56 protein-coding genes and 1 pseudogene (1 of these 57 only partly in view) are annotated in these 55,233 nt (G+C 66.4%); 30 read left to right on the forward strand and 27 right to left on the reverse strand.

The window, feature by feature from the left end; genetic code table 11:
* Window positions 1–979: the 3' portion of a M23 family metallopeptidase gene (locus QZM67_RS17130; protein ID WP_301805084.1), read on the forward strand. 386 nt of this gene lie to the left of the window's left edge; only the last 979 of its 1,365 coding nucleotides appear in the window; its start codon lies off the left edge, out of view; the stop codon is at window positions 977–979.
* 57 nt (window positions 980–1,036) lie between these two features.
* Here the strand turns inward: QZM67_RS17130 and QZM67_RS17135 are convergent, their stop codons facing one another.
* The 4 genes from QZM67_RS17135 to QZM67_RS17150 all read right to left on the reverse strand — a co-directional run bounded on the left by QZM67_RS17135 (window position 1,037) and on the right by QZM67_RS17150 (window position 4,300).
* Window positions 1,037–1,876 (reverse strand): AraC family transcriptional regulator, encoded by an 840-nt coding sequence (locus QZM67_RS17135; protein ID WP_301805087.1) that lies wholly within the window; start codon window positions 1,874–1,876, stop codon window positions 1,037–1,039.
* A gap of 145 nt (window positions 1,877–2,021) precedes the next feature.
* Window positions 2,022–2,762, reverse strand: a complete 741-nt coding sequence (locus QZM67_RS17140; protein WP_301805090.1) for a fucose-binding lectin II — start codon at window positions 2,760–2,762, stop codon at window positions 2,022–2,024.
* Between the two features lie 191 nt (window positions 2,763–2,953).
* Entirely contained in the window at window positions 2,954–3,787 is an 834-nt protein-coding gene (locus QZM67_RS17145) for a fucose-binding lectin II (RefSeq protein WP_301805093.1), read from the reverse strand.
* A gap of 123 nt (window positions 3,788–3,910) precedes the next feature.
* A complete protein-coding gene (locus QZM67_RS17150; RefSeq protein ID WP_043178912.1) occupies window positions 3,911–4,300 on the reverse strand; it encodes a fucose-binding lectin II in 390 nt (129 codons plus the stop codon).
* Window positions 4,301–5,258: 958 nt separating this feature from the next.
* Between QZM67_RS17150 and leuA the strand changes: the two genes are divergently transcribed.
* Window positions 5,259–6,968, forward strand: coding sequence for a 2-isopropylmalate synthase (gene leuA / locus QZM67_RS17155; protein WP_301805354.1), 1,710 nt, complete (start codon window positions 5,259–5,261; stop codon window positions 6,966–6,968).
* On the opposite strand, the gene QZM67_RS17160 is transcribed toward leuA, so the two are convergent.
* Together QZM67_RS17160 and QZM67_RS17165 are read right to left on the reverse strand one after the other, a co-directional pair.
* Window positions 6,886–7,941, reverse strand: coding sequence for a LysR family transcriptional regulator (locus tag QZM67_RS17160; RefSeq protein WP_301805095.1), 1,056 nt, complete (start codon window positions 7,939–7,941; stop codon window positions 6,886–6,888). The two genes, leuA and QZM67_RS17160, sit on opposite strands and share 83 nt — an antisense overlap.
* Before the next feature lie 113 nt (window positions 7,942–8,054).
* Window positions 8,055–8,828, reverse strand: a complete 774-nt coding sequence (locus QZM67_RS17165; RefSeq protein ID WP_301805099.1) for a helix-turn-helix domain-containing protein — start codon at window positions 8,826–8,828, stop codon at window positions 8,055–8,057.
* 134 nt (window positions 8,829–8,962) lie between these two features.
* On the opposite strand from QZM67_RS17165, the gene QZM67_RS17170 reads away from it, so the two are divergent.
* The 4 genes from QZM67_RS17170 to QZM67_RS17185 all read left to right on the forward strand — a co-directional run bounded on the left by QZM67_RS17170 (window position 8,963) and on the right by QZM67_RS17185 (window position 13,665).
* On the forward strand, window positions 8,963–10,381 hold the full coding sequence (locus QZM67_RS17170; RefSeq protein WP_301805101.1) for an efflux transporter outer membrane subunit: 1,419 nt from the start codon (window positions 8,963–8,965) through the stop codon (window positions 10,379–10,381).
* A gap of 47 nt (window positions 10,382–10,428) precedes the next feature.
* Complete coding sequence (locus QZM67_RS17175; RefSeq protein WP_301805104.1) at window positions 10,429–11,547, forward strand: HlyD family secretion protein; 1,119 nt, start codon at window positions 10,429–10,431, stop codon at window positions 11,545–11,547.
* Window positions 11,544–13,136 carry a DHA2 family efflux MFS transporter permease subunit gene (locus QZM67_RS17180; RefSeq protein ID WP_301805107.1) on the forward strand — a complete coding sequence of 531 codons (1,593 nt, stop codon included), beginning with the start codon at window positions 11,544–11,546 and terminating at the stop codon, window positions 13,134–13,136. The genes QZM67_RS17175 and QZM67_RS17180 overlap by 4 nt, the downstream gene beginning before the upstream one ends.
* A 124-nt stretch (window positions 13,137–13,260) precedes the next feature.
* The gene (locus QZM67_RS17185) at window positions 13,261–13,665 is read left to right on the forward strand and encodes a hypothetical protein (RefSeq protein ID WP_043179268.1); all 405 of its coding nucleotides are present in this window, start codon (window positions 13,261–13,263) and stop codon (window positions 13,663–13,665) included.
* Between the two features lie 172 nt (window positions 13,666–13,837).
* Here QZM67_RS17185 and QZM67_RS17190 read toward each other — a convergent pair whose 3' ends face one another.
* Window positions 13,838–14,158 (reverse strand): helix-turn-helix domain-containing protein, encoded by a 321-nt coding sequence (locus tag QZM67_RS17190; protein WP_205824401.1) that lies wholly within the window; start codon window positions 14,156–14,158, stop codon window positions 13,838–13,840.
* Window positions 14,155–14,484 carry a SymE family type I addiction module toxin gene (locus QZM67_RS17195; RefSeq protein WP_301805112.1) on the reverse strand — a complete coding sequence of 110 codons (330 nt, stop codon included), beginning with the start codon at window positions 14,482–14,484 and terminating at the stop codon, window positions 14,155–14,157. Before QZM67_RS17195 ends, QZM67_RS17190 begins: the two co-directional genes overlap by 4 nt.
* Window positions 14,485–14,684: 200 nt before the next feature.
* Between QZM67_RS17195 and QZM67_RS17200 the strand changes: the two genes are divergently transcribed.
* Window positions 14,685–15,059, forward strand: a complete 375-nt coding sequence (locus QZM67_RS17200) for a LysR substrate-binding domain-containing protein (protein ID WP_301805115.1) — start codon at window positions 14,685–14,687, stop codon at window positions 15,057–15,059.
* Between the two features lie 37 nt (window positions 15,060–15,096).
* Here QZM67_RS17200 and QZM67_RS17205 read toward each other — a convergent pair whose 3' ends face one another.
* Window positions 15,097–15,906, reverse strand: coding sequence for a TlpA disulfide reductase family protein (locus QZM67_RS17205; RefSeq protein WP_301805117.1), 810 nt, complete (start codon window positions 15,904–15,906; stop codon window positions 15,097–15,099).
* 134 nt (window positions 15,907–16,040) lie between these two features.
* Here QZM67_RS17205 and QZM67_RS39950 point away from each other — a divergent pair, with 134 nt between their 5' ends.
* Window positions 16,041–16,340, forward strand: a complete 300-nt coding sequence (locus QZM67_RS39950; RefSeq protein WP_367620448.1) for a hypothetical protein — start codon at window positions 16,041–16,043, stop codon at window positions 16,338–16,340.
* Between the two features lie 226 nt (window positions 16,341–16,566).
* Here the strand turns inward: QZM67_RS39950 and QZM67_RS17215 are convergent, their stop codons facing one another.
* Complete coding sequence (locus QZM67_RS17215) at window positions 16,567–17,160, reverse strand: DUF4410 domain-containing protein (protein ID WP_301805356.1); 594 nt, start codon at window positions 17,158–17,160, stop codon at window positions 16,567–16,569.
* 261 nt (window positions 17,161–17,421) lie between these two features.
* Entirely contained in the window at window positions 17,422–18,423 is a 1,002-nt protein-coding gene (locus QZM67_RS17220; protein ID WP_301805119.1) for a hypothetical protein, read from the reverse strand.
* Window positions 18,424–18,616: 193 nt separating this feature from the next.
* On the opposite strand from QZM67_RS17220, the gene QZM67_RS17225 reads away from it, so the two are divergent.
* Window positions 18,617–19,381 carry a bifunctional 2-polyprenyl-6-hydroxyphenol methylase/3-demethylubiquinol 3-O-methyltransferase UbiG gene (locus tag QZM67_RS17225; protein ID WP_301805121.1) on the forward strand — a complete coding sequence of 255 codons (765 nt, stop codon included), beginning with the start codon at window positions 18,617–18,619 and terminating at the stop codon, window positions 19,379–19,381.
* Window positions 19,382–19,498: 117 nt separating this feature from the next.
* On the opposite strand, the gene QZM67_RS17230 is transcribed toward QZM67_RS17225, so the two are convergent.
* Entirely contained in the window at window positions 19,499–19,975 is a 477-nt protein-coding gene (locus tag QZM67_RS17230) for a GNAT family N-acetyltransferase (RefSeq protein ID WP_301805123.1), read from the reverse strand.
* 257 nt (window positions 19,976–20,232) lie between these two features.
* Between QZM67_RS17230 and QZM67_RS17235 the strand changes: the two genes are divergently transcribed.
* Entirely contained in the window at window positions 20,233–21,897 is a 1,665-nt protein-coding gene (locus QZM67_RS17235) for an ABC transporter ATP-binding protein (protein ID WP_301805125.1), read from the forward strand.
* Between the two features lie 41 nt (window positions 21,898–21,938).
* On the opposite strand, the gene QZM67_RS17240 is transcribed toward QZM67_RS17235, so the two are convergent.
* Window positions 21,939–22,976 (reverse strand): aldo/keto reductase, encoded by a 1,038-nt coding sequence (locus QZM67_RS17240; protein WP_175022718.1) that lies wholly within the window; start codon window positions 22,974–22,976, stop codon window positions 21,939–21,941.
* A 129-nt stretch (window positions 22,977–23,105) separates the two neighbouring features.
* On the opposite strand from QZM67_RS17240, the gene QZM67_RS17245 reads away from it, so the two are divergent.
* The gene (locus tag QZM67_RS17245; RefSeq protein ID WP_301805127.1) at window positions 23,106–23,990 is read left to right on the forward strand and encodes a LysR family transcriptional regulator; all 885 of its coding nucleotides are present in this window, start codon (window positions 23,106–23,108) and stop codon (window positions 23,988–23,990) included.
* 13 nt (window positions 23,991–24,003) lie between these two features.
* Here the strand turns inward: QZM67_RS17245 and QZM67_RS17250 are convergent, their stop codons facing one another.
* Window positions 24,004–25,122, reverse strand: coding sequence for a hypothetical protein (locus QZM67_RS17250; RefSeq protein ID WP_301805129.1), 1,119 nt, complete (start codon window positions 25,120–25,122; stop codon window positions 24,004–24,006).
* Between the two features lie 131 nt (window positions 25,123–25,253).
* Here QZM67_RS17250 and QZM67_RS17255 point away from each other — a divergent pair, with 131 nt between their 5' ends.
* From QZM67_RS17255 to QZM67_RS17265, 3 genes are all read left to right on the forward strand, one after another.
* Window positions 25,254–25,553: a helix-turn-helix transcriptional regulator gene (locus QZM67_RS17255; RefSeq protein WP_043178878.1), complete on the forward strand. Its 300-nt coding sequence runs from the start codon at window positions 25,254–25,256 to the stop codon at window positions 25,551–25,553.
* A gap of 20 nt (window positions 25,554–25,573) precedes the next feature.
* Entirely contained in the window at window positions 25,574–26,926 is a 1,353-nt protein-coding gene (locus QZM67_RS17260) for a pyridoxal-dependent decarboxylase (RefSeq protein WP_301805131.1), read from the forward strand.
* Between the two features lie 572 nt (window positions 26,927–27,498).
* Window positions 27,499–28,461: a hypothetical protein gene (locus tag QZM67_RS17265; protein WP_301805132.1), complete on the forward strand. Its 963-nt coding sequence runs from the start codon at window positions 27,499–27,501 to the stop codon at window positions 28,459–28,461.
* A gap of 332 nt (window positions 28,462–28,793) precedes the next feature.
* On the opposite strand, the gene QZM67_RS17270 is transcribed toward QZM67_RS17265, so the two are convergent.
* On the reverse strand, window positions 28,794–29,426 hold the full coding sequence (locus QZM67_RS17270) for a TetR/AcrR family transcriptional regulator (RefSeq protein WP_301805134.1): 633 nt from the start codon (window positions 29,424–29,426) through the stop codon (window positions 28,794–28,796).
* Window positions 29,427–29,487: 61 nt separating this feature from the next.
* Between QZM67_RS17270 and QZM67_RS17275 the strand changes: the two genes are divergently transcribed.
* From QZM67_RS17275 to QZM67_RS17295, 5 genes and pseudogenes are all read left to right on the forward strand, one after another.
* On the forward strand, window positions 29,488–30,165 hold the full coding sequence (locus tag QZM67_RS17275; RefSeq protein ID WP_301805135.1) for a DUF4336 domain-containing protein: 678 nt from the start codon (window positions 29,488–29,490) through the stop codon (window positions 30,163–30,165).
* A 37-nt stretch (window positions 30,166–30,202) separates the two neighbouring features.
* Window positions 30,203–31,837 (forward strand): DUF2306 domain-containing protein, encoded by a 1,635-nt coding sequence (locus QZM67_RS17280; RefSeq protein WP_301805137.1) that lies wholly within the window; start codon window positions 30,203–30,205, stop codon window positions 31,835–31,837.
* Window positions 31,838–32,038: 201 nt separating this feature from the next.
* Complete coding sequence (locus QZM67_RS17285; protein ID WP_301805140.1) at window positions 32,039–32,506, forward strand: cupin domain-containing protein; 468 nt, start codon at window positions 32,039–32,041, stop codon at window positions 32,504–32,506.
* Between the two features lie 328 nt (window positions 32,507–32,834).
* Window positions 32,835–35,306, forward strand: coding sequence for a GH92 family glycosyl hydrolase (locus tag QZM67_RS17290; protein ID WP_301805143.1), 2,472 nt, complete (start codon window positions 32,835–32,837; stop codon window positions 35,304–35,306).
* A 288-nt stretch (window positions 35,307–35,594) separates the two neighbouring features.
* Window positions 35,595–36,245 (forward strand): annotated as a pseudogene (locus QZM67_RS17295) (glycoside hydrolase domain-containing protein); the annotation flags it as partial.
* Between the two features lie 37 nt (window positions 36,246–36,282).
* Here QZM67_RS17295 and QZM67_RS17300 read toward each other — a convergent pair.
* Window positions 36,283–36,957 carry a metalloregulator ArsR/SmtB family transcription factor gene (locus QZM67_RS17300; protein ID WP_301805148.1) on the reverse strand — a complete coding sequence of 225 codons (675 nt, stop codon included), beginning with the start codon at window positions 36,955–36,957 and terminating at the stop codon, window positions 36,283–36,285.
* A gap of 72 nt (window positions 36,958–37,029) precedes the next feature.
* On the opposite strand from QZM67_RS17300, the gene QZM67_RS17305 reads away from it, so the two are divergent.
* The 3 genes from QZM67_RS17305 to QZM67_RS17315 are packed head-to-tail and all read left to right on the forward strand — an operon-like array spanning window position 37,030 to window position 39,853.
* Entirely contained in the window at window positions 37,030–37,770 is a 741-nt protein-coding gene (locus QZM67_RS17305; protein ID WP_301805151.1) for an MBL fold metallo-hydrolase, read from the forward strand.
* Window positions 37,771–37,789: 19 nt separating this feature from the next.
* Window positions 37,790–39,016: an MFS transporter gene (locus tag QZM67_RS17310; RefSeq protein ID WP_301805358.1), complete on the forward strand. Its 1,227-nt coding sequence runs from the start codon at window positions 37,790–37,792 to the stop codon at window positions 39,014–39,016.
* Between the two features lie 15 nt (window positions 39,017–39,031).
* Window positions 39,032–39,853, forward strand: coding sequence for an SDR family NAD(P)-dependent oxidoreductase (locus QZM67_RS17315; protein WP_301805154.1), 822 nt, complete (start codon window positions 39,032–39,034; stop codon window positions 39,851–39,853).
* Between the two features lie 183 nt (window positions 39,854–40,036).
* On the opposite strand, the gene surE is transcribed toward QZM67_RS17315, so the two are convergent.
* The 3 genes from surE to QZM67_RS17330 all read right to left on the reverse strand — a co-directional run bounded on the left by surE (window position 40,037) and on the right by QZM67_RS17330 (window position 42,029).
* On the reverse strand, window positions 40,037–40,816 hold the full coding sequence (gene surE / locus QZM67_RS17320) for a 5'/3'-nucleotidase SurE (protein ID WP_301805156.1): 780 nt from the start codon (window positions 40,814–40,816) through the stop codon (window positions 40,037–40,039).
* Between the two features lie 177 nt (window positions 40,817–40,993).
* Complete coding sequence (locus QZM67_RS17325; RefSeq protein WP_175022733.1) at window positions 40,994–41,302, reverse strand: AzlD family protein; 309 nt, start codon at window positions 41,300–41,302, stop codon at window positions 40,994–40,996.
* Complete coding sequence (locus QZM67_RS17330; protein WP_175022734.1) at window positions 41,295–42,029, reverse strand: AzlC family ABC transporter permease; 735 nt, start codon at window positions 42,027–42,029, stop codon at window positions 41,295–41,297. The genes QZM67_RS17325 and QZM67_RS17330 overlap by 8 nt, the downstream gene beginning before the upstream one ends.
* 124 nt (window positions 42,030–42,153) lie before the next feature.
* Between QZM67_RS17330 and QZM67_RS17335 the strand changes: the two genes are divergently transcribed.
* The 3 genes from QZM67_RS17335 to QZM67_RS17345 all read left to right on the forward strand — a co-directional run bounded on the left by QZM67_RS17335 (window position 42,154) and on the right by QZM67_RS17345 (window position 44,222).
* Entirely contained in the window at window positions 42,154–42,612 is a 459-nt protein-coding gene (locus QZM67_RS17335; protein WP_006486309.1) for an Lrp/AsnC family transcriptional regulator, read from the forward strand.
* A gap of 223 nt (window positions 42,613–42,835) precedes the next feature.
* The gene (locus QZM67_RS17340) at window positions 42,836–43,405 is read left to right on the forward strand and encodes a hypothetical protein (RefSeq protein WP_175029974.1); all 570 of its coding nucleotides are present in this window, start codon (window positions 42,836–42,838) and stop codon (window positions 43,403–43,405) included.
* Window positions 43,406–43,541: 136 nt separating this feature from the next.
* Window positions 43,542–44,222, forward strand: coding sequence for a YebB family permuted papain-like enzyme (locus QZM67_RS17345; RefSeq protein ID WP_301805161.1), 681 nt, complete (start codon window positions 43,542–43,544; stop codon window positions 44,220–44,222).
* 62 nt (window positions 44,223–44,284) lie between these two features.
* Here the strand turns inward: QZM67_RS17345 and QZM67_RS17350 are convergent, their stop codons facing one another.
* The 5 genes from QZM67_RS17350 to QZM67_RS17370 all read right to left on the reverse strand — a co-directional run bounded on the left by QZM67_RS17350 (window position 44,285) and on the right by QZM67_RS17370 (window position 47,909).
* Window positions 44,285–44,917, reverse strand: coding sequence for a LysE family translocator (locus QZM67_RS17350; RefSeq protein ID WP_301805163.1), 633 nt, complete (start codon window positions 44,915–44,917; stop codon window positions 44,285–44,287).
* 209 nt (window positions 44,918–45,126) lie between these two features.
* On the reverse strand, window positions 45,127–45,996 hold the full coding sequence (locus QZM67_RS17355) for a PASTA domain-containing protein (RefSeq protein WP_301805166.1): 870 nt from the start codon (window positions 45,994–45,996) through the stop codon (window positions 45,127–45,129).
* Between the two features lie 122 nt (window positions 45,997–46,118).
* Entirely contained in the window at window positions 46,119–46,631 is a 513-nt protein-coding gene (locus QZM67_RS17360; protein WP_301805169.1) for a DUF2199 domain-containing protein, read from the reverse strand.
* Window positions 46,632–46,812: 181 nt separating this feature from the next.
* Entirely contained in the window at window positions 46,813–47,145 is a 333-nt protein-coding gene (locus tag QZM67_RS17365; protein ID WP_043178853.1) for a DUF2322 family protein, read from the reverse strand.
* A gap of 53 nt (window positions 47,146–47,198) precedes the next feature.
* Window positions 47,199–47,909, reverse strand: a complete 711-nt coding sequence (locus QZM67_RS17370) for a flavin reductase family protein (RefSeq protein ID WP_301805172.1) — start codon at window positions 47,907–47,909, stop codon at window positions 47,199–47,201.
* Window positions 47,910–48,137: 228 nt separating this feature from the next.
* Here QZM67_RS17370 and QZM67_RS17375 point away from each other — a divergent pair, with 228 nt between their 5' ends.
* Together QZM67_RS17375 and QZM67_RS17380 are read left to right on the forward strand one after the other, a co-directional pair.
* Window positions 48,138–48,464 (forward strand): thioredoxin family protein, encoded by a 327-nt coding sequence (locus QZM67_RS17375; protein ID WP_175002417.1) that lies wholly within the window; start codon window positions 48,138–48,140, stop codon window positions 48,462–48,464.
* Window positions 48,465–48,474: 10 nt separating this feature from the next.
* Window positions 48,475–48,894: a secondary thiamine-phosphate synthase enzyme YjbQ gene (locus tag QZM67_RS17380; RefSeq protein ID WP_175022740.1), complete on the forward strand. Its 420-nt coding sequence runs from the start codon at window positions 48,475–48,477 to the stop codon at window positions 48,892–48,894.
* Between the two features lie 33 nt (window positions 48,895–48,927).
* Here QZM67_RS17380 and atsR read toward each other — a convergent pair whose 3' ends face one another.
* Genes atsR through QZM67_RS17395 form a run of 3 tightly spaced genes read right to left on the reverse strand, consistent with a single transcriptional unit; the run spans window position 48,928 to window position 52,163 of the window.
* A complete protein-coding gene (gene atsR, locus QZM67_RS17385) occupies window positions 48,928–50,748 on the reverse strand; it encodes a hybrid sensor histidine kinase/response regulator AtsR (RefSeq protein WP_301805183.1) in 1,821 nt (606 codons plus the stop codon).
* A complete protein-coding gene (locus QZM67_RS17390) occupies window positions 50,745–51,248 on the reverse strand; it encodes a molybdopterin-dependent oxidoreductase (RefSeq protein ID WP_175002420.1) in 504 nt (167 codons plus the stop codon). The genes atsR and QZM67_RS17390 overlap by 4 nt, the downstream gene beginning before the upstream one ends.
* A 42-nt stretch (window positions 51,249–51,290) precedes the next feature.
* The gene (locus QZM67_RS17395; RefSeq protein ID WP_301805187.1) at window positions 51,291–52,163 is read right to left on the reverse strand and encodes a helix-turn-helix domain-containing protein; all 873 of its coding nucleotides are present in this window, start codon (window positions 52,161–52,163) and stop codon (window positions 51,291–51,293) included.
* A 360-nt stretch (window positions 52,164–52,523) separates the two neighbouring features.
* Between QZM67_RS17395 and QZM67_RS17400 the strand changes: the two genes are divergently transcribed.
* From QZM67_RS17400 to QZM67_RS17410, 3 genes are all read left to right on the forward strand, one after another.
* A complete protein-coding gene (locus tag QZM67_RS17400) occupies window positions 52,524–53,111 on the forward strand; it encodes a tetratricopeptide repeat protein (RefSeq protein ID WP_175022743.1) in 588 nt (195 codons plus the stop codon).
* A 119-nt stretch (window positions 53,112–53,230) separates the two neighbouring features.
* Entirely contained in the window at window positions 53,231–54,058 is an 828-nt protein-coding gene (locus QZM67_RS17405) for a hypothetical protein (RefSeq protein WP_175022744.1), read from the forward strand.
* A 115-nt stretch (window positions 54,059–54,173) separates the two neighbouring features.
* A complete protein-coding gene (locus tag QZM67_RS17410; protein ID WP_301805198.1) occupies window positions 54,174–55,193 on the forward strand; it encodes a hypothetical protein in 1,020 nt (339 codons plus the stop codon).
* Window positions 55,194–55,233: the final 40 nt, after the last annotated feature.

A 55,233-nucleotide genomic window follows, 5' to 3' on the forward strand; every position in this document is an offset into this window, starting at 1 on the left:
CGAACGCGCGTACGCGTCGAGGTTCGATTACGGTCTTGCGTCGCCGTTGCCCGTGGTGGGCGCGCCGGCTGCGTTCGAACGGCGTCCCGTCGATCTTGCCGCCGCCGAGCCGTTCGTGCTCGCGGAAGCCGAGCGCGGCGCGCGGGCCGGCGCGATCGTCGGCAGCCTGCAGGCGTCGCTGGCACGCGCCGATCTGCCGGCCGGCGTTGCCGCGCAGATCACCCGCATGCTCGCCGGTCGCGTCGACCCGAAGCAGCGCGGTGTACTCGGCGACACGTTCCGCGTTGCATACGAACCCGACGGCAACGCCAAGCGGCCGGGCGGCGTGCGCGTGACGGCGCTCGAGCTGCGCTTTCGCGGCCAGCATGTCGCGGGCGTGTGGTTTGCGCCCGATGCCGGCTCGCCGGGCGCCTATTACGACCTCGGCGGTGTGCCGCTCGCCGGCGCGCGGTTTGCGATGCCGGTCAACGCAACGCGGATCAGCTCGCATTTCGGTACGCGCGTGCATCCGGTAACCGGTGCGCGCCATGTGCATTCCGGCGTCGATCTCGCGGCGCCGTCCGGGCGTGCGGTTCATGCGTCGGAGCGTGGCGTCGTCACGTTCATCGGCACCGCGCCGCGCGGCTACGGCAAGTACGTGGTGATCCGCCACGACGGCGGCTATGCGTCGTACTACGCGCACCTGTCGGCATTCGAGCCGACGCTGCGAACCGGCATGCGGGTCGCGCGCGGCGAGCGTGTCGGCGCGGTCGGCAGCACGGGCACGGCCACCGGGCCGCATCTGCACTTCGAGGTCCGGCGGCACGATCGTCTCGTCGATCCGGTCGCGCTGGTCCAGGCGGGCAACGCGGCGAAGCTGACGGGCGAACGGCGCGTCGCGTTCAATCGCGTGGTGCTCGACGCGCGCACGCATCTGGCGTCGGCTGCGTGGTCGCAGCCGGTGGCGATGGCGACGCTTGCCGGGTCGCTTGCTGGCTGACTGCCGGGGAAGGGCCGGCCGAGACGAGCCACGTCGCGGCCGATCAACGCAAACCGCTTACACGGCGGGTTCGACGGGCAACCAGATTTCCAGCACGCCGGTGCCCGTCATCGGATCGTAGTCCGCGCTGTAGCGCTCGAACTCGGGCGCGTCGACCGCCTTGAATCCCGACGTAGGCAGCCAGCCGTTCCAGATGCTGTAGAACGTCTGGTGCAGCGTGGAAATATGCCCGCTGTGTTCGAAGACCGCATACCGCTGCGGTGCGAGTTCGACACAGCGCAAGGGTGCGGTCAGTCGATCGCGGCTGGTGACTTCCACGCCCGCAATGTATTCGAAGCTGCCATCCGTATCGGGGTTGCAGCACACGCCGTAGGTCACATCGTCGACCTGGCCGGGAAGGGTACCGATGTATGGGATGAACGCTTGCCACAGCGCCGGAATGCCTTCGTTGGTTTCGAACGTGTAGCGGTCGCTCATGCCGGCGATTAGCCGCTTGCCGGTGGTTTCGAAGCGTGACGGTGCAACGTCGATGATCTTCAGTTCTTTCATGCGTAGCGGCTCCACAAGAGACAACCCGTCGAGGGTGCGCCGTGCCCGCACGTCCTCGGGCGTCACGCCGAAGAGATCGCGGAAGGCGCGCGTGAACGCCTCATGGGAGCCATAGCCGGCATCGAGTGCCACATGCAGGATGCCCGGCGCACCTTGTGCCAACGCGCGCGCCGCACGCGTGAGCCGTCTCGACCGGACATAGCGCATCACCGGCCAGCCGGTATTCATCGAGAACAGGCGCGAGAAACCGAAACGCGTCATGTCGCAATTGGCGGCAATCCTGTCGAGCGTCAATTCCCTGTCCAGCTGGGTTTCGATAAACCAGAGTGCTTGTCCAACCGGATTCATGGCATTCCAATGAGGGTGTCGGGCGGACTATATGGTATCGGCGGCGGGGGCATTTGATCGTTCTTGCGGGCGGGGCGTGGGCGGACGACGCGGCAAAGCAGATCGCCACGCCGGGCGGCGTGGCGAGGGGGCAGGATGGCGCTGCTTAGCCGAGCGGCCAGTTCAGGATGGCGATACCGTCGTTGTAGTCACCGTCCGTCCCGTCTTCCGACCCGACCAGACCGAAGTAGGTCTTCTTGAAGATGTCGACCTGGCGCGAGCCGATCTTCGACGGCTTGCCGTTCGCCGTCACGACCACGCGCACCTTCCCCTTGCCGGAGTTCACGATCTGCGTGTTCAGGTTCGCGTCCTGCGTGCCGGCGCCCTGGAACGTCGCGGCCGGTTTCGGGTTGTCGTCGACGTAGATGTCGATCGTCTGCGGCGCCGACGAATTGACCAGCGCGGTCACGCCGAACGCGATGTTCGGCGGCAGGTTGAAGACGCCGTCGCGTTCGCCGCCGCCGGTCGTCGTGGTATCCGGCTGCGTGGGCTGCGGCTGCGGCGTCGCCTTCGAGAAGTAATTGACCACCGCACCGACACCGAACTTCGCCGCGGCTCCGGGCAGCACGCCGGGCGCGCCGGCCCACGTCACCGTGCAGGCGACCACCTGCCCGGCCGCATCGGTCTTCACCTTGTTTTGCCAGCTGCCGACGTCGAAGCTGTACGGGATGGTCGCGATGTCGACGAACACATCGTATTGCGGCAGCTTTTCCACGAGCTGTGCGGTCATGAACTGGCGCATCCGGTCGAGCACCGCCTGGTCGCCGTTCGCCTGTACGGCGCTGGCATCGTTGCCCGCGAGTTGCAGCAGGGCGTACAGATCGTCATGGGTAAACGGTTGTGACATGTCGTCCTCGTCTCGATGAAAGGGCTCGCGTCGCGCGGCCGGTGAATGGGTTTCGCCGTTGTCGCGTACGGAGTACAGCGTGGGACTGCCAATGACTGCTCGAATGAATCGGTTCGCAATGTGTGGTCGGCCCCGTCGTCACTGCGGGATCGACGGCGGCGCGCGCACCCGGCCGCGCCGCGCAATCGTGCTCAGCCCAGCGGCCAGTTCAGGAACACGATGCCGTCGTTGTAGTCGTCGTCGCTGCCGTCCTCCGAGCCGACGATCCCGAAGTAGGTCTTCTTGAAGAGGTCGACCTGCCGCGAGCCGAGCCGCGACGGCTTGCCGTTCGCCATCACGATCACGCGCACGCGCCCCTTGCCGGAGTCGAGCACTTTGGTGCCGAGGTTCTGGTCCTGCATGCCGGCGCCCTTGAACGTGGCGGCCGGTTTCGGGTTGTCGTCGACGTAGATGTCGATCGTCTGGTCGTTCGCCGCGTTGGTGAGCGCGGTGACGCCGAACTTGATGTTCGGCGGCAGGGTGAACGTGCCGTCACGCTCGCCGCCGCCGCCGATCGTGCCGCTACCCGTGCCGCCCGGGTTGCCGCCCGTGCCGGTTTCGCCGCTTCCGCTGCCGGGTGATGACGATTGCGCGGCTGTATCGCCGATCGCGGACAGGCTCGCGTACGAATCGATATGCATCGCGCTGCCGCGCACGCTTTTCCACTGGCCCTTCACGAACGTGACGCCGGTGCCGGCGTCGATCGTCGCGACGAGCGTGAACGGCATGCGCCCGGTGGCTTCGGGCACTTTCGACGAATAGGTGAAGCAGCCGTCCGCGACGACGCCCTTGTCGGTCGCGATCGCGAAATAGATGCCGGGGAAGTTGTTGCCGGTCGCGTACGGCGTCGGCACGTTGAGGATGACTTGCAGTTTCCCGTCTCGAATCTCTGCCTTGGCGATGTCGATGGTCAGGCCCGGGATGTCGACGTAGGTTTCCGATGTCGTCACGGGGGCGCTGTTGATCGAAGCCGAAAGGAGGGGCATGGAGGTCTCCGTTGGTAGGGCGGGTTTCGATGCAAAGAGGGTGAGGTGCCGCCGAATGCGGCGAGCAACCGCCGGCCGGCCTGGAGGCGGGCGGCGGTGGTGAGTCGTCGGGTGCGCGTCAGGTCAGCCGATCGGCCACTGGAGCACGACGATGCCATCGTTGTAGTCGCTGTCGTGGCCGTCTTCCGACACAACGATCCCGAAGTTGACCGTGTACGGCGAGCCGTCCGATTTCTTGCCGTTGATCGGCGCGAGGCGCGCATCGGTGGCCGATGGCTTGCCGTTCACCGACACTTCGAAGCGGATCTTGCCGTTGCCGGAATTCAGTGTCGCTTCACGCGTGCCGTCGCGCGTCGTCAGCTTGTGATACGCGGCGGGTTCCTTGCTGTCGCCGATAAACAGCTTGATGTGTTGCTGCTCGGCGGCATTCGCGAAGAAAATCGCTCGGAAATCGGTATTCGGCGGAATCGAAAACTCGCCGGCACGATTGGAAGACGTTTGAGAATCGGCCATGCTTTCCTCCTGAGGAATGATGGGTAAGGCTTCGAGCTGTGTCGCGCAAACGTTTGCCGTTTGAAGCGCGACGAATCGAGCATGCCGAAAAATAAATAAAAAATATTCGCCTGAGAATGGCTATTGTTCAGTAAATCGAAAACTGAGGTTAATCGATTTAATGAAATGTGTTTAATCGATGGTATTTCGATATATTCAAGAAACTATATCGGCGCGTGTATCGATTTTTTGAACGATGCGCGGCTGCGCAGGCGGGGCGGATGGGGAGACAGGAGGCGGGGGCAATCGGGCTTCGGCGCGGACGCTCGGCGTTCGCATATGGCAGCGTTAGCGTTTCAACACCATCTTTCTCTGTCGTGGCCGCGCCCACCGACCACCACCGAACGCCCACGCCGAAACCCGATTGAATGCAACAGGAGGGGGTGCGGCAACCGGCGAAGTACGTAGACCAACTCACTCCGAACGTGAACAGGGGCCTCACCGGCACCGCACCCGTGAAGGATATCGACGGGGCCGCACGCCGCCTATCGGACAGGACTGATTCTGAGCGATCAAATTCGGCGCCATTTGCACTCAGCCCGTTGACAGCCCCCATCGCCCTGTGATTTGATTTCGGCCATGCAAGCCGCCCAGCCCCTCTTCTCGCTACGACTACTAGCCCGTTTCTCCGGGCTGGGTCTGCGGCTGCGCGCTTTCCATCTGCTTCTTTCCTGAAGCGCCAGATTTCCCCCGCATCACCGACCTGGCCCCGGTTGTCGACCGGCGCCTGAGTTCGTCCTTCTTCCGAATCGCTCCGCTCCGTCCCGGTCGCTCAACCGCCAAGGCTGTCGTTCGCCGTACCGCTTAGCCGTTGTGCCGTTTTCTACCGTTTTTACCGCTGCGCGCGCAGCTGGCCGCCACGACCGATGGCCGCCGCGCCGCGGTTTCCCGACAAACCGACCGAGGACCGAACATCATGATGCTGAAGAACCCCGCGACGAAGTACCGACCGTTCACGCCCGTCAACCTGCCGAACCGCATGTGGCCGACGCGCACGATCACGCAAGCGCCGATCTGGATGAGCACCGACCTGCGCGACGGCAACCAGTCGCTGTTCGAGCCGATGGACGCCGCGCGCAAGATGCGGATGTTCAAGATGCTGGTTGCGATCGGTTTCAAGGAGATCGAGGTCGCGTTCCCGTCGGCGTCCGAGACCGATTTCAACTTCGTGCGCGAGCTGATCGAAGGCGGCCACATTCCCGACGACGTGACGATCGAGGTGCTCACGCAGGCGCGCGACGACCTGATCGAGCGCACCTTCGAATCGCTGCGCGGCGCGAAGCGCGCGATCGTGCACCTGTACAACGCGACCGCGCCGGAATTCCGCAAGATCGTGTTCGGCCTCGACCGCGACGGCGTGAAGGCGCTCGCGGTGAACGCCGCGCGCACGATCAAGCGCTGCGCCGACGCCGCGACCGATACGCATTTCACGCTGCAATACAGCCCGGAGACCTTCACGGCGACCGAGCTCGATTTCGCAAAGGAAGTCTGCGACGCGGTGTTCGACGTGTGGCAGCCGACGCCGGAGCACAAGGCGATCGTGAACCTGCCGGCCACCGTCGAAGTCGGCACACCGAACTTCTACGCGGACCAGATCGAATGGATGCACCGCAACCTCGCGCGCCGCGATGCGCTGATCGTGTCCGTGCATCCGCACAACGACCGCGGCACCGCGGTCGCGGCGGCCGAGCTCGCGGTGATGGCCGGTGCGGACCGGATCGAGGGCTGCCTGTTCGGCAACGGCGAACGCACCGGTAACGTCGATCTCGTCACGCTCGCGCTGAACCTGTACTCGCAGGGCGTCGATCCGGGCCTCGATTTCTCGCAGATCAACGAAGTCGCGCGCACGGCCGAGGAATGCACGCAGTTGCCGATCCATCCGCGCCATCCGTATGTCGGCGATCTGGTGTTCACCGCATTCTCCGGCTCGCACCAGGACGCGATCAAGAAGGGCTTTGCGGTGCAGCGCCCCGATGCCGTGTGGGAAATGCCGTATCTGCCGATCGATCCGAGCGACGTCGGCCGCACGTACGACTCGATCATTCGCGTGAACAGCCAGTCGGGCAAGGGCGGTATCGCGTACCTGCTCGAACAGAGCTATGGCGTCGCGCTGCCGCGCCGCCTGCAGGTCGACTTCAGTGCGGCCGTGCAGCGCCTGACCGACGACAGCGGGCTCGAGGTGACGAGCGCGCAGATCTGGTCGCTGTTCCAGCAGGAATACGTGGAAGGCGATGCGCCGCTGCGTTATGTCGGCCATGAATTGACCGAGCGCGACGGCCGCGAGTCGATCGTGCTGACCGCCGACGTGCACGGCGAGCGCCGCGTGCTGCGCGGTGAAGGCAACGGCCCGCTCGATGCGCTGATGCACGCGTTGCGCACGCCGCTGCGGATCCAGCACTACGAGGAGCGCGCGTTGTCGCAGGGTGCCGATGCGAAGGCGATTGCGATCGCCGAGCTGGCCGGCACGGGCGTGCGCGGCAGTGCGTTCGGCGTCGGCATCGACGCGAACCTGACGACCGCGTCGATCCGCGCGGTGATCAGCGGTATCAACCGTGCGTATGCGCGCGCGGACGAAGCGGCGCAGGCGACGTTTTTTGCCGCGCAGCCCGCGGTGAAGGCTGTCGCGTAAGCGGGGCATCGGCGGCCGCGCCGGCGATGTCCGGCGCGGTCGCGTCGTGGTCCGGGCGGTTGCCTCCGCGCGGCCCGTCGAGCGCCGCGCACAGTTCCGCCTTCATGAAATCCACCCACGCGCGCGTCTTCGCGTCGAGATGCCGGCGCGACGGATACACCAGAAACACGCCCACGTCCTCCGCGCGGTAATCGCGCAGCACGCGCACCAGCGCGCCTGAACGCAGCCCGTCGTCCGCGACGAACTCCGGCAGCAGGCCGATGCCCGCCCCTTCCCGAACCGCGATCTCGAGCGATGCCGCGACGTCGGCCGTCATCGTCGGCTCGAACGCGACCGTTTCCGAAGCCGCACCGCACGTCAGCGTCCATTCGCGCGCCGGGTAGGCCGGTGCGACCAGTTGCAGGCAGCGATGCCGCGCGAGCGCGCGCGGCGTATCCGGCATCCCGTGCCGCGCGACATACGCGGGCGACGCGCACAGCACGCTGCCGATCCGCCCGACGTCGATCGCGACCTGATCGGAACTCGGCAGGCTCGGCATCGCAATCACCGCGACGTCGTAGCTGTCGCGGATCAGGTCCGGCACCTGCGGCGCGAGCGTCAGGTCGACGCTGACGTCCGGATAGCGCGCCTGGAAGCGCGCGACGAGCGGAATCACGAAACGATTCGCGATGCTGGCGCTGCAGTGCGCGCGCAGCCGGCCGTGCGGATGCAGCCGCGCGCCGCGTGCTTCGCGTTCGCTCGCATCGACGGCGAGCGTGATGTCGCGTGCGCGCGCGAGATAGCGTTCGCCGGCTTCGGTCAGGCACATCGAGCGCGTCGTGCGGTTCATCAGCCGGATGCCGAGATGCGCTTCGAGCGACGCGATCGTGCGGCTGACATACGCGGTCGTGAGGTTGAGCCGCTTGCCGGTTTCGGTGAAGGTCCCCGCGTCGGCGAGCGTGACGAAAACCTGCATGCTTTGAATGAGATCCATCGTCGGGGCGGGCGCGTGGCGCCGGTGTCGTGCGATGCCGCTACTGTAGCGAGCGGCCTGCCGTGCCGCGCGCGCACGTCAGCGAACGATCGTCGCGAAACGGACAGGGCGGTTCAGCGTCGCGAGAAGTATTCGCTCGGCGGCACGCCGAGTGCCTTGCGGAACATCGCCGCGAACGCGCTGGGGCTGTCGTAGCCGTGTTCGAGCGCGAGTTCGAGGATCGGCGTGCCGGCGGCCAGGCGCGGCAGGCTCAGCAGCAGGCGCGCATGGCGGCACCACGCACCGTGCGTCATGCCCGTTTCACGCTTGAAGGTGCGCGCGAGCGTGCGCTCGTTCATGTGCGCGTCGCGCGCCCACGACTGCAGGGTGACGACCGACGACGGGTCATTGATGAGCCGCGTGCACAGCGCGGCGAGCGCCGGATGGCGCGGCATCGGCACATGCAGCGACAGCAGCGGCGCGATCTCGATTTCGTCGAGGATCAGCGCGAGCACGCGGCCCGCGCGATGCGCGAGGTCGTAATCGGCCGGCAGTTCGCACGCGGTCACGATCAGCTCGCGCAGCAACGTGCCGACCTCGATCACGCGGCATTCGCGCGGCAGGCTCGGCCGCACTTCGTGCGCGACGAATACCGTGCGCATCTGCACGTCGCCGGCCATCCGGATTTCGTGCTGGGTGCCGCCCGGCACCCAGACCGCGCGCCCCGTCGGCACGACCCAGCTGCCGGCATCCGCATGCACGAGCATCACGCCGGAAATCGCGTGAATCAGCTGGCCATGCCGGTGCGAATGCGGCGGATACGCGATGCCGGCCGCCGCGTCGGACGCGACGACGGCGATCTGCTTGTGCTTGTCCTTGTGCTCGAGCACACTGAAAAATTGATCCACGTGTCCTTTTCTCGACGACGAATGCGCTTTGCGCGCGAGATCGACCGAATGGGTCGAAATTACCATAGGCCCATCGTTTGTTCGACTGCCATTGCACGATGCACGCCTCGTTATCTCCTCCGGTTTCCTTCCGTTTGTCTGTTGCTGCCGCGCTGCTGAGCGCCGCGACGCTTGCCGCCTGCTCGGTCGGCGATCCGTACCGTCCGCCTGCGGCCGATGCGGCGCGCACGGCGCCGTTCGACGCGGCGAGCGATGCACCCGTTGCATCCGGCGGTGCGTTGCCCGATCGCTGGTGGCAACTGTTCGACGATCCGGCGCTCGACGCACTCGTGCGTGAAGCGCTCGCGCAGAACCGCGATCTTGCGGTAGCCGCGGCACGGGTCGCGCGTGCGCGGGCCGTGCTCGACGAAGCGGGGGCCGCGCGGTTGCCCGAGACGACAGCCGGCTTCGGCGTCGACTACGGCAAGCACGCGCCCGACCAGATCGTCGCGAGTGCGAAGGGCACCGATGCGCGTACGCGCTGGGGGTTCGCGCCGTCGTTCGCGGTGTCGTGGGAAGTCGATCTTTGGGGGCGCGTCGGTCATCTCGTCGATGCCGCGCGCGCCGATTCGGAGGCCGTGCAGGCGGCGTCGGATGCGATGCGCGTCGCGGTGGCCGCCGAAACGACGGCCGCCTATGCGCAGGCGTGCGCGTACGGCGAGCGGATCGACGTGGCCGAGCGCTCGGTCGCGATCGCCGACCGCCTCGCGTCGCTGACCGCCCACCAGCGTGCGCACGGTCTCGTGTCCGATCTCGAAGTCGCGCGCTCGCGTGCATTTGCCGACGATACGCGCGCCAAACTGCCGGCGCTCGCGGGCGCGCGCCGCGCCGCGTTGTATGAGCTGGCCGTGCTGACCGGTCATGCGCCCGGCGCGATTCCCGACGCGGCCGCGCGCTGCCACGCGACGCCGGCGCTGGCGCGGCCGTTTCCGGTCGGCGACGGCGCCGCGCTGCTCCGGCGCCGGCCCGACCTGCGCGAAAGCGAGCGCCGGCTCGCCGCGTCGAACGCGCGGATCGGTGCCGCGACGGCCGAGCTGTATCCGTCGATCGTACTCGGCGGGTCGGTGAACTGGCTGTCGACCACCGGCGATCCATCGTCGCTCGGCGACAAGTATGCGATCGCGTGGGGCGTCGGGCCGCTGATTACGTGGCGTTTTCCGAATCTCGCGGCGAGCCGCGCGCAACTCGCGCAGGCCCGCGCGGACGATGCCGCCGCGCGCGCGTCGTTCGATGCGCAGGTGCTGCGCGCACTGAAGGAAACCGAGCAGGCGCTCGCCCGCTATGGCGCCGAGTGGCGCCACAAGGCCGCGCTCGAAACCGCGCGCGCCGAGCACGCACGCGCCTACCGGCTCGCCGAACTGAACTACGACGCGGGTGCGCTGGATTTTCTCGGCGTGCTCGACGCGCAGCGCAGCCTCGTCGCGGTCGACGCGGCACTGGCTACCTCGACGCAGCAGGTCGCACTCGATCAGGTCGCCGTCTTCAAGGCACTGGGGGGCGGCTGGCAGCCCTAGCCGGCCGTTCGTGAATCCGCACGCACTCAACCATTCCGATTCCGATCATGAGCACCACAGCCGTACCCGAGAAATCCGCCCGTTTCGCGCGGCGCCACTGGATCGCCGCCGGCGCCTTCATCATCGTCATCGCGCTTGCCGGTTTCGGCTGGCGCTGGTGGACGGTCGGCCGCTTCATCGAGCACACCGACGACGCGTACGTGCGCGCCGACATCGTGACCGTCAGCCCGCGAGTGGCCGGCTATGTCGCACGCGTGGCTGTCGACGACAACCAGCCCGTGAAGCGCGGCGACATGCTCGTCACGCTCGACGATCGCGACTACCGTGCGAGGCTCGACGATGCGCAGGCAGCCGTCGCCGCGGCCGATGCGACGCTGCAGGCCGAGGAAGCCGCGGCCGCGACGCTCGACGCGCAGGTCGGCCAGCAACGCAGCGTGATCGAGCAGGCGCAGGCCGATGCGGCCGCCGCGCGCGCCGAAGCCGCGCGGCGCGATGCCGATGCGGTGCGCTACAAGCAGTTGCTCGCCGAATCGGCTGCCAGCGGGCAGCGCTGGGAACAGGCGCATGCCGATGCGCTGAAGGCGCGCGCGGAACTGGCCCGTGCGAGCGCGGCCGTGCGCGCGCAGGACGACCAGCAGACGGTGCTGCGCCGGCGCCGCGCGCAGAGTACGGCCGCGATCGAGCAGGCGCGTGCGCGACTCGCGGCGTCCCGCGCGAAGCTCGCGCTGGCGCAACTCGATCTCGAACATACGGTGATCCGTGCGACCCGCGACGGCACGATCGGCCAGCGGGCGGTGCGCGCGGGACAGTACGTCGAGGTTGGGATGCCGTTGCTCGCGGTCGTGCCGCTGCGCGATGTGTACGTCGTCGCGAACTTCAAGGAGACGCAGCTTGGCGCGATGCGCGACGGGCAGCCGGTCGAGATCGATGTCGATACCTACGCGGGCCGCACGCTGCACGGCCGCGTGCTGGGGCTCGCACCGGGCTCGGGGGCCGAATTCGCGCTGCTGCCGCCCGACAACGCGACCGGTAACTTCACGAAGATCGTGCAGCGCGTGCCCGTGAAGATCCGCCTCGATGCGCCGCCGTCGGGCCTCGTGCTGCGGCCCGGCATGTCGGTGATCGCGCGTGTCGACACGCGCGGCGTACCGGGAGCCGGATCGTGACGGCCGCAACCGGGCAGGCTACGCAGGCCACGCACGACGAAACCGTCTCGCTGCGCGCGTGGGTCGCGGTGCTCGGCGGCGTGTTCGGCTGCTTCATGGCGGGGATGAACGTGCACGTGACGAACGCGTCGTTGCCCGACATCCGTGGTTCGCTGGGTGCGAGCTTCGAGGAAGGCTCGTGGATCTCGACCGCCTATCTCGTCGCCGAGATCGTCGTGATTCCCCTCACCGGCTGGCTCGTGCAGGTGTTCTCGGCGCGCCGCGTGCTGCTCGTCGGCGCAACGGGGTTTTTGGCGTTCTCGATCGCGTGCTCGGTCGCGCCGACCATCTCGTCGATGATCGTCGCGCGCGCACTGCAGGGCGCATTCGGCGGCGTGCTGATTCCGCTGTCGTTCCAGCTGATCGTCACCGAGCTGCCGCCGTCGAAGCATCCGTTCGGCATGGCGCTGTTCGCGGTCGCGAACAACGTCGCGCAGGCGGCCGGGCCATCGCTTGGCGGCTGGCTCACCGACATGTATTCATGGCGCTGGATCTTCTATCTGCAGATTCCGCCCGCGATCGCGCTGATCGTGGCAATCGCGTGGGCGATCCGCCCGGTGCCCGTGCAACTGTCGAAGCTGCGCCAGGCCGACTGGTTCGGGATCGCGACGATGGCGCTCGGCCTGAGTGCGCTGCAGATCGTGCTGGAAGAGGGCGGTCGCAAGGACTGGTTCGCGTCTGACCTGATCGTCGAGCTGTCGATCGTCGCGGTGGCGGGGCTCGTCGCGTTCGTCGCGATCGAGCTGCGGCGCAAGGAGCCGTTCATCAACCTGAGGTTGCTCGGCCGCTACAACTTCGGGATCGCGAGCCTGATGCAGTTCCTGTTCGGCGCGGTGGTGTTCGGCGTCGTGTTTCTCGTGCCGAACTACTTCGCCGAGCTGCACGGCTACAGCGCGCGCGACATCGGCCTCGCGATGATCCCGTACGGGATCGTGCAGTTCGTGATGTCGTTCCTGACGCCGCCGCTGATGCGCCGCACGAGCCCGCGCGCGACGATCGTGCTCGGCTTCGTGCTCGTCGCGGCCGGCTGCCTGATGAACATCCACCTGACTGCCGACGCCGCGTCGAACGTGATCGTGCCGTCGCTCGTCGTGCGCGGGATCGGGCAGTCGCTCGTCGTGATCGCGCTGTCGGTGATGGCCGTCGACGGGATCGAGAAGGCGCAGCTCGGCTCGGCGTCCGGCGTGTTCAACATGGTGCGCAACGTCGGCGGCGCGATCGGCATCGCGGTGGCGAGCCAGATCGTCGTCGAGCGGCAGAAACTGCACGCGATGCGGATTGGCGAGGCCGTTTCGCCGTTCTCGGCAGCCTTTCAGGAACGCATGGCGATGCTGGCGCGGCTGTTGTCGCGCGTGCACGTGCCGCGTGCCGATGCGTTGCCGGGTTCATCGTCCGGCGGCGTGCACGAGCTGGCACTCGCGCTCGTCAACCAGCGCGTGATGCGCGAGGCGCTGCTGATGGCGTACAGTGACACGTTCCTGATCGCGGGTGTCGCGATGGCTGCGTGTACGGCGGCGGCGTTCGTGTTGAAGGGGAAGAAGAAAGCGTGATGGGGACAGACGCCCGATGTTGAAGCCTGACATTGCTGACAGGCGCCGAATTCCTGCAATGCGCGTATCGTGCATGCGGCGCGCGAGGCTGTTCTCCCGCGCTGATCACCATGAGGAGCGTGGCATGTCGAAGGATGATTCCCTGAGAGGACAGATCAAGGAGCAGGCCCAGGCTGCGGACCGCCACAACCTGGCGCGGCCGGCTGCGAACGGCGCGCTGTGGGCGCGCGGCCTCACGACGCAACGGGTCGCCGACCTGTTCAGAACCCTGCAGGGATTGCCGGGGCACTGGATGCAGTTGCAGAACGAGGTCAATGCCGGGAATCGCTATTTTTACGGTGTGCAGAATGGCAGCGTGACGACCGAAGAAGGGAAGGCGCTGATCCGCTGGATCGCCAAGGCGGTTGTGAGCGCCGCCGGGGAGGCACAGTTCGACTTCCCGTTGCAGCAATTGCGTTTCACTGCCGACATGGGCTGGCTCAAGCTCCAGCGTGTGCAAGGGCGTGTGATGGTGTTTTCGCAGCCCTGATCGTCAGTTCCGGGGCGTCGTCGGAACCCGCGGCCGTTCATGAGTACGGTGTCGGTGTATAGAGGGTGATCGCGGCGAGCCGGCACTTTGCGCCGGCTCGCCTGTGACGGGCATTCGGTGGCGGCCGGACCCGGCCGCCACACAGACTCCCTCCCGGCCATTCTGCCGACTGTCAGACCGACACTGTGATGCCCGCCGAGTGAGGTGGCCCCGCAGGCCGCACCACGATTTCCACATGCTGGCCCAACGACGCCAGCGTCTGCATCAGCAGTTCCAGCGAAACGTTCCGAAGCCTTTCGCGTTGCTCGGGCGTGACGACCGGCCGGGCCATCTCCGAGAGCGCCGCAGCCTCGTCTTCGCTCAGGCCGCGCGAGACGATCAGCGCATTGAGTTTCAGTACGAGCGCAGACTTGGCCGAGAGTGCGCCTGCATCATCGAGGCCGAAGTCATCCGGCAACGGGTAGGCGCGTTGGCGCGAGTCGTTGTAGTTCATTCCGCCCCTCCCGTGATCACCGAAAACTGTGGCCGTGGTTGTCTTGTCGCGCGATCGGCATCCTGTCCGACATCGTCGCAGTGCCCCTCTTCGATCGGCGTGATCACCAGCCGCTTGTGCGTGACCTCGATCTGCAAGTGCTGCTCGGGTTCGAAACCCGCTGCCTCGATCCAGCGGCCGGACAGCTTCATCCATAGATGGAGGACCGGCGGTGCCATGTCGCTGAGCCTGAGGTGCGGGACGATGCGGCGAGTCTGACGAGACATTCGAGAGGGCACGAAACAATCGTGAAAACTAACCGGTGCGTTATGATTCGCGTCAGCCATGACTGACTCCCATGATGAGTGGGTTGTGGTTAGCGGCCCGCAGGTGCACTAACACCTGTGGGCCGCGCTCGTTTACGCGGCGGCTATCGATTGGTATCCCGTCATATGATCTGCATGACGAAACAACCGGGTATTCCACGCGAAAACGTGCAGCCACTCTAGCCGAGATCGATCGCTGTCAGGTGCGGGTCTGGCGCGTCATGGTCGGCACCGGCGGTCGCGCCGATGTCCTGCATGCTTGCTGCGCAACGATTTCCCGGCGATCGCGCCGGCGGGCTGCATCGTTACGTCATGGCCGATATGTCAGAAAGCGTGTCGGTCGAATGCTTCGATTCGCCGGCCGCACGTCGGACGAGGATGTCATTTGCGTCGTGTGGCTACCGTACTGGCTGGTGCGCGACGCGTTGCGCGGCGGCGCGTTCCGGGCGTTGCTGCCGGATCGGCCGGGCGTGATCTTTCCGATCCAGGCGGTATGGCCCTACACGCAGCATCTTCCGCTGAAAGTCCGGGCCGCCGTCGATGCGCTGCTGGAACATCTTCCGGCCCAGCTGGCCGCGGTCGAGGCGCGGATGTGACGAAGCGGTTGCCGCGGTTCTTTGGACGAGACGCGCGTTACTGGCCGAAGCGGTCCGCCACGGCATCCTTCAGCCGCGCAGCGGTGATCTCGCCCATGTGCGATTCGACGAGATTGCCTTTGGCATCGAAGAAGAGCGTCGTCGGCAGCCCGCGCGAACCGTAGGCCTTCATCGCGTGCAGCGTGCGATCGAGCAGCACGTGATCGAACCGCAGCCCTTTCTGTTCGAGGAACGCGCGCACCGTTTGCGCGTCTTCGCCCTGGTTGACCATCAGCACGGTCATCCCCGGATGCTCCTGCTGCGCTTGCGCGAGGATCGGCATTTCGCGCTGGCACGGCGGGCACCACGTGGCCCAAAGATTCACGACGACAGGCTTGCCCGCGAAGCGTTGCACCGGCACCGGCGTGGCATCGAGCGCTTCGAGCTGCAACGCGGCAAGCGGCGGCGCGCTGTGCTGCAACGTGGCGAGCGTGCCCTGCGCGATGCCCCATGCGGCAACGCCCGCGAGCATGCCGGCCATCACCGGGCGACGCAGCGCGGGCAGGCGGCGCAGGCGCCAGCCCGCGAACACGATCGCGGCCGCGAGGCCGATGCGCCAGTCGAAGCCGCCGTCGCCGAGCGCGACGATCGAGCGCGGCGCGGCGGCGTACTCGTGCCACCATTGCGCGACGTAGCCGATGCGCGCGGCGAGCAGGCCGAGCAGCAACGCATCGAGGATCAGGCTCGATGCGGTCTTGTGATGGCCGTCCGGCGGGCGGCGCTGGATGAAACGGGCGACGAGCCACGCGAGCAGCGCGGCGGCGGCCACCGCGACGACGCGGATCGAGAAGGGGCCAAGACTCAGCATGAATGGAAAGGGTTGGACGTGATCGAGCGGGGCTGGAGAAGGGATTGTCCGCCACGGCAATGAAACCGTCGACGGTCGTGACGCTTTGAGACTGGCGCGCGCATGCCGGTTCCTTTCGAGAACGTAACGGCATATTGCGGATTCGATGCAGGCGGGCACTCGGCACCCCCTTCCTCGTCTGCTACCTGCCGAGCGGCTGGCTCGCCGATCGCCTGCCGCCACGCTGGCTGATCGTGTTTCCATCGATGAGCCAGATCGCGTTGCTGGTTGGCGTCGTGATCGTGATCGGCCTGTTGACCTGCGCGGTGCGCGGCCTCTACTGGAGCGTGCTCGAACGCTGCGATGTGCCGGCGCGCATCACGGGGCTCGCAATCGGGATTGTCTCGCGGCTCGGCTATTCGCCGGATGTGTTCCTGCCGCTGCTGAACGGCTGACTGACGACCGAGTATCCGGGCATGCACGGCTATCCGCTTTACTTCGGCTATGTCGCGTGGGTGAGCGCGGTCGGTGGCGGTGCGTGCCTGTTGCTGAAAGGCATGCTGAAAGGCGAACTCGCCCGCTGAAATACGTTGCACCCGAAACCGGCGGCGTCGCCGAAGGATGCGCGCGGCGGCTGCCGCCCGACGGGCCGCGAAGCGGCGATCTGTCGGGCGTCGGGTCTTAGAGCTTCTTCGAAGCCGTCGCTGCCGCGTCGGCCTGCTGCGCGTCGGCCGCCGGTTCGAGCGTCGTCAGCGTCTTCTCGGTGAACTTCTCGTACAGCCAGTTCATGCGGGTATCGTCCATGCCGCCGGCGATGCCGCCGAGTGCGTACGAAGCCGACACCTTGAAGCGGTCGATCTGATGATGGTCGGCGTCGAGCAGCGTCACGGTGCCATCCACATGATCGTTGCCCGCCATGAAGCCGAACATGACGGCCGAGAAGCTCGAGCGCACGCGAATGCCGTTGACTTCCACGTTCAGGTGCATCGCATCGGTCGAATCGGCCGTGGCCAGCAGCTTGCGTGCGGCCAGTGCGCTTTCGATTTTCCCCTTCAGGTTCTCGGGGCTGAATTTCAGGTTGTCTTTCAGCGCGTCCTGGGCGGCATTGTCCAGCGTGACTTTCACGATCACGGGCTTCGAGCCGAATTTGGGCGTCGATGCAGTCGCGATGGCCCCCGCCTGATCGCTGGCGTCGCGTGTCACGCTGCTGGCGCAGCCTGACAGGAGGCCGATCGTCACCAATGCCAGAGCGGCATGACGGAATACAGATTTCATGATTTGGTCTTTTTTAATTTGGGTTATTTGAGGTGGCTCTGTGGCCGGGCGGGAATCTAGCACGGGACGATTCGATTCAAAGGGTCGAATAGTTAGAAACGCCGATTTGATATTGATTCGTCGAGGCTTTCGGCACCGATGAAAACACGCGCCGCTCGCGTGACGAGCGACGACGGCACGCGGTTCGCCGGGGCGACCGGTTCCGCGCAGAAGAGGAAGACTGGCTCTCCCGCAGCTGCTGCGCCGGCTATGTGCGTGCGATCACTGGCTGTTGCCCGCCGTCGCCCCGCCGAGCCGATACGCGGTAAAGAACTCATACCATGGCGACCCTTCCGCAACCGGCACGCCGAGCGCCGCCGTCCGCTGTTTCAACGCACCGAACACATCGTTGATGCGTGCCGTTTGCGCCGCGTCGTTGAACGGATAGGGCCGCGATCGCCCGGCCGCGAATGCGCCGTACGCGATCGCGAGCAGGCGCGCGCTGTCGCTGGTCGAGGCTATCGCCCCGTTGATCGTTTCGGCGAGCCGCGGCCGGTCTTCGGCGCGTGATGACGCGAGGCACAGGAACACGATCGACGACAGCTCATGCAGGTCCTTCACCTGCAGCAGCTCAGGCAGCCGTGCGACGATCCGTTCAACCGGTTCGTCGCGCAGGGCATCGCCGAAGTCGAGCACGGCCGTCATCGGATTCCGGTCGTCCTTCAGCCGATCGAGCGCAGGCGGCGCGGCCGGCGCACCGTCGGGCATTGCTGCCGGCGAAGCCCGCAGCGCCTCGGCCACCTGCTGCGTCCATTCCGGAAAGATCATCCGCACGTTGCCGAACTGCTCGCCGCCTTCCGCCGCCGGATTCCATCGATACACGATCGTGCCGCCGCGAATGAACGGCGAATACAGGTGCTCGGGTGTTTGCGGCAGCGGCCGCCGGTTGATCGGCAGCCAGGCGAGCGTCAGCCAGTCGTAGCGGCCGGTGGCGGGCACGGAAGGGCTCGAGCTCGCGACGACCTGCCACGTGCCGCGATTCGCATAGCGGCGTCGCGCGTCGGGCACCGCGACGGTCCGGCCTTTCGCAGTATCGAAGTACGTCGTGCCGGTCACGTTCGTGCCGCTGTCCGCGGCGGGCGTGAGGGTGGAGATGACCCACGATGCGCCATCCGCCGAACGGTAGTCGGACGGCTTCAGCGTCGCGACGTCGTGCACCATGCGCGTTTCCGCCGCGACGGGGCTCGGAGGGAGATTGGCGGGCGCGGCCAGGATGCTCGGCATGGGATGTCCTCGGAATCGGGGGCGCATCGTCGGGCGGCGGCGATGCGCGGCGGCGCGGATTGTTTTATGTCACTGTAGAACGTCAACGCCGGAAACGGAAACCGGCTGCGCGGCGCCCCCCGCTCACGCGTTCCGCCGCTTCGGCTTACCATGCGCATCCTGAACCAACGACGTACACCGGGCGGGAGCGCACATGACCGACACGAGAGCCATCACCGAACACTGGACACAGGTCGCCGACCAATGGATCGGCTGGGCCGGCAAGCCGGGGCACGATGCGTTCTGGAAATACCGCGCGGGGCTCGCGGCCTATATCGGCCGCGACACCGGCCGCGCGCTGGAGATCGGCTGCGGCGAAGGTCGCGTGAGCCGCGAGCTGAAGGCGCTCGGCTACGACGTGACCGCGACCGACGTGGTGCCCGCGATGCTCGACGCCGCGCGTCACGCGGATTCCGCGCATCGTTACGAACTGGCCGATGCGGCGTCGCTGCCGTTCGACACGGCCAGCTTCGATCTCGTGATGGCGTACAACGTGCTGATGGATCTCGACGACATGCAGCGTGCGTTGAACGAGGCGCGTCGCGTGCTGAAGCCGGGCGGGACGCTGTTCATCTCGCTCGTGCATCCGTTCCGCGATCGCGGCGGCTTCGCGGGGCCGCAACCCGATGCGCCGTTCGTGTTGAAGGGCAGCTATTTCGGGCGCGAGCATTTCGATGGCGTGGAAACGCGCGACGGGCTGTCGATGCACTTCGCGGGCTGGTCGCTGCCGTTGCAGGCGTACATGGAAGCGCTGGAAGCGGCCGGCTTCGCGATCGTGTCGCTGCGCGAGCCGCCGCCCGACCACGCGGATACGGATCAGTTGAAGCAGTGGGCGCGCGTTCCGCTGTTTCTGTGGATCAAGGCGCGGCCGGTGGTTGATTCGGTAGCCCGGGGACACAAAAATCGATCGAAAGGATGATCTTGTATCCCGGGAGCGACCAGGTTTGCCGATGCGCGTGTTCCCGGAAGGGATCGCGGCATTCCATCAGGCGGGGCGATTCGGAAGAGGGCGCTTGCCCACGTTTCGCCGTTCGGCTCAGCGCGACAGCTCCTTCCGGTAGAGCACGGCGCCCGGTTTTGCCGCGAGGGTGTCATAGAGCCGCATAGCCGTGTGATTCGTCTCGTGCGTCTGCCAGTACACGCGTTCGGCGCGGTGCGCGCGCGCGGCGTCGTACACGGCTTCGATCAGCGCGCGGCCGACGCCCTTGCCGCGCTCGCTGTCGAGCGTGAACAGGTCCTGCAGGTAGCACGTCGGCCCGATGTGCGTCGTGCTGCGGTGATAGAGGAAATGCACGAGCCCGACGAGCCGGCCGTCGCGCTCGGCGACGAGCGCATGCACGGGTTCGTAACCGTCGAAGAAGCGCGACCAGGTGCGCTGCGTGACGGCCAGCGGTAGCGCGGTATCGTCGAAGCGGCCGTAGAAGCGGTTGTAGCCGTCCCAAAGCGGCAGCCAGTGGTCGTAGTCGTCTTCCCGGACCGCGCGTACGGTCAGGCCGGCTTCGGCAGCGTTCATGTTCGTGAACCTTTCGATGAGGAGGGGGGGCGTTACCGGCCGGGCCGGAAACGACGGAGGCATCCACGATAGGCAGTTCGACGCGCGGCGGGTAGGCCCATGACACCGGCGCTTTCTGGTGCCACGACCGGCCGCGCGCCGCCACCGCCACGCCGCCCGAACGTCGCCCGAACGTCGCCACGGCATTCCTTTCATTCTGTTAGACTTTTTCGCCCATCGCTGCCATCCGGGCTGCGCCGTGCCCGGTTCATCCCGTCATGAACGAAACCCGTGCGTCGCATCCGATCACCGAGGTCCTGCGGGCTTACTGGAAGGCCGATCGCCTGATGTTGCTGACGGTCGTGGCGGTGGTCGTCCTGTCGAGCGCGAGCGCGGTCGCCGCGCCCTATCTGTTCTCGCGCCTGATCGACGCGTTGTCGCACCGCGGCGTGCTCGACGCGCTGATCCCGGGCTTCGTGCTCTACGCGGTGCTGCTGGGCGTCTCCAGCGCGTTGCAACGCGTGGTGCAGTACCTGGCGTTCATGAGCTCGGAGAATCTGGGCTTCATCACCAGCACGCGCTTTTTCGAGCGCATCCTGAAGAAGACCACGGCGTTCTTCGTCGAACACAATCCCGCGGAAATCCAGAACGCGAACGAGCGTGGCAGCCGGGCGCTGTCGGTGCTCGTGCAACTGGGGCTGATGGATCTGATCCCCGGTACGCTGCAGATCGTGCTGACGCTCGTCACGCTCGGCGCGCTGATCAATCTCGAGGTCGTGGCCATCACCGCCGCCTATGGCGCGGTCGCAGTGACGATCGCGATCGTTGCCGCGCGGCGCTCGCGCGCGTTCCTCGACCGCGCGATCGAGGCCGGGCAGGAGAATGCGCGTTTCGTCGGCGGCGCGATCATCGCGATGGAGACGCTCCGGCATTTCGGCAGCCATCGCTGGATGAGCGAACGTTTCTCGGAGAAAGCGCGCGTCGAGCGCGACAGCTGGCGCGCGTATGTGCTGCAGCACGTCGGCTATCTCGCGCTGCTGGGTCTCGGCCTCGCGATCCAGTTCTCGGTGACGTTCTGGCTGCTGCTGCCGCGCCATGCGGCGGGTGAGTTGTCGATCGGCGACATCGTGCTGTTCAACACGTTGCTGCTGCAGCTGAACCTGCCGTTCGAAATGATCGCGCGCGCGGTCGACGAGTGCGCGCGCTCCCGCGCGGCGCTCGTGCCGTTCGCGGCGCTGTGGACGGCGCCCGAGGAGCGGCAGGTGTCGCACGCGTCGGCGTTCGTGCCGCAGGACGGGCGCATCGTGTTCGACCGCGTCGCCTATGCATACGACAACGGCCGCGGCGTGACCGACGTCGACTTCGTCGCCGAACGCGGGGCGATCACGTTTCTCGTCGGCGAGACCGGCGCGGGGAAATCCACTGTCTTCAAGCTCGCGCTGAAGTCGATCGAGCCGACCGGCGGGCGCATTCTGGTCGACGGCGTCGATCTCGCGGCCATCGATCGCGCCGACTGGTACGGCGCGGTCGCCGTCGTGCCGCAGGATGTCGTGCTGCTGAACGAAAGCCTGGAAGACAACATCCTGCTCGGCCGGCCGCGCGACACGCGGCGTCTGCACGAAGCGGCCGCGAAGGCGACGATCCTGACGTTCATCGAGCGTTTGCCGGACGGCTTCCGCACCACGGTGGGCGAGCGCGGGTTGAAGCTGTCCGGCGGCGAGCGCCAGCGCATCGCGATCGCCCGCGCGCTGTACGGCGATCCGACCGTGCTGTTTCTCGACGAAGCGAGTTCCGCACTCGACGAAGCCACCGAGCGCGACATCATGGAGCACGTGCGCCTGCTGGCCCGCGACGTCACGGTCGTCGCGATCACGCACCGGCGCTCGGTCATCGGGCCGGCCGACAAGGTCGTGCGGCTCGGCGACGCGCGCGTGCCGGCGTAGGGCAGCACGATCGCGTCCGCAGGTTTCGCAGGCCGTCGCCGTTACCCGCGCAGCGGCGGATTGAGTTGCGCGAACGCCTGCTGCCGGCGATACGGGAAGTACGGGTAAGGCGCTTCCACCGCGCTTGCCGCGTCGAGCTTCGCAACCTGCGCATCGGTCAGCGCCCAGCCGACCGCGCCGAGGTTCTGCCGCAGTTGCTCCTCGTTGCGCGCGCCGATGATCACCGACGACACGGTCGGGCGTTGCAGCAGCCAGTTCAGCGCGATCTGCGGCACGGTCTTGCCGGTTTCCTCGGCGATCGCGTCGAGCGCGTCGACCACGTCGTACAGGCGCGCGTCGTCGACCGGCGGCCCATAGCTGGCCGTTTCATGCAGGCGGCTGCCTTCGGGCAGCGGCGCATTGCGCCGGATCTTGCCGGTGAGCCGGCCCCAGCCGAGCGGGCTCCAGACGAGCGCGCCGAGCCCCTGGTCGGCGCCGAGCGGCATCAGGTCCCACTCGTAGTCGCGACCGACGAGCGAGTAGTAGACCTGGTTCGCCACGTAACGCGACCAGCCATGCTGATCGGCCACTGCCAGCGACTTCATGATCTGCCACCCGGCGAAGTTCGACACGCCGATGTAGCGCAGCTTGCCCGCGCGCACGAGATCGTCGAGCGTCGACATCACTTCCTCGACCGGCGTGCCCGCATCGAACGCGTGGAGTTGCAGCAGGTCGATGTAGTCGGTGTCGAGGCGGCGCAGTGCGGCGTCGACCGCGCGGACCAGCCGCGCGCGCGACGTGCCCGCGTCGTTCGGGCCGTCGCCGGTCGGCAGGCCCGTCTTCGTCGAGATCAGCACCTGGTCGCGACGTCCCTTGAGCGCGGCGCCGAGCACGCGCTCGGATTCGCCGTCCGAATACACGTCGGCCGTGTCGAACAGGTTCACGCCCGCTTCGAGGCAGATGTCGATCAGGCGGCGCGCTTCGTCGACGCCCGTGTTGCCCCATGCGCTGAACAGCGGGCCGGTGCCGCCGAACGTGCCGGCGCCGAAGCTCAGGACGGGAACCTTGAGGCCGGAGCGGCCGAGGGTGCGGTATTCCATGGCGGGTTTCCTTTGGGTGATCGAAGCGCCGGGTGGCGGCTGCGAAGCCGGTGTTGCCACACTGTATCGCTTGCGGATATTTCGGATAATTGGGCAGACTTCGAAAATATCGTTCGGAAGAGGCGAATAATGCTGCTCGACAATCTCGCGCTGTTCCTGCGCATCGTGGAGAAGGGCGGGCTGGCCGCGGCGGGCCGTGAGGTCGGGCTGTCGCCGGCCACCGTGTCCGAGCGTCTGACGGCGCTCGAGCGCCACTACGGCGCGGCGCTGCTCACGCGCACGACGCGCGCGATCAGCCTGACCGACGAAGGTCGCACGCTCGTCGACGGCGCGCGGCGCCTGCTGGCCGAGGCCGACGAACTGGAAAGCCGCGTGCGGCTCGGCGTGCAGACCCTGTCGGGGCCGGTGCGCCTGAGCGCGCCGGCCGATCTCGGCCGCGAGCGCGTGGTGCCGGTCGTCGACGGGTTCCTGGCCGAGCATCCGGGCGTCACGGTCGACCTGCATCTCGGCGACGGTTACGTCGATGTCGTTGGGCAGGGGCTCGATTTCGCGATTCGCCGCGGGGTGCTCGCCGACAGTTCGCTGCGCAGCCGCTCGCTCGGCCGCGCGCGGCGCGCGGTGTGCGCGTCGCCCGCGTATCTCGCTGCGCACGGCACGCCGCAGCATCCGGACGATCTCGCCGCACACGACTGCATCGTGATGCGCTTTGGGCCGGACCTGTATGCCGAATGGCCGTTCAGCATCGACGGCGAACCCCGGCGCGTGACGGTGCGCGGCCGGCGTGTGGCCAACGACGGCGCGCTCGTCCGCGCGTGGTGCGTCGCCGGGCACGGCGTCGCGCTGAAGTCGCTGGTCGACGTCGAGCAGGATCTGGCGTCCGGTGCGCTCGTCGAAGTCCTGCGCGCGTTCTCTCCGGGCGACGTCGACTTGCAGATCGTCTATCCGGGCAACGCCGTGCAGCCACGGCGCGTGCGCGCACTGATCGACAGGTTGGCGCAGGCGCTCGCGGCGTGAACGCGGATCGACGTCAGTCCCACTTCGACGGGTAGTCGGGACCGCAGTCGATCTCGGCCGCGCTCAGTTCCAGCATCGCGCGAGGGGTGAACTTCCTGACCGGCGGCTGGGCGGCGACCCACTCGGGATAGACATTGCGCCACTTGTCGAGCAACTCGCCGCGGCGGGTTTCGCTGATGCTCGCCTGGTACAGGTCGTTTTGGCCGTATGGCATCGGGGCCGGCATCGCGAAGTCGGGAAGCGCGGGCGCCTGTTCGAGCCGGCTGCCGACGAGCGGAACGGCCGTCAGGTTCGGCAGCAGGCTCGACGCCTTGCGCATCCGGCGATAGGCGCAGACGGGCGCATCGGCGACTGATGCATCGCCCGTCGTCGGTTCGTCGGGCGGCGCTTGCGTCGCGGCCGGCAGCGCGACCGCGAACAGATAGACGGGCCCGCGTTTCAGCGGGCCGATCTTGTCGATGGGCCGCCGCACCTCGATCCCTTCGGGCCACGTGTAGGCGCGCCCGAGCGGTGTCGTGTGCTCGACGGCTTCGCCCGTCGACAGGACGGTCATGCCGCCGGGCCACCCGTTGACGCGCACGAGCGGCTTTGCATCCCCGCCCGCCGCGACATACAGGATGCCGCGCTCGACGACCATCGCCGGTACCGGAAACGGCGGCGTGCCACCGTGCCTGCCGGAGTTGTTGGAGATGGAGTGAGCGAGCGCGGGCAGGTCGATTTCGCGGCGCAGGAAGTGCTGCCCGCCGTCGGTCGAGAGCCAGATGTAGAGGCGCGGGCACGCCTGGCCCTTGGCGACGCCGGATGTGCATCGTGCGACTGCATTCTGTCCCGCATAAATGACGATCGTGTCGGGATTGTCGCTGCGGAACGTCATGTATTGGATCCCCGCCCCGGACGGGAAGGCGGTCGATGTATGCCGTGCGCTGTCGACGAAGCGCCAGCGGGTCGCCGGGCCCGTGTACGCGACGGCTTCGGCCAGCAACGTGCGTTGCGCGTCGAACTGCATGAACGGGTAGGCCGGGCCGACGACGGGGCGCGGCTTGATCGTCGAAGTGGTCGCACATGCGCCCAGCAACAGGGAGACGGTCAGCGCTGCGACGACGCGCGCAGGCTGCGGCTTTCGATCGATCATGAATGGCCCCGGTGGAATGAATGATCTTGTTGTTCGACGAAGAGCGGGCACTTTAGCGCATCGTCCGACCCGGTTGATCACATTTCGTCATTTAGCTAATATTCGAAACGTTAATCGAGCTCCGCATTCTCATGGACGACGTCACCCGCATCAGCGCACTGGCCAATGAAAGCCGCCTGGCCGTGATGCGCTGGCTCAAGCAGCCGCGCAAGCATTTCCCGCCGCAGCCGCACGGCGATGTCGACGAACTCGGCGTGTGCTGCACGTACATCACCGAGAAGCTCGGCATCGCGCCGGCCACGACCACGCGCCATATGCGCATCCTCGCGGATGCCGGGCTCGTGCAGGCGACCCGCGTCGGCAAGTTCACGTACTACAAGCGGATCGACGGCGCGCTGCAGCAGCTCGGCCACGATCTCTCGCAACTCTGACTCCTACCGAGGCAACCGACATGGACGAACTTGCATTGCTGACCGACGCCGACCGGCGCGCGCACGCGTATCTGGCCGCGACGAACGAGCGGCGCGCGTTTCCCGATGCGGCCGCATTGGCCGGCCTTGCGGCGTTCGACGAGCCGCTGCCCGATACGGGGCGCCCGGCCGACGACGTGCTGCGCCTGCTCGACGAACGCGGTACGCCCGCGACCGTCGCGTCGAACGGCCCGAACTACTTCGGCTTCGTGATCGGCGCCGCGCTGCCGGCCGCGGCGGCGGCCGAGCGGCTGATGCTGGCGTGGGACCAGTGCGCGTCGTCGTATGCGAATTCACCGGTCGCGGCGACGATCGAGCGCCAGGCCGCGCGCTGGGTCGTCGACGTGCTCGGGCTGCCCGAAGACAGCGCGGTCGGCTTCGGCACGAGTGCGACGGCCTGCACGCTCGTCGCGCTGGTGGCCGCGCGGCGCGCGCTGCTCGCGCGCAAGGGCTGGGACGTCGACGAGGACGGCCTGATCGGCGCACCCGAAGTGAAGGTCGTGATCTCCGAGCTTGCCCACATCACGGTGAAGAAGGCGCTGCGCGTGCTGGGTTTCGGGATGAAGCGCGTCATCGTCGCGCCGGTCGACGCGCACGGCCGCATCGATCCGGCAGAGCTGCCGCCGCTCGACGACATGACGATCCTCTGTGTGCAGGCCGGTGAAGTGAATACCGGTGAGTTCGATCCATTTGCGGCGCTGATTCCGCCCGCGAAGGCGGCCGGCGCGTGGGTGCACGTCGACGGCGCGTTCGGCCTGTGGGCCCGCGCATCGTCGAAGCGCGCGCTGACGGACGGCATCGACGGCGCGGACAGCTGGACGACCGATGGCCACAAGTGGCTCAACACGCCGTACGACGGCGCGATGGTGATCTGCCGCGACGCGGACGCGCTCGCCACGGCGATGAACAGCGACGCCGTCTACCTGAGCGGCGCGCAGGACGCGCAGAAGAACCTGAACCTCGAATTCTCGCGGCGCGCGCGCGGCATTCCTGTGTGGGCCGCGCTGCGCTCGCTCGGCCGCGCCGGCGTGGCCACGATGGTCGAGCGGCATTGCGCGCAGGCGGCGCGGGTCGCGGACGGCCTGCGTGCCGCCGGCTACGACGTGCTGAACCGTGTCGTGCTGAACCAGGTGCTCGTGCGCGCCGGTACCGACGATGAAACGGCGGCGATTCTCGCGGCCGCGCAGGCGTCGGGCGACGTATGGTTCGGTGCGACGGTGTGGCAGGGGCGGCCGGCGTTCCGGATCAGCGTGTCGTCGTGGCGCACCGAAGACGCGCACATCGATCGTCTCGTGGCCTTGCTGACGCAACTGCGCGGCGTGCACGTGCGCTGAGCGGCGGCGGTGCGGCGGCGCTTCGAAGGTCTCGCAGAACACCTGGCTCGCGAACCTGATGGGCCTCTGAAAAGGGAATGTTGAGGCCCTCGAAAGAATGGCCGCAAACGCCCTGAATGGTGACTTTGACAAGGCGGGCAAGAAGGCGCTCCAGCTCGCCCCGCTTAACCAACAACGCCAGATGATCTCTCGAATGCTGGCGGCAGACCAGTAAGTACGCAGCCTGCTATTCATTTTTTTGCCGCCGATCACCCATCTGCAAGGGACGCAGCATGTCGTAGCTGAGAACTTCAACTCTGGCTAGAGCGGGATACTCTGGCAGAAGGCACCCCCGATCCGACAAGCAATACATGTATCGGGACGCACTGTGATTGCAAATTCATCTGGTCGCTCGCTCAGCCATATGCGATGGCTCAGTTGGATATGCGCACACCCATCCTGAAAGATGGAACACCTGACGATCGATTCAGTTCGCACACCATTTCGAGACGAAAATTGAGCCTGGGGATGCCAACTTCGTCTCCAGGCACTGCGGTGCGAGAGCTCGGTGAGTTGCCTCAAGCTATGCGCGGATGTTCCTTGAAGAGTTCGATCTCGACGAGAAGGACAAACTAAGGTGGGATTCAATGAAGTCGAGTAAATTGCGCTGGTTGTATTTTTCGATGATCGCTCTGTGCGTTGCGTTTCTCGCGCTACTGAGTAATCAATACAAAAAGAATGAGAAGATGTCGAGTCGAGTCGTCACGATCAAGTTCGGAGCCGAGGGTAGGTCAGATGCCACGGCTCAGGGGTTTTCCTTGATGAATCACCCATCTGGTGTGTATGCATATACGGCTCACTGGGATGATCGGCATAAGCTTGGGTTGGTAAAATATGTGCAAGAAAAACATTCTTTCGATCTCGACAATGCCTTGATCGTGACAGGTCTAGGGGATAAGGATAGTCCGGAGGATGGGGTTGATAATTGGGATATCAGTTTTAATCCATCTTCATCGCGACTCATCTCATATGAAGAGGCTCGAGATAAGATAGCTGGCCTGCTTGATAGATTGCGATCTGCGGGGTGGGTGCGATACATAGAGACCTCGGAGCCTCGCCTGGTTGGAAAGGAGGCCATGATTTACGCATTAACAAATTCTGGTGTTCTTTATTCGATAGATTCAACCTATACGCCAAGCATAGCGGAGTGGAAGAGTTTGATGGCTGTTGAGCCGAGGTGGTATTTTTATGCGGATGGTATATTTTTAACGTTGTCGGTGTCATATCTGTCATCCGGGGCTGATGGTATGGGATATTATTTGTCGGATCTTCAAGTCAGTACTGCATCCGATAATTACAGCCCCTATTTTTCGGACAGCATTGAGCGTCGAAGGAACTGGAAGAAATATCTGTCCGATGAACTGAGGCCGGCAGTGAAAGAACGATCGAAGCGCGAGGCTGAACTGAAGGCTCAGGGCTACTCGATCGACATGAAGTATCAGGCTCCGCCGTTCGAGGCACCCGACTTCTCGGCCATGGCCGGTGACGCACATTGACCGGGAGGAGAGATCGATGCAACGAGCGAGCTTGCATGGACGAGCGCAGATTGTGGTTGGCGACGCGACCCGACGAGCCATGGCGGCAAGGTGATTTCGGGGAGTCCGTCTTCGACCTGGAGCGCGGCCCTTGAGGTGGCGGATACTCCTTCACCAGGCGTGCCATCACGGGCTTCTGTGCTCGCCCGTGCAACACTGGCACGTGCTGCATCAATCGGTATGGCGGTTTTGACCGACACACTGCCCGGAGAGCCTTATTCCACGGTGGGTTCGAAGAGGTTCACTCACTCACGTGCGCCGGGGCCCCCGCAAGCACCGCATCCCCCGCATCGTCAGCGCACGGAGTCGGGAAACGCGTGCATCGAGAACTCGAACGCGGCTTCCGCCATTGCCTCGATCTCTGCCTCGCCACCTTCCAGGTGACCGTCGATCCACAGCATGGCGAAGCCATGCACGAAGCTGCGCACGCCGACGCTGAACGCGCGGATCTGCTGCTCGTCGATGGTGGATCCGACCATCCTCCGGATCGCTTGCGTCGTTACCTCGCTGTTCTCGCGCCTGGCCTGGACGAGTTCGGCATCGTCCCGGTGCTGGACCGCAAAGCCGCCGTACATGAGCCGGAACAACTCGGCATGCGCGTGCGCGAACTTCACGTGGGCCAACCCGCCGGCCCGAAATGCGTCGCGCGCCGACGCGCCGCGTGAAATTTCCGCGGCGAACGCGTCGATCTGCACTTGCGTCAGGCGCCGGAAGCCGTCGACCACCAGCGCGACCAGCAGCGCTTCCTTGTTGACGAAGTGGCGATAGACGGCCGAATCCGACACGCCCAGCTGCGTGGCCAGATGGCGCACGCTCATCTCCCGCCCGTTTGCGTGCTCGAGCGCGGCAAAGGCCAGATCCAGCACGGCCTGCCGCAGGTTGCCGTGGTGGTAGCCCGCTTTCTGATTCCCGGGGTTTCTACTCATTTGACAGTGTTCAATGTCACGTTCGACAATGTTTGCAACTCAAACATTGTCGGTTCTGGCGATGCCCGCCCTTGATTCGTTGACGAAGGATATCTGGACTGCATCAGTCCCTCATTCTTTCATGGGGCTGCATGTCGGTACGCGCATGACCGTCGTCCGGCTGTCGTCGGGCCGGCTGCTGCTGCATTCGCCGGTGCCGCTGGATGCCGGGTTGCGCGCGGCAGTCGATGCGCTCGGCGAGGTCGGCCACATCGTCTGCCCGAACCTCTTTCATCACCTCTATGCGGCCGTCGCCGTCGCCGCGTATCCGCGCGCGTTGCTGCACGGCCCGGCGGCGCTGCAGCGCAAGCGCAAGGATCTGCGCTTCGACGCGGTGCTGACGGAGGTGCCGCATCCGGAATGGGGCAACGACTTCGAACTGCTGACGATCGAAGGCTGCCTGCTGGGCGAGACGGTGTTCTATCACCCGGCCAGCCGCACGCTGATCGCCTGCGATCTCGTCGAGAACTTTCACGCGTCGCCGCATTGGCTGACGCGGCACTACCTGCGCCTGGGCGGCGTGCTCGGGCAGGTCGGCTGGCATCCGTTGCTGCGCGTGGTCTATCGCGACCGGCGCGTGGCCCGCGCATGCATCGACCGGCTGCTGGAATGGCCGTTCGAACGCGTGGCGCTCGCGCACGGCGACCCGCTGACCGAGCATGCGCACGACGCGGTGCGGCAGGGCATGGCGTGGCTTTGAGTCCATCGATAACGACGCACGATCAGGGAGAGACGGGATGGCAGGATCGAATGACATCGGGCACCCGGCGGCGAAGGCTTCTGCCATCGCGGCGCGTGCTGGCGACGTGCCGGGCGGCCGTTTGCGCACGTGGGCCATCGTGGTGTTCGTGGCGTTTGCCATCGTCACCGTGCTCTACGCGCTGACGGCCATTGCGACCGGGCAGGCGAATTTCGGCGCGGTATCGGGCGACGCGCTCCTGCATGCGCGCGAACAGCTCCGCGCGATGTCGGTCGCCGGCGGCGATCCCGGCTGGGGGCAGGTGTTCGGCACCGACGATCCGTTCATCTGGATCGCGGCCAGGCTGACGTCGGCACGGCTCATGTTCGGCGAGAACGGCTTCTACGACACCGTGCTCTATTACGCACAGATGCCGAAGGCCAACATCGTCATCCTGTCGCTGCACAACATCATGGGCGGGACGTGCATGCTGCTGGGCGCACTGCAGTTCTGGCCGGCGCTGCGCCGCAACTATCCGCGCTGGCATCGCACGGCTGGCGTGGTCTACATGGTGTCGTCGCAGATCGCGATGATCGGCGCGATGACCTACATGGTGCGTACGCCGGTCGCGATGATGTACGACACGCTGACGTTCGCGACCGGCCTCTGGTTCCTCGCGCTGGGCGTCACGGCCTCGCTGTGGATGTCGATCCATCACCTGATCCGCCGCGAGATCGCCCAGCATCAGGCGTATATGGCGATCAACTACGGCTTCCTGCTCACGGCGCCGTTTACGCGTATCGACTGGATCTGGGCCGCGATGGTCTATCCGGACGTCAACCAGAACACGTCCAATTTCTCGGCGGTCGCCGTGCTGATCGCGCAATGCATGCTCTTCGGCTACCTGCTGCTGTGCATGAATCGCTGGTTCCAGAAGTCTCGCCCGGCCACGGGCCGCGCCGGCCCGGTGTTCCCGGCCGCGTTGACGGAGGCCGTCGCCAACGTGGGCGTCGCGGTGCTGTCGGTGTTGAGCATCGCCGCGCTGGCCGCTGTCGTCGATCACTACCTGGTGACGCCTGGCCTCGACCAATTCCGGGCCGGCAAGGACTGGATTCCGGCCGGACTGGCCGCGTTCCAGGGTAGCGTGCTGCGGGCTGCGCCCGGTTCTCGCTGGCTCTATGCCGTCAGTGCGATCGGCGTGTGTGCGCTCGCGCCGTTCCTGCTGCGCGCCGCGTTCATCGGGAAGGCGCAGCCGGCGCGGACGATGCGGCTCGCGATGGCGACCGGCGTGCTGACTGCCGCAAACGGCGCCGTGTTGCTGTACTGGGGGCAATTGCTGGGCGGCCCGACCGCGATCACGTCGTCTGGCGGGACACCGTTCCTGATGAACGGGGCGTTCGAACTGTTCTTCGCGGTGCTGCTGCTGTGGGGCGTGATGCGTGAACGCCACGCGCTCGTCAAGGAGTGGAGTCTGTTCGCCATTCTCTGCGTGCTGGCGCTGCCGAGTTTCTATGCGCTCGTGCCGCTGGTCGGGTGGATCTATCTTCAGATCGGCATGCCGGACCTGCAGCACTACGTCGAGATCACCAGCGTCTATCGCGTCGCGATCAGCGTCGGCCTGATTCTCGCGATGCTGGCGGGCTCGCTTTACGCCGTCTACGGCAGCGCGACGCAGGAGAAATTTGCGCGCTAGTTGCGCTCGCGTGTCCGCGCGAAGCAGAGGGGATGGGCGGGCAACGGGGCGGTGTGTGCGGATGAGGATGGACCGCCTGTCGTTTTTCCATCGAACCGCGCCCCTTGCCCGCAGGAAAATATCGGACAATGGCCGGCACGCGCGCCGTGCCGGCCTGGGTGGCTCGCTCAATCGAAGCATGATGCCAATGAGAGAACCCCCATGTCGACCCATTCCCCCCGTGAACTGCTGAAGGCCGCCGATATCGCGAAGATGGAGCCGACGCGCGCGGTGCATTCGCTGAATCCCAATGCCGTTCGTCTCAAGCGACAACTCAGCGACCTGACCGGCCTGACGCAATTCGGTGTTCACCTGCTCACGCTGATGCCCGGTCACGAATCGGCCGAGTATCACCGTCACCTGTACGAAGAAGAGTTCGTGTACGTGCTGTCCGGTACGGGCGCGGTCACGATCGGCGAACGCACCGATGAAATCGGGCCCGGCGATTTTCTGGGCTTTCCGCGCGGCGGTGAAGCACATACGGTGCAGAACACCGGCGATACGCCGCTGGAACTGCTCGTCGGCGGGCAGCGGCTCGAACACGACGTCTGCGAATACCCGCGAGTCGGCAAGCGGCTCTATGTCGCGGGCGAGCTCGAGGATTATGTCGATCTGCCGAAGCAGGCTTGATGGCCGATCGTGCATTCAATGCCCCATTCCGCATAAAAACCGAATCAATAACCTCTTGTTTAGATAAACAAAATAAAAATTCGTAAAAATACGGGGTAGAGAAATCACGTTTATTTGGGCACGCTTGTGCGCATTGTCCGTTCCTGGGTGCCGGCATTTCGACATGCCGGTGCATCCTTTTCCCGGTGCGCGAATACGGAAATAACTACCCGCACCCGGGATTTTCGACCGATCGGCCGGGCAAGCGGAATTCATCAAAAAGCATCCTGATTTAAAGCTCAGTAGTTCGAATCAACATCGTGATTCAAGAACGATACGGAGACGGGCGATGTCCAGGAACTGGGGGTTGGGAACGGCGCTGCTGGCGCTGTGCGTTGTCTTGTCTTCATGCGGTGGCGATGGTGATTCGCCGTCGGCGGCCGCTGCAAACCTGTCGGCGTCCGCGCAGTCGCAAGGCAATGAAAACGGCAACGGCGGCAACGAAAACGGTAACGAGAACGACAACAGTAACGGCAACGAAGCGGCAAGGAAAAACGCCGACATCCGCGTCGCGCAGTACGTCAATCCGTTGATCGGCACTGACTACGCGACCGACCAGCCGGCCGACCCGGTCGGCTCGGGCCTCGGCGGCGGCACGTTCCCGGGGCCGACGGTGCCGTTCGGGATGATGCAATGGAGCCCGATGACACCGACCGCCCAATACGACAGCAGCAAGGGCGACGGCTCCGGTTTCTCCGGCGGCTACTGGTACGGCGACACGTCGATCAATGCGTTCAGCATCCTGCACCTGAGCGGCACCGGCTGCTGGGCGAACGGCGGCTACCTGAACGTGATGCCGCAGCTTGCGCCCGGCGACGCCGGTACGCCGGCCAGCTTCACTCACGCGAACGAAACCGCACAGGCCGGCTATTACGGCGTCACGCTCGGTAACGGCATCAAGGCCGAGCTGACGACGACGGTGCGCACCGGCTTCGCGCGCTTCACGTATCCGGCACTCGCGCAGGGGCAGCAGGCGACGATCGCGATCGATCCGACGGTGCTGAACAACCGTGCACAGGGCACCACGAGCGACACGATCAGCCAGGTCGGCGACCGCGCGTTGTCTGGCACGATCGCGGGCGGCGGATTCTGCTGGGCCGGGCATGCGGTGCCCGTCTACTACTACGCGGAATTCAGCCAGCCGTTCGCGGCGAAGCCGGCGCTGTCGAGCAACAGTCCGGTGAACGTGACGTTCAATGTCGACAGCAAGCATCCCGACGTGATGATGAAGCTCGGCATTTCGTTCGTCAGCGAAGCGAATGCGAAGGCGAACCTGCGCGCGGAGAATCCTGAAACCGATGCGCAAGGCAGCCGGAACTGGCGCTTCGACAAGGTGCGCAGCGCGGCGAGCGCCGCATGGAACGCGCGTCTGAACGCGATCCAGGTCACGGGTGGCAGCGATGCCGACAAGACGAAGTTCTACACCGCGCTGTATCACGCGTCGCTGCACCCGAACGTGTTCAACGACGTGAACGGCCAGTATCCGGACTTCTACGCGTCGAACGGCGCATCGGCCGCGCCGACGCGCCAGGTCGACAAGGGCCGCACGATGTACGCGAACTTCTCCGGCTGGGACATCGACCGCTCGTTCATCCAGTTGCAGGCGCTGCTCGATCCGGTGCGGACCAGCGACATCGTGCAGTCGCTCGTGCTCGATGCGAAAGCGTGCGGCGCGTTCCCGCGCTGGGCGTACTTCAATACCGAGACGGCCGTGATGCCGGGCGACGCGGGCTCGATCATCGTCGCGAACGCGCATGCGTTCGGCGCGACGAACTTCGACACGCAGGCCGCGCTGTCGATCATGAAGCGCAGCACGGCGCCGGGCGCCGCGTGCGCCGGCACGCCGGTGATGGGCAGCCGCGCGGACTACGATCGGCTCGGCTACGTGCCGTCGTCGGGCTCGGGCGACAACCAGACCGCGTCGAATACGCTCGAATATGCGGTGCGCGATTTTGCGGTGTCGCGCTTCGCGACGGCACTCGGCGATACGGCGACGGCCGGCACGCTGCTGAAGTCGAGCGGCAACTGGCAAAACCTGTTCGACCAGGGGGCGATCCAGCCGAAGACGTCGGCCGGCGCGTGGGTCACCGACGGCACGGGCTTCATGGAAGGCAACTCGGAGCAATACACGTGGTACGTGCCGCACGACCTCGCCGGCGTGGTCGCGCAGGCTGGCGGTGCCGCACCGGTCGTCAAGCGGCTCGATACGTTCTTCACGCACCTGAACATCGGCACCGTGCAGCCGTATTTCTACGTCGGCAACGAAGTGACGATGGCCGTGCCGTGGGTTTATGCATGGGCCGGCGCGCCGTCGCATACGCAGCGCGTGCTGCACGCGTCGCTCGCGAACGAGTTCGGCACCGGCGCGGCCGGGCTGCCGGGCAACGACGATCTCGGCGCGATTTCCGGCTGGTACGTGTGGGCCGCGCTCGGTCTTTATCCGGTCGTGCCGGGCGTGAGCGGCGTTGCGCTGTCGAGCCCGCAGTTCGAGAAGATCACGGTGCGCGTCGGGCAGAAGGACGGCAGCTACCGCCTGCTGCACATCGTCGCGCCGGGCGCAGGCTCGGGCGACGGCGCGTCGTTCTATGTGAAGTCGCTGAAGCTGAACGGCGCACCTTACTCGACCGCATGGCTGCCGTTCGGGCAGATCGCGAAGGGCGGGAAGCTGTCGTACGCGATGACGTCCGACGCGAGCGCCACGACGTGGGGCACCGACGCATCCGCGATGCCGTCGTTCCCGCAGGCGGCCAGCGCACCGTAACGGTCAGGGAGATCAACGAGCGGTTCTTGCCAACAGGATCGACGCAAAGAGAGGGCGGGACGAACGGATGAAGCTACGTCATGTGGTGGGTATCGGGTGCCTTGCCGTGTTGTCGGGTTGCGGGGGCGATCAGGGTTCGACGGATGCGAGCGTGCTCGCGCAGATGTCGAACGCGCAGGGCAACCAGAACGATCAAGGCAACCAGAACGACCAGGGCGGCCAGGGCGATCGGAACGGGAACGGTGGTGCAACCAGGCAGTCGGCGCTGCACAGCGTCGACCCGATGACGGCCGCAGCGGCCAGTTCTTCGCGGGGAACGAGCCGGCGAACCACCTGCCGTACCTGTACGACATCGCAGGCATGCTGTCGAAGACGCAGGACCGCGTGCGCACCGTGATGGACGACATGTACTCGCTGACGCTGACGGCCGGCGATCGCGCGCTCTTGAGCGGCGACAGCCTGAAGGCCGCGCTGGCCGACCCGCGCCGCGTGCGCGATTCGGCGATTCCCGGCAATGACGATTGCGGCCAGTTGTCCGCGTGGTACGTGTTGTCCGCGCTCGGCATCTATTCGCTGAACCCGGTGGGCGGCGTGTTCTACCTCGGCACGCCGCTGTTCGAGGAAGCGACGATCGACATTCCGGTTGCATCGGGAGGCGGGGACGGAAAGGGCCTGAAGTTCGGCGCGACGTGGCGTTTCAAGGTGACCGCCCATACGGCGAGCGGCGGCGCACCGTCGTTGGTCAATCGCTACGTGCAGTCGGTCAGCCTGAACGGCACGCCGCTGCATCGCCCGTACATCACGTACGACGAGATGAAGGCCGGCGGCACGCTCGACTTCGTGATGGGCTCGGCACCGAACGACGCGTGGGTCAGCCAGTGGAACGGGCAGGATCCGAACAGCGCGCTCGCGCCGTCGTTGGCGCTGGCCGGCAAATAATCGGCAAGCGGCCCGCTTCGGCGCGGGCCATGTTCCTTCATCCAGCGGCGCCGGTCTCGACCGCGAGGCCGGCCGCCTTCCACTCCGGAAATCCGTCTTCCAGCCGTGCGGCGTCGAAGCCGCGCGCGCGCAACGCGGCGACGGCCTCGACCGCAAAAACGCAATACGGGCCACGGCAGTAGGCGACGATCTCCGTCCCGGCCGGCAATTCGCTCACGCGCGCGTCGAGCTCGGACAACGGGATGTTCAGTGCACCCGGCAGGTGGCCTTCCGTGAATTCGTCGTGCGGCCGCACGTCCAGCAGCGTGACGAGGCCGTCCGCGAGCCGCGCGGTCAGTTCGTCGCGCGACACGGGCTCCAGCGCATCGCGCGCGTGGAAGTAGTCGCCCATCACCTTGTCGACCTCGGCGACGTTGCGCTCGCCCACACGGCCGAGCGCCTTCATCAGCACGACGACCTCGCTGTCGCCGGCGAGGCGATACACGATGTGCTTGCCGCGCCGCTCGGTATCGACGAGGCGCGCGCGCCGCAGGATCTGCAGGTGCCGCGACGTGTTCGCGAACGTCATTCCCGATAGCGCCGTCAGTTCCTCGACCGACCGTTCGCGCTGCGCGAGGTGCTCCAGCAATTCGAGCCGGTTCGGATGGCCGAGCGCCTGCGCGACCTCGGCGAGGCTCGCATAAATCGCTTGCTTGGGTCCCGTGCTTGACACGTGGCCTCTCCTTGATCAATCATTCATCAAATTGATTGAATGTTACCGCATTCGCGGGACGGAGGCAATTCGATGATCCTCAGACCATTCCTGCATCCCGATACGGGGGGCATTTCATACCTGTTCGGCTGCGGCGGCAAGGCGACCGGCGCGGTGGTCGATCCGGTCGCCGATCCGGCCGACTACCTGCGCGCGGCCGAGGCCGTCGGCATGAGGATCGCGTACGTGATCGACACCCACGTGCATGCGGACCACCGGTCGACCGGCCGGGCGCTGGCCGACGCGGCCGGCGCGTCCTACGTGCTGTCCGCGCGGGCCGACGTCGCCGTGCCGTTCGACGGCGTCGAGGAGGGCGATCGCCTCGCGCTCGGCAATGTGATCGTCGACGTGCTGCATACGCCCGGCCACACGCCCGAGCACATCAGCCTGCTGGTGACGGATCGCACGCGCGCCGACGAACCGTGGTTCGTGCTGACGGGCCACACGCTGATGATCGGCGACGTCGGCCGCACCGAGCTGGCCGTCAGCGCCGAAACGGGCGCGCGCGACCTGTTCCGCAGCGTCCGGCGGCTCGCCGCGCTGCCCGATCACGTCGAAGTGCTGCCCGGCGCGTTCGCGGGATCCGTGTGCGGTCGCGGGCTCAGCGGCAAGCCTGTGTCGACGATCGGATTCGAGCGGCGCTACAACGCGGCCTTACGCATCGGCGACGAAGACGCGTTCGTCCGCTTCATGCTGACCGACGTGCCGCCCGCCCCGCCGGCCGCTGCGCGATTGCGCGCGGTCAACGCGGGGCGCGAGGCGGCAGAGGGTTGATGCGATGGCAAACCTGGCGATGGCGCGCGGCGGGCGCGCAGTGGCGCTCGGCCTGCGCGAGAACTGGCGGCAGTTCTCGCTGCTCGTGCTGGTCAATGCGTTCGTCGGCGGGATGGTCGGGATCGAGCGCACCGTCGTGCCGCTGATCGGCGCCGAGCAGTTTCATCTCGAGTCGACCGCGCTGATCACGTCGTTCATCGTCAGCTTCGGACTGGTCAAGGCGTTCGCAAACCTCGTGTCGGGCCAGCTCGCCGACACCTGGGGCCGCAAGCGCGTGCTGATCGCCGGCTGGCTGCTCGGCCTGCCCGTGCCGTTCATGATCATCGCGGCGCCGAACTGGGAATGGGTGATTGCCGCGAACGTGCTGCTCGGGCTGAGCCAGGGGTTCGCGTGGTCGATGACGGTCATCATGAAGGTCGACCTCGTCGGCCCGAAGAGCCGCGGCCTTGCGGTCGGCCTGAACGAATTCGCCGGCTATTTCGCGGTGGGCGCGACCGCGTTCGCGACCGGCTATCTCGCGAGCCGATACGGGCTGCGGCCGACGCCGATCTATCTCGGCGTGTTCTATGCGATCGCGGGCCTGCTGCTGTCGATCCTCGTCGTGCGCGACACGCGCGAGCACGTGCGCCTGGAAAGCGGCGGGCCGGCCGGTGCGTCCGCGCTGTCGTTCCGCGAAGTCTTCATGCTGACGTCGTTCCGCAACCGCAACCTGTTCGCGGCGTCGCAGGCCGGCATGATCAACAACCTCAACGACGGATTGAGCTGGGGCATCTTCCCGCTGTTCTTCACGACGCTCGGGCTCGGCATCGAGCGGATCGGTATCCTGAAGGCCGTCTATCCGGTCGTGTGGGGCAGCTGCCAGATCGTCACCGGGCCGCTGAGCGACCGGTGGGGGCGAAAGGGGCTGATCGTCGCCGGGATGTGGGGGCAGGCGGCCGCGCTCGCACTGACCGCGCTGACGGGGCAGTTTCGCTGGTGGTTCGTGGCGAGCGTGCTGCTCGGTCTCGGCACGGCGATGGTTTATCCGAGCCTGATCGCGGCCGTGTCCGACGCATCCGAACCCGGCTGGCGCGCGCGTTCGCTGAGCGTGTACCGGTTCTGGCGCGATCTCGGCTATGCGATCGGCGCGCTGTCGGCCGGCCTGATGGCCGACCGCTTCGGCTTCTCTGCCGCGATCCTGGTGGTGGCCGTCGTCACGTTCGTATCCGGGGGCGTCGTCGCGCTTATGATGCGGGAACCCCACTGACAGGGTTCCCCCGATATGGACGCGCCGCTTCCGCCGATGTCTGCCCCGATTCCCGAAACGGAACCTGAAACCGAAACCGTCGCCGAGCCGCGCGCGTCGCGCGTGCATCGGCCGGCCGCGCTCGTCACCGGATCGACGTCGGGGATCGGTGCGGCGATCGCACGCCGCCTGGCGGCGGACGGCTACGCGGTGATCCTGCATTCGCGCAGCTCGGCCGACGTGGGGCGCGCGATGGCGCGCGAACTTGGCGCGGCCTACGTGCAGGCCGATCTCGCGGACGATGCCGAGCGTGTGCGGTTGATCCGCGAAGCCGTTGCCGTGCACGGGCGGCTCGACGTGCTCGTCAACAACGCGGGTGTCAGCCGCGTGATTCCGCATGACGATCTCGCCGCGGCGACCCCCGACGTGTGGCGCGAGATGCACGAGATCAACGTGATCGCACCGTTCCGGCTCGTCGCCGAGGCGGAAGCCGCGCTGCGCGAGGCGGCGTCGCACGGGCGGGCCGGGTGCGTGGTGAACGTCAGCTCGCATGCGGGCGTGCGGCCGAAGGGTGCGTCGATTCCGTATGCGGCGGCGAAGGCTGCGCTCAATCACACGACGCGGCTGCTCGCGAAAACGCTCGCGCCGGCGATTCGCGTCAATGCGGTTGCGCCCGGGCTCGTCGATACGCCGCTCACGGCCGACTGGACGGACGCGCAGCAGCTCTGGCGCGAGCGCGCGCCGATGCGCCGTGCGGCGACGCCGGACGACATCGCGCAGACGGTCGCGATGCTCGTCGCATCCGACTACGTGACGGGCGAGATCGTGATGCTCGATGGGGGAATGAACTTGACGTGATGCCGCGATTCAATGAAGCGGTGAAGCGGTGAAGCGGTGAAGCGGTGAAGCGGAGAAGCGGAGAAGCGGAGAAGCGGAGAAGCGGAGAAGCGGAGAAGCGGTAATGCAGTGAAGCGGCTGCGCACCCGCGCGCAGGTGTCATGCGCGCGATTCCCGCGACCGCTTGCTTGCCGAACGACGCGATCAGCCGAGACGCGACCGCAGTTGCGCGAGTGCCTGGTCATGCGTGCGCTCGAACTTCAGCGGCGTGACGGCGACATACCCTTCGGCGAGCGCGACCGTTTCCGAATCCGCATCGTCGTCGCGCGGCGCGCGGGTGAGTTTCAGCCAGTGATACTCGAAGTCGCGCGGGTCGCGCCCCGATACGATCTCGACGCCCTGCAGCGTGCCGGCGCCCTGGTTCGTCACCTTCAGCCCTCGCACCTCGTCGGCGGGCCGCGGCGGGAAATTCACGTTCAGGCACGCGTCGCTGTCCCAGCCGGCGGCCACGAGCCGGCGAATGACGTCCGGCGCATGCGTGCGTGCCGTGTCCCACGGCACCGCGTTGCGATCGGTGAAGGCCTGGCTCAGCGCGATGGCCGGCACGCCGACCAGCATGCTCGTCATCGCGGCGCCGACCGTGCCGGAAAACACCGTTTCGGTGCCGAGGTTCCCGCCGCGATTCACGCCGGACAGCACGATGTCAGGCCGTGCATCCTTCATCAGGTGGCTGATCGCGATCGCGACGCAGTCGCCGGGCGTGCCGCGCACCGCGAAGCGGCGTTCGCCCTTGCGATGCACGCGCAGCGGGTCATGCAGGCTCAGCGAATGCGACGTGCCGCTCTGGTCTTCCGCCGGCGCGACGATCCACACTTCGCGTGCCAGTTGCGTGGCGACCTGTTCGAGCACGTCAAGGCCGGGGGCGTCGAATCCGTCGTCGTTGGTGAGCAGGACACGGTCGAACAGCGGGCGGGTTTCTTGCATCGGGACGATCCTCGTGGAGATGAGTGATGAGACGGAAGTGCAGCGTGGCGCAAGCCACAAGGCTAGCATTCCCGCGTGAGGATCGTCGTGTCGCGTGCTCGGCGCGGAAGTGAAAACGGGCGCATTGCGCGCCCGTTCGTTGGTGGCCGTGCCGCGTGCGCGGCGGGTCGGAACCGCTCAGCCGAGCAGGTGCCGCAACAGGCCGGCCGACACGACGCCGACGATGACGGTCGGCAGGATCGACAGGCGCGTCGCCGCGATCAGCGTCATGGCCAGCGCGAGCAGGTCGGCCGGGCGCGTCGACACGAACGCCGGCGCGATCACCGAGATCAGCACGCAGCCCGGCACGTTCTCCATCACCGACGCCATCCGCGGGCTCAGCGTGCGGTTGCGCAGCAGCACGTAGCCGAGGATGCGCGACAGATACGTCGTCGACGCCATCAGCACGATCGTCGCGACGGTGCTGAAATCCGGAAGCTCAGGCATCGCGCGGCTCCCACAGCAGCGCGGCGATCAGCCCCGCGCAGGCGCCGGCCGCGACGTACCACGCGCCGGGCACGGCCAGGTGCGTGGCCGCTGCGACGACGAGGCTCACGAACCACGGGCGGCTCGCGCGCATCCCTTTCCACATCCCGCGCAGCAGCACCAGAAACACGGCCGTGAACGCCATGTCGAAGCCGTACTGCTCGACGTTGCCGATCGTCGGGCCGACTGCCGCGCCGAGCGTGGTCATCGAGATCCACGTCAGATAGAGTCCCATGCAGATGCCCGCGTAATAGGGCACGCTGATGTGCGTGGCCGAGCGCGCCCGGGCGTCGGCGAGCGACATCGCCCAGCTTTCGTCGCACATGAAGAACAGCGCGAACAACGCGCGGCGGCGCGGCAGGCGGCGGATATACGGCTCGAATGCGGCGCCCATCAGGATGTGGCGCGAATTCACGAGGAACGACATCGCGACGATCAGCGCGATGTGCGGCGGCGACGTCCACAGATGGATCGCCGCGAATTCGGAGCCGCCGCCGAAGTTCATGCCGGTCATCATCGGCACTTCGAACAGGCTCAGCCCTTTCTGCGCGGCCTGCGCGCCCAGCACGAGCGCGAACGGCACGAAACCCAGCATGACGGGCAGCGCCGCGCGCAAACCGCGACCCATCTCGGCGATATAAGCGGGCTTGTCGCGAAGCCCTGACGACGTTGAAACGCTACTGCTCATTACTCCTCCTTCGGGGGAGGAATTGTCTGCTTTTTTGACTCGAATCGGGTTGCGTTGTCGCCAGATTTTTCTCAGAATTTGGCATTGAACGCGTGATACGCGATTTTTTTGGAATTGAATGCCAATGAAACTTGACGCCATCGATCGCCGGATCCTGAGCGCGCTCCAGCGCGACGGCCGCATGCAGAACGTGGAACTTGCGCACGAGGTCGGGTTGTCGCCGTCGCCGTGCCTGCGGCGCGTGCGGCTCCTCGAGGAAGCCGGCGTGATCGAGAAATACGTGGCCGTGCTGAATCCCGCGAAAGTCGGCAAGGGGCTGACGATCTTCACGCGTGTGTGGCTGAAGGGGCAGGACGCGGAATCGGTGAACCGCTTCGCCGAAGCTGTCCAGCAGATGCCGGAAGTCGTCGAATGCCACCTGATGGCCGGCGATTGCGATTTCCTGCTGCGCGTCGTCGCGGCCGACATCGACGACTACCGGCGCTTCCAGATGGAATACCTCACGCGCATTCCGGGCGTGCTGAGCGTGAAGACCGACATTCCGATGCAGAAGGTCAAGCTCACGTCGGCGCTGCCGACCTAGCGCGACGCGGGGGCGCGGCTACGAGACGGACGGGTCGACGAGCGGTCACGGCTCGGTGACAATCGTCCGATAGACTGACGAATCACGCCGCTTCGAACCGGTCGCCGGTGCCGTCGCGCGACGTTCGATGCGCAAGCAACTAACGGTCAATGCCGCCGCGATCGGGCGGGCGGCGCTGCGCGCCGGGTCATGTGCCGATGCGTTTCTTCTTGTCGGGCCATTCATGCAGCCAATCAACAATCCGTGGAACTCGCTGGAAATCGTCAAGCTCGTGCTGGGCGTGCTGACGCCGTTGTCGGTCGCGTGTCTTGGCTGGCTCGTCGCGCGCCGGCTGAAGCGGCTCGAACTCGTGCAGTGGACCAACCAGCGATTGATCGAAAAGCGGCTCGCGCTGTACGACGCGGTCGCGCCGCAGCTCAATGCGCTGCTGTGCTTCTACACGTGGATCGGCTACTGGAAGGACATCTCGCCGGACGACGTGATCCGCGCGAAGCGCGACCTCGACCGCACGTTCCACATCTACCGCTACCTGTTCGACGACGACGTGTACGACGCGTATCACACGTACATCCACGCGCTGTTCGACATGCATACGGGCCCGGGCCGCGATGCGCGGATCCGCTCGCTGATCCAGGCGCCCGACGGCGATCGCAGCGTGCACGGCTCGTATGAGTGGAAACCGGCGTGGTCCGACCGTTTCGCGACCGCGAATGTCGTGCCGAAGGACGACGTGTTGCGGCACTACACGCAGTTGATGGAGCGGCTGCGCGTGGCGCTGGGCGCGACGCGCTGAGGGCAGCGCGGCGGCTGCGCACCGGTATCGAAATCCGCCACCCGGCGGTGCGGATCCCCACCCTCGCGCAAGAAGCAGGTGCCGCGCGCGGCTGCTGCTGACATGCTCGCGCCATCTCCACTCGCGCGAGGTCCGTATGGTTGTCGATACCGGTTGCCAGCCGCTCATGATCCGCTCGCCCGAAGCGGGCCGGCGGCGTCTCTTCTCCGTTGAATCTCACGATCCGCATCACATGCCGTTGCCGGCCGAGCCGGAGATCGGCGACATCGTGTTCATCCGCGTGACCGTGCGGCCGTTTCTCGAAGTGGCGAGCGCGACGCGCTCGTGGACGAATCACGTCGGGATCGTGGTCGGCGAGCGCGGCGGCGAGCCGCTGATCGCGGAGAGTACGTTTCCGCTCTCGCGCGTCACGACGATGTCGCGGTTTCTTGCGCGCTCCGATCGCGGCGCGTGCGTGATCGCGCGGCTGAAGCAGCCACTCGATGACGCGCAGCGGCGCCGGCTCGTGGAGGCTGCGATGCGCCGGATCGGCGTGGTCTACGACACGGGGTTCAATCTCGCGTCGCGCCGGCAGTTCTGCTCGCGGTTCGTGCGCGAAGTCGTGCGCGATGCGACGCGGATCGCGCTCGGCGACGTCGAGACCTTCGACATGCTGCTGCGCCGGAATCCCGATCATCCGCTCGGCTTCTGGAAGATCTGGTATTTCGGCCGGATTCCGTGGCGCCGCCGCACGGTGACGCCGGCGAGTTTGCTCGATAGCGGGGCGTTGCGGGTGGTGGTGGATACGCGCGAGCCGGCTACCGATCGCGGCGACTGATGACCGCGTGTGTCACCGGGCCGCGCGAGGTTTCATGCGTGACGCGCAGGTGATGCGTGTCCTCAGTTGCGCCCCGCCACCGCCAGCCGCGCCGCCAGCCCCACGAACACCGAGCCGAGCAGGTACTGCGGCAGCTTCGACGGGCGGCGTCGCGCGCCGATCCGCTGGCTCAGCCGGCTCGCGGACAGAATGATCGCGCCGTTCACGACGAGCCCGATCAGGTTGAGCACTGTCGCGAGCACGAGAATTTGCACGGCGATCGAACCGTGTTCGGGCCGCACGAACTGCGGAAACAGCGCGAGCACGAACAGCGCCATCTTCGGGTTCAGCAGGTTCGTCGTCAGCCCCTGGCGGAAGATCGTCGCGGTCGAGTGGCGACTCTGCGAGGCGACGGGCGACAGCGCGGTCGCATCCGAACGGAACGTCTTCCACGCGAGATACAGCAGATAGGCGGCACCCGCGAAGCGCACGGCGTCATACGCGAGCGGCACCGCGACGAAGAGCTGCGACAGCCCGAGCGCGGCCGCCAGCGCGTGACAGTAAGTGCCGGCCTGGATGCCTGCGAGTGTTGCGAAGCCGGCGCGCCGTCCCTGGCTCACGCTGCGGGACGCGATCAGCAGCATGTCGGGGCCAGGCGTGGCGGTCAGTGCAAGACACGCGCCGGAGAACAGCGCGAGCGTGGAGAGATCGATCATGGAGGGCCTTTTGTGGATGCAGCGCAAAAGGGATGCCAGTTTAAGAGCGGGCGTGAAGCAGGTCAATCGAACGAGCGGACGACCATTTATTGGGCCGTCGAGGCCGATCGCCAACACGCGTGCGCTGCCTTTGGCACGCGGCGAGTGCCCGGTGCCGGATCTACGGCATACGCTGATGCAGCGCCTTGCTTGGGCGATCGCCGCCCCGCTCAAGGCTTGCGGCAGGCCACCTGATAGTCGATCACGGTGTTTTCCGACGGCTTGTCCGGCTCGCCGCCGGCCGTCGTTACGCCGAGCACGCCGGCCGTGCTCCGGTAGCGCAGCGCGCAATATCCCATGCCGGTGCCCGAACACGCTTCGGCTTCGATGATGCCGTGCCGGGCGAGCGTCGCCGCGCCATCCGCCGGGTCCGGTTTCTCGCGCGGGCGCAGCGGTTGCCAGCCGTGCGCGATCAGGATCCGGCGTGCCGTGTCGAGCGGCTTGCCGTACACGTTGGGCACGACGGCGCGGCCTTGGCAGTAGGTGCTTTCAGCCGCTACCCGGGTCAGGCGCAGGCCGCCGTTCTCTTCGCGCAGTTCGCCGACGGGCGGCGCGGGGCCGTCGCCGCCCCAGATCAGCAACGCGCCGCTTTCCAGCCGATCGGCCGTACCGAGTTGCCAGCCTGCCTTGCGCGCCGTGTAGCCGAGCGCGACGAGCGTCGTGCCGTCGAACACGCCGAGGTTGGCGTGACGCGCGAAACAGATCGCGCTCGTGCCGGCACCGAATCCGCTCGCGAACGTGACGACCGTGTAGCGGCCGAGCGGCGCCTCGGACGTCACGATCCAGCCGCGCTTCGCGACTTCGCGGCCGGCCGCGGTGGTCGTCTTCGCGCGATATTGCGTGCAGAACGGGTCGAGCGAGCCGTTCTCCGGTGAGTGCGGCAGCACGCTGAGCGGCACCAGCGACGCACCGGCGAGATCGGAGGCCGTCCGCAGCGGATCGGCCGATGCCGTGCCGCCGAGCGCGGTACACGCAACGGCCGCGATCGAAACGATCGACGCAAGACGGCGGGCAAACGGCAAGGCAACGAAACGGGACACGCTGGCGGTCTCCGGGGAAAGAGGGACGGGCGCGATGATCGCGGGTTTTCGGACGCGTGTCACGGCCGTGTGTCACGGCCGCGCGCGCGGGCCGGCGGCACGCGGTGTGCCAGCCGGCGAAGTCAGTGCGTCGATCCGTCCGGATGCAGCACTTTCTCGAAGAGCGCTTGCGCGCGTTCGGCCGACATCCCGTTGTGGAAGTCGATCGACAGCGGATGATCGGTCGTATCGAGTTCGACGAGCGGCCGCTGGCCATCCAATTGCGGATGCGTGCGCGACTTCAGTCCGTCGAGCGGCGGATAGCCGGGCAGGCGATTCGCGAGCCAGCTGAAGTACGGGCCGCTTGCGTTGCCGGCTTCCTGATTCTCCAGGTAGTCGTCGAAACTGCGCTCGCTGAGCGAGACCCAGAGCCCCCACAGAAACGGTTCGTCAGCGCCGATGATGGGCACCTCGAGGCACGCGCGCACGAAGAAGTACTGGTGGTCGACGACGCACAGGTCTTCGTCCCACGTCGCCCGCGCCGCGCGTTCCGGTTCGGGAATGTCCAGCAGGTAGTCCGGGAACTGGAATCCGACGCTCGGCTCACCCTCATGCCATTCGTCGCATTGCGCACATTGAAACCGGAACGTCGTCATGTGTGGCCTCGCCTGAGCGGTAGGGTCGAACGGGCGCGCGATCGCTGGATGCTACGTCGATGCAAGTCGCCGGGGCCGCCGCGGGGTATCGCGCGCCGCTTCGCGGTTGCATTGATGGTCGGCGCAAACGCAGGCCGCCCCGGCGCGTCTGCCGGTGGCGTGCCTGCATGTCACGGGCGATTCAGCCCTTCGCGACGACGTCGATTCGCAGCGCTTCGCCGCCTGCGACGATCGCCAGCAGGCGATCGACGTTCGGATGCGCGCCCGGGCGGTTGCGTGCATCGGCCGTATGTTCGGCGAACACCGCGAGGCCGTGCTCGGCGGCTTTCGCGTCGAGCGTGCCGAATGCCTGCTTCAGGTAGTGGTACACCGCGAGCGAGCCTTGCTTGCCCGGCTGGTTCTCGATGGTCGCGACCACGTCGCCGTTCGCGCCGACGAGATCGATGCGCGCGACGCCGTCGATGGCCGGCAATTGCGCGAGGTTGTCCTTGAATACTGGGGTCGGTTGAATCACTGAAAACACTCCGTCGGTTCGGTCATGGGCCAATGAGCATGGCCGGCCGTATCTTATCCGATCGGCCTCTGCGCACCGGCCGGCACGCTCGCCTCACGCGAGCGCTCGATGTCGGGGCTGCGATACGCGTGCTCGGGAATCTCGGCGAGCCGCGATGCGTGCACCTGATGCGGCGTGAGCCCGTAGAACTTCTGGAAACTCATGATCAGCGGCGACCACTTGTCGGGATCGATGCGGTCCGCATGACCGTCCATCAGCAGGTCGGGATGCACGTGCACGCGCTGGATGCGCAGCTCGAACACGCGGATGCTGCCACGCACGTCGGGCGCTTCTTCACCGATTCCGTGCGTGGCCGCGACGACCGCTTCCATGTGCACCGGGCATTCGAGCGCACGCGGCGGCGCGACGGTTTGCGAGGCCGCTTCGGTGAGCCCGGCCGTGCCGAACTTGTCGGGTTCGTACACGTAGCCCCTTGTGAGCTTCCTTTCGGGTACCGGATACGTGCCGGTCGTGCGCGCGATCCGGTCGACCGCGTGCGCCTGCGCCGACGACGGCAGGTTCAGCACGCATTCGCCGGTGCGCAGCAGGTTGCGGGTGGTCTGCGAACCGGCGCCGATGCCGATCACGCCGCGCCAGCCGAGCCAGAACGCGGACGAGATCGGTGCGAGATTGGCGGTGCCGTCCTCGTTCAGTGTGCTGACCAGCACGACGGGCGTGCCGAAATAGAGGATGTTCGGTTCGGTGACGCGATGCGGAGCGTTCATGTCGGCGCCTTCGTCGAGGGATCAGTCCGCATGCTGATCCTGTCGCGGCGGCGCGGCGTTCCGAATCTTGTCGTGTCATTCCGGAAGGGGCGCGAAGGCCGCGTGTGCGCCGGCCCGAACCCGCCGGCATCGCGCGCGCTTTTCCGCTACAGTGGGAGATTGCAGGCCGCGTCCGCCGCACCGCACGGGCGCGCGCGGTCCTGTTCCGCCAACGCACACGAGGGCCTGATGGATACCGAGCAACGCTACACCGCCAACGCGCCGACGCGCGCGGAAGTCGACGCACTGGGCGGCGCAACCGTTATCGAATTCGGCGCGAACTGGTGCGGGATCTGCGCGGGCGCGCAGCCGGCGATCGTGGCGTCGTTCTCCGTGCATCCCGCCGTGCGCCACCTGAAGATCGAGGATGGCCCGGGCCGCCCGCTCGGCCGCTCGTTCGGCGTGAAGCTGTGGCCGACGCTGGTGTTCCTGCGCGACGGTGTCGAAGTCGCGCGCGTCGTGCGCCCGGCCGACGCAAAGCAGATCGAAGCCGACGGCTTCGCCGCGCTGGCCTGAGGTCACGGCGATGCAACAGGCGATCACGCACATCGGCATCGACACGCACGGCAGCGGCCTCGTTGAGTTCACGTCGCAGGTGCGTGCGTTCGTCGACCAGCAGGCCATCAGTACGGGCCTGCTCACCGTGTTCTGCCGCCATACGTCGGCGTCGCTGCTGATCCAGGAGAATGCGGATCCGTCGGTGCAGCGCGATCTCGAACGCTACTTCGCGACGCTCGCGCCCGAGGACGCCACGCGCTACGAGCACGACACCGAAGGCACCGACGACATGCCGGCGCACCTGCGCACGGCGCTCACGCAGGTGCAACTGTCGATCCCGGTCGAGCACGGGCGCATGGTGCTCGGCACGTGGCAGGGGATTTACCTGTTCGAGCATCGCCGCGCGCCGCACCGGCGCGATATCGTGCTGCATCTGATCGGCGAGTAAGCGGGCGCACGCGGCGCATCGCCGGGCGCCGGCTCAGGCGAGCAGCTTCTCGACGAGCGCGCCGAGTTCGCGCAGGTGGACGGGCTTCGGCAGGAATGCGTCGAATACCTGCTGGTTCTCGCGCAACGCGGCCGATTCATACGCACTGACGCCGAGGATCGCCGGATGCCGGCCGTCGTCGTCGGGTACCGCGACCGCACGCATGCGCCGCGCGACCTCGAAGCCGCTCAAGTCCGGCAGCTCGAGATCGAGTACGACGATGTCGTAGCGGCTTGCACCGAAGCACGCGACGCCTTCCTGCCCGGTGCCGCACAGATCGGCGTCGATGCCGAGCGCCGACAGCATCGCGCCGAGCGTTTCGCGCGCGTTGTCGTCGTCGTCGACCACCAGCGCGCGCCGGTCGCGGTGCGCGGCCGCGTGCGGCAGCGCGGGTGCGTCGCCGGCCGCATTGCCGGCGGTGTCGCTGCCGGGCACTTCGGCCGGCAGCGTCACGACGAACTCGCTGCCTTCGCCCACCGTGCTGCGCACGTCCACATGGCCGCGCAGCGTCGTCACGATTTCGCGCACGACGGCGAGCCCCATGCCGATCCCGTCCACATGCAGCCCGACCGCGTCGTTCGCGCGATAGAACGGCTCGAAGATCTTCGACAGGTGCTGCTTTGCGATGCCGGCGCCCGTGTCGCGCACGGCGATCTTCAACTGCTGGCCGGCCGGCGCGTCGGCGAGCGTGATCGACACGTCGATCGATCCGCCGAGCGTGTACTTGACCGAGTTCTCGATCAGGTTCGACAGTACCTGGCGCAGCAGCTTGCGATCGGAACGGATCGCGAGGTCGTGCGGCTCGACTTGCTGCACGATCGCGATCCGCTTGGCCGCGATCTTCTCGCGCAGCGGGTCGAGCACCTCGGCGAGCAGCGACGCGATGCCGACGGTTTCCCGTTCGGCGAGGCGCTTCGTCGAGCGCAGCTTGATGTAGTCGGTCAGATCCTTGACGAGCGCTTCGAGCGACAACGCGGAATTCTGCAGCCGCCGGATCGTCTTCAGGTTCGCGTCCGACTGCGGGCGGGCGAGCAGGATCTCGATCGATCCGCAGATCGCCTGCAGCGGCGTGCGCAACTCATGGCTGACCATCCCGAGGAACGCGTTTTTCGCCTCGATCATTTCGAACGCGCGGTCGGATGCCTTGCGTTCGGCGTCGAGTGCCGCGTCCTGCCGTTCGAGCAGGTCGTCGCGCGTGCGCATCGTATAGAACAGCAGCAGGAACAGCGCGCACAGGATCACGCCGAGCACGATGCCGAGGATCAGGATCGCGCGCTGCTTTTCCTTCAGTTGATGGAACGTGAAGTCGCGCTGCGCCATCTCGATCGCGCGGAAATAGTTCGCGAGGCCGTTGACCTTCGGCCAGTACGCATTGACTTCGTCGAGCACCTGCTGCGCGTGCTTCGGCGAGTCGCGCAGCAACGGCACATCGCGCTTCAGGCGCGTCATGAATTCGCCGAGCGTGTCGATCTCGTTGCGCGCGCGCGGGATCCGCAGCCAGTATTCGGACACTTCCGACGGCCGCTGCAGAAAGCCGAACGACACCGACAGGCTGTCGAGCTGCATCTGCACGTGATCGAAGTCGTCGTCCGCGCGCGTCGCGTAGAGGATCAGTTGCCGGTCGAACCGCGTATAGACGTTCCGGTATTGCGCGGCGGTCCAGAACACGCCTTCGCGCGGCCCTTCGAGCACGCCCTCGTTGACCGAGGTGGCGAGGAGGTCCCACAGCAGGAACGCCCACGCGGCGAACCCCATGATCCACAGCGAGCCGAGGACCAGGATGATTTTTCTATTTCTCCATCGCCGGCGTTTCATTTCACCGTCAGGCCGATGATCTGCCACGCGAACTTGGCTTCGCCGAGCGGCGTCTTCAGTTCGTCGGGATACTGGTCGCGCGGGTACATGATCCACAGCGGGCCGTAGTTGTCGTTGCCGAGCACCTTGCCGTTCATCGTCCGCGCGAGGATCACGCCGTAGCGATCGGCGTCGGACACCGGAATCGTGAACGTGTACTCGTCGATGCAGCGGAACTCGATTTGCGTGCCGTGCGCGCCAACGGTCTTCAGGATGTCGGACAGGCGCGGGCCGGTGAAGGTCGCCTTCGGCGTCCAGCTGGTCGACGTGACGATCGTATGCTGCGGCAGCGCCATCAGCGCCTGCTCGGAAAACACGTACGCCGTCTTGCCCTGCTGGTTGTGCTTGTCGATCTTGCCGTCGACGGTGAACGTAAAGGACGAAGCGGCCCAGGTCGCGGCGGCCATGCCGAGCAGGCAGGCGGTCAGCAGGCTCTTGGTCCAGATGGTCGAAATTCGCATGTCTTGCCCTCGGTCGTACGGGAGTGGTGTGGCGCTGTGGCCTCAGTTCGCGGCGGCCACGGCCGGTAGCGTGATCTTCAGTTCGCGCGCCACTTCGGCGAACAGGATCGGCAGGCGCACCGGTTTTTCCTCGCAGCGCGCGTTGTAGTGCGACACGATGTGCGCGATCTCGTCCTCGCTGGCTTCGCCGGTCGAGATCTTGCCGGTCAGCAGGAAGATCGGCGCGCCGCTGTTCTCGCTCGAGCGGATGCCGCGCACGAGTTCGGCGGCCGTCTGGTCGCCAAGCATCCAGTCGAGGATGTAGCCGTCGAAATCCTCGACCTCCAGTGCCTTGCGGAACGTCGCGCCGTCGAAGTACGGAATCGCGTTCACGCCTTTTTCGATGAAATATTCACACACCGTTTCAGCGACGTCCTGCGAATCGTCGACCACGGCGATCCGCGCCGCATACACGTTCGGCTGGGTCGAGCGCAGCTCGATGACGTCGACCGGATACGTACGGCCCTCGCGCGCGTGCTGACGCTCGGTGATGAGCCATTCGCCCTGCCACTGCAGCGCGACGAAATCCGTCTCGCTCTGGCTGCTGGCCTTGGTCGAGATCGCGGCGCGGCAGCGGAAGCGCCGCGACTCGATCACGAGCGTCGCGTCGATCATCTCGGCGGCGGCCGGCTGCGTGCCCTTGTCGTCGAGCAGGATCGCGGGCGGCACGCCGAAGTGCGTCGCGATGTCCTGCAACTGCGACAGGTTCCACGGGATCAGGCCTTTCATCTTGCGCGTGACGACCGAGAAGCTGAGGCCGAGCACATTCGCGATCGTCGTGTTGTGACTTCGCTGCGGAATGCCGTTCCGGTTCAGTAGGTCGCGCACCTTGTTGGCGGTGATGAGATCGACGTTGGCCTGCTCGCTGTTGGACATCTCGATGGGGTCTCCAGGGGGTTTTGGCGAGGGAGAGCATATCAAAACTGACGTGACACGCAAACTTTGAAAACGCGAATCACCTTGACATGCCTTTTTTCTTCATTATTATTGCTCACCACGTCACTATTGTTTGTCGCGTCATGTTTGGAGATCGATGCCGGCAACAGTCGGACCAGCGAAAAGCGACAACAATGAAGCAGTGACTGAACGATTCGAAGCGAGAACCTGAGAGAGCCCAGGCGTGCGTGTCGGCGTTGGCGGATTGCATCCGCTGCGCCGCGCGCCACCGGGTGCGCGCTCGCGGGGGTGGGATAGCGCGAAGAATTGCGGCGCCAATAAAACATGAGGAAGGTAACAATGTACCGCCGTTTACTCGCACCGGGGCTGCTGTTGCTACTGGCTGCGTGCGCGCAGGATCCGTCCATCACCAGCAACACGGTGCGGATCTGCGACGACACAGGTTGTTCTGACCGTCCTAAAGATCAGGTGTCCTATCAAAAAAGGGGCGATTCGGAAGACCGTGAAGATCCGCGCATCGCTGCGTTGAAGCAGACCGCGAAGACCCAGCCGAAGGCTGCCTACGACCTCGGCCTGCGTTATTTCCGCGGCGACGGCGTGCGCCAGGACAGCTACCAGGCACTCAAGTGGATGCGCGAGGCCGCCGAGCGCGGCGACCTGCAGGCGCAGAAGGCGCTCGGCAGTTTCTACCTGTTCGGCCTCGAGGAAATGGGCTCCGATGCGCGCGAAGCGGAGAAGTGGCTGTCGATCGCGGCCGGCCGCGGCGACAAGGAATCGAAGAAGCTGCTCGAGCTCGCCCGCCAGGCCAAGAAGGAAGACGAAGAAGACTGGAAATGGCGCACGGAATGGCGTGACCGCTATTACGGCTACTGGTACTCGGGCTATCCGTACTACGGCGTCTGGCAGCAGACGTACTGGTACTACTGACCGGGCCTGAAGCAACGGGGGCAGCCGCGGGGAGACCACCATCGCGCGCCAGCCGGGGGGCTTATCGAAGTTCGCACGAACACATAAGCCGAACAACGACTCTATCGATCGACAACGACATGAAGACCATCCTTTCCCATCGTCTCACTCAAGGTGCGCTGGTTGCAGCGCTGTGCGCGTCCGTGGCCGGCTGCGGCGGCATCGTCAATGCGGGCGGACAGAACGCCGGCGTGACCGGCGCGGCGGCAGGCGGCGCGAGCGCCGGCGCCGATTCGGGGCTGCAGCGCTGCGCGTCGCCGCTCGGCACGATCGCCGTCGACGACGGCCGCAACGCCGACTGGTGGGGCCCGTTCGGCAGCGCGACCAAGATGACGACGATCGACCCGCTGCTGCGCCTGGCGGTCCAGCAGTCGAACTGCTTCGTGATCACGTCGATCGGCAACCAGAAGAGCGACGCGCGCCTGTCGCGCATCACGCAGCTGCAGCGCAACTCGGGCGAGTACCGCACGGGCTCGAAGCAGCAGAAGGGCCAGCGTGTCGCGGCCGACTACTACATGGAACCGCAGATCGTCATCAACGATTCGCCGGTCGGCGGCATCGGCAGCATGATCGGCGGGCTGATCGGCAACAGCGCGGTGGCGGCGGTGGCCGGCCATCTTCAGACGAAGGCGTCGGTCGTCACGCTGACGCTGTTCGACGTGCGCTCGGCCGTGCAGATCGCGGCGTCGGAAGGCAGCTCGACGGCGACCAACTACGGCGCGGCGCTGGGCGGCTTCGGCGGTGGCGTGGGCGGTGCGCTCAGCGGCTTCTCGGCGACGCCGGAAGGCAAGGCGACGGTCGTCGCGTTCATCGACGCGTACAACAAGATGGTCGTCGCGCTGCGCAGCTACAAGGCGCAGGACGTCAAGGGCGGCCTTGGCCGCGGCGGCCAGCTCCAGGTCAACTGACGCGCCCGGGCCGGCGGTGCGCCGCCGGCCGATTCCTGATTCGTGTCTGTCCGTGCGCGCGGCGTGATCCGCGCGTACCGGCTTCGTTCGTCCTTTTTGCATTGAGGTGACCCCGATGAAAGCCGTTGCATTGATCGCACTGACCTGTCTGGCGCTGACCGCTTGCGGCGGCGACGATTCCTCGCCCGCGCCGTCCGGCGGTGGATCGGGCACGAGCAACAACGGCGGCAGCGGTGGAACCGGCGGCACGGGTTCGGGCGGGACGGGAAGCGGCGGCAATGGCGGTTCGGGTGGTTCGGGCGGCAGCACGCTGACGTGGCGCTACGACGCGCAGCCTGTTGCGGCGGATCGGGCGAGCTTCCTGACGCTGGTCAACAACGAAGGCGCGAAGGGCTATCGTTATCTGGGCGACTTCTACTACAGCGCGACCAACGGCGGGTCGCAGTCGATCTTCGTGAACGACGGCACCGCGCAGACCTACACGTACCAGCTGCAGACGGCGCCGGCCGACATGACGTCCTTCGTCAACGCGGCCAACGCGCAAGGGGCGAGCGGCTATCGCTATGAAGGGCCGCTCACGTACGGCGATCTCTATCGCAAGGACGGCGGTTCGCCGGCGACCTACACGTACACGACGACCGGCTTGCCGGCCGATGCCAACGCGTTCCTCACGCAGGCGAACGGCCAGGGTCAGTCGGGCTACTGGTTCCTCGGCCCGATGGCGGTGGGGGCCGTGCAGGCGAACGTGTACATGAAGAACAACGCATCGAGCGCGACCTACACGTACGACGCGCTGGCGCCGACGTCGACCGTCGGCGACTTTATCGCACAGGCCAACAGCGAGGGCGCGAAGGGCTATCGCGCGAAGGGCGGGATGGCGTTCGGCATGGCGATCTCGTGGATCTACGTGAAGGACCAGACGCAGTCGCCGACCTTCACGTACCAGTCGGCCGCGATCCAGGGGACCGGCGCGAACTTCGTCCAGCAGGCCAACACATTCGGTGGGCAGGGCACCGCGTATCTGAGCGATATCGCGCTCGGCGTGTCCTCGCCGGTGATGGCGTCGTTCTATTTCACGCCGAAGAACTGCACGGGCTTCCTGTGCACGACGCTGAATCCGCTCACGCAGAACTGAGCGGGCGCGTCGCGCGCTGCTGCATCGCGCGGGTCGTTCC

Source organism: Burkholderia sp. AU45251, assembly GCF_030482905.1.
GTDB classification, from domain to species: Bacteria; Pseudomonadota; Gammaproteobacteria; order Burkholderiales; family Burkholderiaceae; genus Burkholderia; species Burkholderia aenigmatica.

Bases quoted from the DNA above. Each gene is read 5' to 3' on its own strand.
- QZM67_RS17410 (WP_301805198.1), top strand. From the start codon at position 54,174: ATGAAAGCCGTTGCATTGATCGCACTGACCTGTCTGGCGCTGACCGCT.
- QZM67_RS17345 (WP_301805161.1), top strand. From the start codon at position 43,542: ATGGTTGTCGATACCGGTTGCCAGCCGCTCATGATCCGCTCGCCCGAA.
- surE (WP_301805156.1), bottom strand. From the start codon at position 40,816: ATGCAAGAAACCCGCCCGCTGTTCGACCGTGTCCTGCTCACCAACGAC.
- QZM67_RS17265 (WP_301805132.1), top strand. From the start codon at position 27,499: ATGTTCCTTGAAGAGTTCGATCTCGACGAGAAGGACAAACTAAGGTGG.
- QZM67_RS17175 (WP_301805104.1), top strand. From the start codon at position 10,429: ATGAGCACCACAGCCGTACCCGAGAAATCCGCCCGTTTCGCGCGGCGC.
- QZM67_RS17245 (WP_301805127.1), top strand. From the start codon at position 23,106: ATGCTGCTCGACAATCTCGCGCTGTTCCTGCGCATCGTGGAGAAGGGC.
- QZM67_RS17335 (WP_006486309.1), top strand. From the start codon at position 42,154: ATGAAACTTGACGCCATCGATCGCCGGATCCTGAGCGCGCTCCAGCGC.
- QZM67_RS17225 (WP_301805121.1), top strand. From the start codon at position 18,617: ATGACCGACACGAGAGCCATCACCGAACACTGGACACAGGTCGCCGAC.
- QZM67_RS17330 (WP_175022734.1), bottom strand. From the start codon at position 42,029: ATGAGCAGTAGCGTTTCAACGTCGTCAGGGCTTCGCGACAAGCCCGCT.
- QZM67_RS17340 (WP_175029974.1), top strand. From the start codon at position 42,836: ATGCAGCCAATCAACAATCCGTGGAACTCGCTGGAAATCGTCAAGCTC.
- QZM67_RS17350 (WP_301805163.1), bottom strand. From the start codon at position 44,917: ATGATCGATCTCTCCACGCTCGCGCTGTTCTCCGGCGCGTGTCTTGCA.
- QZM67_RS17325 (WP_175022733.1), bottom strand. From the start codon at position 41,302: ATGCCTGAGCTTCCGGATTTCAGCACCGTCGCGACGATCGTGCTGATG.
- atsR (WP_301805183.1), bottom strand. From the start codon at position 50,748: ATGAAACGCCGGCGATGGAGAAATAGAAAAATCATCCTGGTCCTCGGC.
- QZM67_RS17185 (WP_043179268.1), top strand. From the start codon at position 13,261: ATGTCGAAGGATGATTCCCTGAGAGGACAGATCAAGGAGCAGGCCCAG.
- QZM67_RS17135 (WP_301805087.1), bottom strand. From the start codon at position 1,876: ATGAATCCGGTTGGACAAGCACTCTGGTTTATCGAAACCCAGCTGGAC.
- leuA (WP_301805354.1), top strand. From the start codon at position 5,259: ATGCTGAAGAACCCCGCGACGAAGTACCGACCGTTCACGCCCGTCAAC.
- QZM67_RS17240 (WP_175022718.1), bottom strand. From the start codon at position 22,976: ATGGAATACCGCACCCTCGGCCGCTCCGGCCTCAAGGTTCCCGTCCTG.
- QZM67_RS17405 (WP_175022744.1), top strand. From the start codon at position 53,231: ATGAAGACCATCCTTTCCCATCGTCTCACTCAAGGTGCGCTGGTTGCA.
- QZM67_RS17195 (WP_301805112.1), bottom strand. From the start codon at position 14,484: ATGGCTGACGCGAATCATAACGCACCGGTTAGTTTTCACGATTGTTTC.
- QZM67_RS17360 (WP_301805169.1), bottom strand. From the start codon at position 46,631: ATGACGACGTTCCGGTTTCAATGTGCGCAATGCGACGAATGGCATGAG.
- QZM67_RS17280 (WP_301805137.1), top strand. From the start codon at position 30,203: ATGGCAGGATCGAATGACATCGGGCACCCGGCGGCGAAGGCTTCTGCC.
- QZM67_RS17305 (WP_301805151.1), top strand. From the start codon at position 37,030: ATGATCCTCAGACCATTCCTGCATCCCGATACGGGGGGCATTTCATAC.
- QZM67_RS17140 (WP_301805090.1), bottom strand. From the start codon at position 2,762: ATGTCACAACCGTTTACCCATGACGATCTGTACGCCCTGCTGCAACTC.
- QZM67_RS17260 (WP_301805131.1), top strand. From the start codon at position 25,574: ATGGACGAACTTGCATTGCTGACCGACGCCGACCGGCGCGCGCACGCG.
- QZM67_RS17150 (WP_043178912.1), bottom strand. From the start codon at position 4,300: ATGGCCGATTCTCAAACGTCTTCCAATCGTGCCGGCGAGTTTTCGATT.
- QZM67_RS17380 (WP_175022740.1), top strand. From the start codon at position 48,475: ATGCAACAGGCGATCACGCACATCGGCATCGACACGCACGGCAGCGGC.
- QZM67_RS17250 (WP_301805129.1), bottom strand. From the start codon at position 25,122: ATGATCGATCGAAAGCCGCAGCCTGCGCGCGTCGTCGCAGCGCTGACC.
- QZM67_RS17200 (WP_301805115.1), top strand. From the start codon at position 14,685: ATGGTCGGCACCGGCGGTCGCGCCGATGTCCTGCATGCTTGCTGCGCA.
- QZM67_RS17205 (WP_301805117.1), bottom strand. From the start codon at position 15,906: ATGCTGAGTCTTGGCCCCTTCTCGATCCGCGTCGTCGCGGTGGCCGCC.
- QZM67_RS17235 (WP_301805125.1), top strand. From the start codon at position 20,233: ATGAACGAAACCCGTGCGTCGCATCCGATCACCGAGGTCCTGCGGGCT.
- QZM67_RS17145 (WP_301805093.1), bottom strand. From the start codon at position 3,787: ATGCCCCTCCTTTCGGCTTCGATCAACAGCGCCCCCGTGACGACATCG.
- QZM67_RS17400 (WP_175022743.1), top strand. From the start codon at position 52,524: ATGTACCGCCGTTTACTCGCACCGGGGCTGCTGTTGCTACTGGCTGCG.
- QZM67_RS17395 (WP_301805187.1), bottom strand. From the start codon at position 52,163: ATGTCCAACAGCGAGCAGGCCAACGTCGATCTCATCACCGCCAACAAG.
- QZM67_RS17310 (WP_301805358.1), top strand. From the start codon at position 37,790: ATGGCGCGCGGCGGGCGCGCAGTGGCGCTCGGCCTGCGCGAGAACTGG.
- QZM67_RS17285 (WP_301805140.1), top strand. From the start codon at position 32,039: ATGTCGACCCATTCCCCCCGTGAACTGCTGAAGGCCGCCGATATCGCG.
- QZM67_RS17215 (WP_301805356.1), bottom strand. From the start codon at position 17,160: ATGAAATCTGTATTCCGTCATGCCGCTCTGGCATTGGTGACGATCGGC.
- QZM67_RS17275 (WP_301805135.1), top strand. From the start codon at position 29,488: ATGCCCGCCCTTGATTCGTTGACGAAGGATATCTGGACTGCATCAGTC.
- QZM67_RS17370 (WP_301805172.1), bottom strand. From the start codon at position 47,909: ATGAACGCTCCGCATCGCGTCACCGAACCGAACATCCTCTATTTCGGC.
- QZM67_RS17190 (WP_205824401.1), bottom strand. From the start codon at position 14,158: ATGAACTACAACGACTCGCGCCAACGCGCCTACCCGTTGCCGGATGAC.
- QZM67_RS17230 (WP_301805123.1), bottom strand. From the start codon at position 19,975: ATGAACGCTGCCGAAGCCGGCCTGACCGTACGCGCGGTCCGGGAAGAC.
- QZM67_RS17290 (WP_301805143.1), top strand. From the start codon at position 32,835: ATGTCCAGGAACTGGGGGTTGGGAACGGCGCTGCTGGCGCTGTGCGTT.
- QZM67_RS17160 (WP_301805095.1), bottom strand. From the start codon at position 7,941: ATGGATCTCATTCAAAGCATGCAGGTTTTCGTCACGCTCGCCGACGCG.
- QZM67_RS17375 (WP_175002417.1), top strand. From the start codon at position 48,138: ATGGATACCGAGCAACGCTACACCGCCAACGCGCCGACGCGCGCGGAA.
- QZM67_RS17270 (WP_301805134.1), bottom strand. From the start codon at position 29,426: ATGAGTAGAAACCCCGGGAATCAGAAAGCGGGCTACCACCACGGCAAC.
- QZM67_RS17220 (WP_301805119.1), bottom strand. From the start codon at position 18,423: ATGCCGAGCATCCTGGCCGCGCCCGCCAATCTCCCTCCGAGCCCCGTC.
- QZM67_RS17315 (WP_301805154.1), top strand. From the start codon at position 39,032: ATGGACGCGCCGCTTCCGCCGATGTCTGCCCCGATTCCCGAAACGGAA.
- QZM67_RS17390 (WP_175002420.1), bottom strand. From the start codon at position 51,248: ATGCGAATTTCGACCATCTGGACCAAGAGCCTGCTGACCGCCTGCCTG.
- QZM67_RS17255 (WP_043178878.1), top strand. From the start codon at position 25,254: ATGGACGACGTCACCCGCATCAGCGCACTGGCCAATGAAAGCCGCCTG.